The following is a 53,653-nucleotide window of genomic DNA, read 5'->3' as shown; positions in this document are numbered from 1 at the left end:
GACCTCGAGGGGGAGTACGCGTCGATCGAAAATCGAGGTGTGCCGGCGATCCTCAAGCTCCGGCGTGGGAGCGAGCTGGCTTCTAGCGAGTCGACGGCGAAGTCGATCTCGGCGGCGGTGACCACCAGCGGCGGCGCCAGGCGGATCGTCGAGCCGTGGGTGTCCTTGGCCAGCACTCCGCGGGCCATCAGGGCCTCGCAGACGGCGCGGCCCGAGGCGAGCCGCGGGTCGATGTCGATGCCGGCCCAGAGTCCGGCGCCGCGGACGGCGACCACTCCGCGGCCGATCAACGCCTCGAGGCGGGCGTGCAGCTGGGCGCCGCGCTCGCGGGCGAGGGCCTGGTACTCGCCGGTCGCGAGCATCTCGACGACCGCGAGGCCGACGGCAGCGGCGAGCGGGTTGCCGCCGAAGGTGGAGCCGTGCTGGCCCGGCTGCAGGACGCCGAGCACGTCGGCGTCCGCCACTACGGCCGAGACGGGGACGATGCCGCCGCCGAGCGCCTTGCCGAGCAGGTAGACGTCGGGGACGACTCCGACCAGGTCGCAGGCGAAGGTGGCGCCGGTGCGGCCGAGGCCGGACTGGATCTCGTCGGCGATGAAGAGGACGTTGCGGCGCGCGGTGATCTCGCGGACGGCCGGGAGGTAGTCGGCCGGCGGCACGACGATGCCCGCCTCGCCCTGGATCGGCTCGATCAGCACCGCCACGGTGTCGTCGTCGATCGCGGCCTCGAGGGCTTCCGCGTCGCCGAACGGGACCGTGCGGAATCCGGGCGTGAACGGAGCGAAGCCGTCGCGCGCCTCCGCGTCGTCGCTGAACGAGATGATCGTGGTCGTGCGACCGTGGAAGTTGCCCGCCGCGACGATGATGTTCGCCCGGCCCGGAGCGACGCCCTTGACCCGGTAGCCCCAGGCGCGGGCGACCTTGATGCCCGACTCGACCGCCTCCGCGCCCGTGTTCATCGGCAGGACCATGTCCTTGCCGGCGAGCGCGGCGAGCGCCGTGACGAACGGGCCGAGGCGGTCGTTGTGGAACGCGCGGCTGGTCAGGGTGACGCGGCCGAGCTGCTCGCGGGCCGCCTCCAGCAGCACCGGGTGCGAGTGGCCGAAGTTCACGGCGGAGTAGGCGGCGAGGCAGTCGAGGTAGCGGACGCCCTCGACGTCGGTGATCCAGGCGCCCTCGCCGGTGGCCGCGACGACGGGCAGCGGGTGGTAGTTGTGGGCGGCGTGCTCCTCCTCCGCGGCGATGAGGGCGGCGGAGCGGGCGGTGTCGGTGTCGGTGATGCTCATGTCGTTCCTCCTGAGGGGACGATCGACTCTCCAGGAGTCGTCGCACTCGGCGTCGAGTGCGACGGATCGTGGACAGTGGAGGGTGGGTCGGCGCTGCTGGTCGCCGACCACGGGGAGTGGGTCAGCGGCGCAGCTCGAGGGTGCAGCACTTCACGCCGCCGCCGCCGAGCAGCAGCTCGGACAGGTCGACGCCGATCGGGTTGTAGCCGCGCTCGCGCAGCTGGCGCTCGAAGCCCGTCGCACGGGACGCGATGACGACATTGAGGCCGTCGGAGAAGGAGTTCAGCCCGAGCACGGACGCGTCCTCCTCCGAGACGAGGATCGCGTCGGGGTAGAGCTCGCGGAGGGTGCGGTTGCCCTCCTCGCTGAACGCGCTCGGTAGGTAGGCGATGTTCGTGTCGTCGAGCACGGCGATCGCGGTGTCGAGGTGGTAGAACGACGGGTTCACGAGCTCGAGCGTGACGACCTCGCGGCCGAAGACGCGGGCGACCTCGGCGTGCGAGTCGGAGGCGGAGCGGAAGCCCGTGCCGGCGAGGATCCGCTCGCCGACGAGGAGGAAGTCGCCCTCGCCCTCGTTGACCTCCTCGGGGACGCGGACGTCGAAGCCGGCCGAGCGGAACCAGTCCATGTACGCCGGGCCCTCGGGCTGGCGCTCGGGGTAGGTGAAGGAGGCGCCGTAGGCGATGCCGTCGATCACGAATCCGCCGTTGGCCGCGTAGACCATGTCCGGCAGTCCGGCCTCGGGCTCGATCAGCTCGATGGTGAAGCCCAGATCGGCGTAGGTGTCGTAGAGGGTCTGCCACTGCCGGACGGCGAGGGAGGTGTCGGTGGGGACCTGCGGGTCCATCCACGGATTGATGCGGTAGACGACGGTGAAGTGCTCGGGACGGCACATCAGGATCGTCTTCGCGACGGGAGTTCGGGCGGGTGCCTCTGCGAGCACGGCGGTATCGGTCATTCGAGTCCTCCTGCGAAAGGATGCGGATGAGCGGACCGGGTCCAGTGGCTCCGTGCCCCGCGCATGACGCAGCGGGATGGAGCACGCTCGCGCCCAGTCTTGCACGCGCCGATCGTGCGGTTTTCGCCGTGAGGCGCACGGAACGCGCGTGGACACCGGGTGCGGCGCGGGAAACCGCCGCGGCTCTCGCGCGGGGCGTTGTATTGCGGCCGCGACTACTCCTCCTCGCCCTGAGGCAGGGGCTTTCGGAGGGACGACGTTGCGCCTCTCGGCGAGAAGGCCTTATCCCTCTCTCTTGTCATCGCGCTGATGACATCTGTGGAATCCGTCGAATTCCGCCCTGAATGGGGGACTTAGGGCAGCGATAAGCGGCATGGGACGATCCCTCCGGCCCGACAGTCGTCGGCCTTCTCGCTCCGACGAATCCGGATGCCCTCCTCCATGCGAACGAAGACCCTCAGCGTCTCCCTTTTCCTCGCCCTGCTCCTCTCCCTCTTCGTCGCGACCCCGGCTCAGGCCGCGGGATCGCCGGCTGCGCCGACGAACGTCGTCGCGTCTGACAACAGCTGCACGGACGCCGTCACCATCTCGTGGACGGCACCCGCGCAGAAGGTCGCCGGCTATCGCGTGCACATCTACACGATTTACACGACGCGATATGGGGACACCGACTCGTATACGACAGCCCTGACGGAAGTGTCGAACGCAACATCGGTCTCTTTCGACTTACCTCGCGATGTGAATGGCTATACCATCGAAGTTGCGAGTGTGACTGATTTCAACGCCTCGTTCTCCGGCGGCGAGTACGGCCAGAAACTAGTCGCATCATCGACCCAGAGCATCCCGACTAGCACCGGTCTCTACCATTACTGGAACGTCCCTGCGCCGGCCGAGCTCTCGGTGGCCTACGACGAATCCACAGCACTGGCTTCCGCCCGGTGGAAGCGGCCGTCGATCAACGGGGAAGCGTGCTCCTTCGATGAGTACCACGCCACGCTCGACGATATTGCGAGTTACGACGATGACTGGGGCAACGGCAGCGGCTACGACGTCGAGTACTCCCTGACCACAACCTCGCAGAATCTCGATGTGGCCGCTGGCCATCGCTACGAATACTGCATCTGGGCTGCGTCCTGGTACTTCAGGTCGGAAAGTGCCGACTATGCCGACTACCTCGACTCTCCAAAGAGCTGTGTCTCCTTCGGCACCGGCACCACCCGTCCGGCTGCTCCTGAATTCGCATACGCGGAGCCCAGCGGCACGTCGATGACCGTTTCATGGGAGGCGCCCTACGCCGACGGCGGCACCGACATCACGGGCTACAGGGTCAGCCGCAACGGCACCGACGCGTCCGGCAGCGGCCCCTGGTCGACCGTCGTCTCCGCCGACCGCCGCTCGCAGACGTTCACGAACCTGCGCCCGAACACCTCCTACACCTTCACCGTTCAGGCGATCAACGCGGTCGGCACCAGCGAAGCGGCAACGGTCACCCGCACCGCCGACGCCTACTTCGCCCCCTCCGTTCCCACGCGCGTCGCCGGCACCACGAACGACAGCGTGCGATCCGCGACGATCTCCTGGGCGCCTCCGGAGTCGGCCGGCAACCCGGCGATCACCGGCTACCGCGTCTCGCGCAACGGCGTCGACAACGCGGGCGCCGGTCCGTGGTCGACGACGGTCGCCGCCACCGCCCGCTCCTTCACGTTCACGCACCTGGCGGCGGGCGCCACCTACACGATGAGCGTCAGCGCGATCAACGCCGGAGGCGACAGCGGGGCGGCATCGACCGTCGTGCGCATCGGCGGCACCGCCCTCACCGCCGCGACTCCGACCGTCACCGGCACCGCCGCGGTCGGCTCGACGCTCACGGCGAGCGCCGGCACCTGGGGCCCCTCCCCCGTGGCCCTCGCGTACCAGTGGCGCGCGAACGGCACCGCGATCAGCGGGGCGACCGGCACCACGTACCGTCCGGTCGCGGGCGACGCGGGCAGGGTGATCACCGTCGCCGTCACGGGCTCGAAGTCGGGCTACGTCTCGACGACACGCGTCTCCTCCGGGACCGCTGCCGTGACCGGCGGCGCGATCACCGCCGCGACGCCGACCATCAGCGGCACGGCGAAGGTCGGCTCGACCCTCACCGCGAAGCCCGGCACCTGGGGTCCCTCCCCCGTCGCCCTCGCCTACCAGTGGAAGGCGAACGGCACCGCTCTGAGCGGGGCGACGTCCGCGACGTACACGCCGACCGGCGCCACTCTCGGCAAGACGATCACCGTGACGGTCACGGGGTCGAAGTCCGGATTCACCGCTGTGACGAAGACCTCCGCGAAGACGAGCGCCGTGGTGGCGGGCACCCTCTCCGCCGCGACCCCGACGATCACCGGCACCGCGAAGGTCGGCTCCACCCTGACCGCCAAGCCGGGCACGTGGGGTCCCTCGCCGGTGGCCCTCACCTACCAGTGGAAAGCGAACGGCACCGCGATCTCCGGGGCGACCTCCGCCACCTACAAGCCGACCAGCGCCACGGTGGGGAAGAAGATCACGGTGACCGTCACCGGCAAGAAGGCCGACTACACAACGGCGACGCGCACCTCCGCCGCCACCGCAGCGGTCGTCAAGTAGGGGATCCGACCCGGGCCGCCGGGGGAGCCTGCCCGCGCGGACTCCTCCGGCGGCCCCGGGAATCCACCACCATCGTCCCCCGAACGGGGGCCCATCCCGCCGACACCCGCCCTCGCCCGGAGGCGGGCGGCGGCTAGCATTCAGACACCGTGTCCGCCGCGGCCTCCCGCGGATCCTGCCGAAAGGCCCGCCGTGCCCGCACGCCCCCTCGCCGCGATCGGCGTCTCCGCTCTCCTGCTGGCCGGCCTCGCCGCCGGTCCAGCCGTCGCCGCCCCCGATCTCCCGGGCGCGAGCGCCGCGCAGGAGGCGTCCGCCGAGGTCGTCCTCTCCGGCACCATCGCGCTCCGCGACGCCGATGAGGAGCACCCCGCCCCCGAGAACCCGTACTTCTACGTCCAGGTCGAGGACGCCGAGGGGGACGTGGTCGCCCAGGCGAACACGGGCGCGGACTTCTCCCTCCCCGTTCCCGGCGGCGAGCCCCTCACCGTCCGCGCGAACCTGATCGGCAGCGACGACTGGTACCCGACCTGGTTCGGCGACACCCCGGTCGCCGAGGCCGCGAGGACGACCCGGGGGACCGACGAGTCCGTCGCCATCTCCCTCCTGCGCACCGCCGAGCTGTCCGGATCGATCACCGCCGACGCGGTCCCCGGCGTCTCCTCCCCCTCCTTCGACGTGCAGGCCTGGTGGGTCGACGGAGGGACGTACTCGCTGCTCGACACCGTCCCCGTCACCGGAGCCCCCGGCGCCGCCCGCGCGTGGGACACGGGCGACCTCGCCCTGCCCGCCGGCGACTACCTCCTGCGCCTCGTGGAGCCGGGGTACCCCGCCTACGACGACCAGTACTTCTCGCGCCTGGCCCGCCTCGACGAGCGCGCGGTCGTCACCGTGCCGCCGGGCGGCCGCAGCGGCATCGACTTCTTCCCGTCGGCCTACTCCTCCGACGTCGCCCGCCTCTCCGGGACCGACCGGTACGCGACCGCCGTCGCGGTGACCGCCTCCGGATTCGCCGACGGCGCCCCCGTCGTCTACCTCGCCAGCGGAGCGAACTGGCCGGACGCGCTGAGCGCCGGCCCCGCCGCCGCGAAGCAGGGCGGCGCCCTCCTGCTCACCGACCCGAGCGTCCTGCCCGCCGTGGTGGCGACCGAGCTGCGCCGCCTCGCCCCGCAGCGGATCGTCGTGGTCGGCAGCGCCCTCTCCGTGAGCGAGTCGGTGCTCCAGCAGGTGAAGGCCCTCGGGATCCCGACCGAGCGCATCGAGGGCGTCGACCGCTACGACACCTCGCGCCGGATCGTCGAGGACGCCTTCCCGGACGGCAGCTACGAGAACGTCTTCGTCGCGACCGGCACCAACTTCCCGGACGCCCTCTCGGTCGCGCCGATCGCCGGCCGCCGCGCCGAGCCCGTCCTCCTCGTCGACGGCGCCCGCTCGCGCCTCGACCAGCCGACCCGTGACACCCTCGCCGGACTCGACCCCTCCTCCGTGCAGCTGCTCGGCGGTGCGCCGTCGATCTCGACCGCCGTCGAGGCAGACCTCCGCGCCGCGAAGATCGCCGGCACCGTGTCGCGCATCGCCGGGACGGACCGCCACGACACCAGCCGACGCCTCAACGACGTCTTCCCGCCGTCCGAGCTGGGCGACACCGTCTACCTCGCGACCGCCACCGGCTTCGCCGATGCGCTGGCCGTCGGCCCGGTCGCCGCGAAGCAGGGCGCCCCGCTCTACCTCAGCGAGCCGACCTGCCTGCCGCGCAGCACCCGTGTGAAGATGCAGGGCCACGACCTCGATCAGGTGCTGCTCCTCGGCAGCCCCCTGACCCTGTCGGCGCAGGTGCGCTCGCTGTCCGCCTGCTGAGACCCGAGACGCACCGCACGAGCCCTGGAGATCCATGAGCGCCACCGCCGACCGTCCCCTCCTCGTCGGCATCGAGACCGGGGGCACGAAGGTCGTCGCGGCGGTCGCCGACGCCGCTGATCCCGAGCGGATCCTCGCGACGACGACCCTGCCGACCCGCGGGCCCGCCGAGACTCTCGCCGATCTGGCCGGCTTCGTCAGCGGCCACGGAGTCGACGGCACCGTCGCCGCGGTCGGCGTCGCCTCCTTCGGCCCGCTCGACATCGACCCCGGCTCGCCGACCTACGGACACCTCACCTCCACGCCGAAGCTCGGCTGGGAGGGCACCGACGTCCTCGGCCCGATCGGCGCGGCCGCACCGGGCGCGCGGCTCGCGCTGGTCACCGACGTCAACGGAGCCGCCCTGGGCGAGGCCCGCTGGGGCGCCGGGGCCGGAGTCGACGACTTCGTCTACCTGACCGTCGGCACCGGAGTCGGCGGCGGCGTGATCGCGGGCGGACGGCTCCTCGCCGGCAGCGGCTGGCCCGAGGTCGCGCACCTGCTGCCCCGCCGCCACCCCGAGGACGGCTTCGCCGGCACCTGCCCGTTCCACGGCGACTGCCTCGAGGGCCTGGTCGCCGGTCCCGCGATCTCGGCGCGCTGGGGCGTCGACGGCTCCCTCCTCGGCCCCGAGGAGGCGGCCGCGAACCTCCGCTTCAGCTCCTACTACCTCGCGCAGCTCGTCACGACGCTCGCCTACGTCGCGGGCGTGCGGCTCGCGGTCGTCGGCGGAGGCGTGTCGAAGACGCCGGGGCTCGTCCCCGCGGTCGAGGCCGAGGTCGAGCGGCTGATGGGCGCGCCCGGAGCGACGGGGACGGGCGGCGGGCGGATCCGCATCGTGCGCCCGGCCCTCGGCGACGAGTCCGGGGTGCGCGGGGCGATCTCGCTGGCGGAGTCCCTGCTCGGCTGAGCCCTACCCTCGTCCCATGAGCGAGCGACCCGTCGACCCCTCCGCCCCCGACTCCGGTCGCGACGAGACGGTGGAGGAGCGATCCGACCGCAACTGGAACGAGATCCTGCAGGAGCTGCGGGTCGTGCAGACCGGCACGCAGATCCTGGGCGGCTTCCTGCTGACGCTGTGCTTCCAGCAGCGCTTCGCCGACCTCGCGCCGCCCGACGTGGCGCTCTACCTCGTGCTCGTCCTGCTCGCCGCGTGCGTCACGATCCTGGCGCTGGCGCCCGTCATCGCCCACCGGCTGCTGTTCCAGCGGCGGAGGAAGGCCGAGCTGGTGCGGTTCGGCAACCGGGTGGTCACGGTGTGCCTCGCGGCGGGATCGCTGCTGTTCGTCGGAGTCGTGGGCTTCGTGTTCGACGTCGTGCTGGGCGGGCCGGCAGGCCTCTGGGCGGGCGGAGGCGTGCTGCTGCTGCTCGCCGTGGTCTGGGCGACCGCGCCGGTCCTCCTGCGGAGGCGCTGAGGGCGGCGGAGTCTGCCCGCCCCTCCCCCGCGAGTCAACGGGGTACCCGGGTCCGCCGCGCTCTTCCTACCGTGGCCGCGAGGCGCGCACCGCGCCGACGCGAGAGGAGCACCATGACCGACCGGACCGAGCAGCCGCAGGAGAACCCGCAGAACCACGACCACGTGGACGACGCGGGCGTCGACAAGCCCTCGCAGGCCGAGGGCGACGACACCGAGGGATCGGCCGGCTGATCGCCGCCTCGATCCCCGTCCTCCCCGCGATCGACAGCAGCGCGGCCGTCCTCGCCGACGGCTACCTCTTCGGGACGCGGCGCTTCGACGACGTGGGCGCGGACGCGTTCCGCACCCGGATCCTCGGACGGCCCGTGATCATGGTGCGCGGCATCGAGGCGGCGCGCTTCTTCTACGAGGGCGGGCGCTTCGACCGCGAGGGCGCGCTGCCCGGCTCGGTGCTGCACCTCCTGCAGGACGAGGGCAGCGTGCAGACCCTCGAGGACGAGCCGCACCGGCGGCGGAAGCGCATGTTCCTGGATCTGGTGGAGACGCCCGAGCAGCGGTCGAGGCTGGTCTCGGCCTTCGCGCGGGAGTGGCAGGCGTCCGCCGCCCGGCTGACGGGCGAGCGGGTCCGCCTCCAGGACGTCGCCGCGGAGGTCCTGGGCCGCGCGGTCCTGTCGTGGGCCTGCATCGAGGCCGACGAGGAGGAGGTGCTGCGGCGTACGGACGAGCTCCGGGCGATGATCGACAACGCTGGGCGCTTCGGCCCGCCCAACTGGGCCGCGCGACTCCGCCGCCGCTCGACCGAGCGGTGGGCGCGCGGCCTGATCGAGGCGAGCCGGACGGCCGGACCCTCCCCGACTCCCCTGCACCGGATCGCGCACGAGAAGGAGGACGGCGGCCTCCTGCCCGTCGAGGTCGCCGCGGTGGAGCTGATCAACGTGCTGCGGCCCACGGTCGCGGTGGGGCGCTTCGTGGTGCTGGCGGCGCTCGCGCTGCACCGGCATCCGGAGTGGCGGGAGCGGCTCGCCGACCAGGAGGAGCGCGTCGCGTTCGCGAACGAGGTGCGGCGCTTCTACCCGTTCTTCCCGATGGTCGGAGGAAGGGCCCGCCGGGAGCTGGACTTCCGCGGCGAGACGCTTCCCGCGGGGCAGTGGATGCTGCTCGACCTCTACGCGACGGACCACGGCTCGCACTGGGAGGCGCCGGGCCGCTTCGATCCGGAGCGGTTCCGGTCGCCGGTCGACCGCAACGGCTTCATCGCCCAGGGCGGCGGGCACTACGGAGGCGACCACCGGTGCCCGGGCGAGCCGGCGACCGTCGACCTGCTGTCCGCGGCGCTGGAGCTCCTGGCCGCGGGGCACCCGTACGACGTCGAGGACGGGCAGGATCTGCGCGTGAGCCTGCAGAGCTTCCCGACCGGGCCGGAGGACGGCTTCGTGGTGAGGTTCCGCTAGGGGCGGGCGGGCTCGGCTCGCGGCCTCGGCGGGCGGCCTCGGCGGGCGGCCTCGGTCGGCGGCCTCCGCGGGGGCGGTCGTCCTCCACAGGCCGCGGTTCCGCGCGCTCTCCCCGGATCCGCTCGGGCATTCCCCGCCCGCCTCGCCCGACGAGCACGCTCGGGGGATGCAGAACCCGAGTCAGTCCTCCGGAGCGTCGAACTCCTCGAGCGCCCGCAGCGCCTCGCGGGCGCGCTCGAGCCGATCGGCCTCGGGCTCGTCCCACCATGCCGGTCCGCGCTCGCCCAGCCCGTGCTTGGCGAGCCCGACCCTCCTGCGCGCCAGCGCCTCCGCCTCCGCGTCCTCGTGCATCCTGGCGGACCGCACTCCCGAGCGCCCGCGCCCGAGGTGCGAGGTGAGGCCGGCGACCACGTCCTCCGGCAGCGAGGGGTCGGTGCGCCGCCATCGGCGGCCCTTCACCACGAGCCAGCGCTCGTCGTCCTCGTCGCTCACTCCGTCACCGCCGCCTCGGGTTGAGCCGGTCACCGGTGCTCGTGAGGTCCACCTGCTCCGGCAGCAGGAGCGCCTCGATCCGCCCCGCGGCGGAGACCCGCAGCAGGTCGTCGACGAGGGCGCGCGAGCCGCCGATCAGCGTCGAGTCGAAGTCGACCTCGCTCGCGAGGTACCAGGCCCGGTCCTCCGGCCAGAGCGCGAGCGGAGTCTGCACGACGAGCCCGGAGGCGTCGGCGAAGCCCGCCGCGCGCGCCCACGCGGTGTCCTCGAGCACCCTGACGTCGAGCGAGAGCAGAGGCCCCTCCCGCCCCGGCAGCTCGACCGTCGCCGCGGCGGCGGTCTCGGGGTGCTCCCAGCCGGTCGGCCGGGTGTCGCTCATCCACTCGGGCAGCTCCTCCGAGGCGTCCGAGCGGGAGATCAGGATCCGCGACCCGCCGCTCAGCACGCCGAACCCCTCCCAGAACACGGCGAGGCAGTCGTCGGGGGTGCTCGTGTGCTCCGCGAGCACGGCGGCGACGGCCGCGAGCTCGTCGAGCGGGAGCACTCCGAGGCGGGGCTCCGCGTACTCGTCGGGATGCTCGCCGGTGAGCGAGTACCACTGCGCGAGCGGATGCAGGAGCGTCCCCTCCCGCTCGGCGACCTCGCGCCAGCGCCGGGGCGGGTCGTCGGAGGGGTGCAGGATCCGCACGGCCGCCTCGAACAGCGGAGGGACGATCCCCTCGAAGCGCCCGAACGCGCCGAGAGCAGCCAGCATCGGCTCCGCCCGCGCGGCGTCCCGCTCGGCGCGCAGGGGCGCGTCCCGGGGTGTCGGCTCGACCATCGGCCCAGGCTAGCGCTGGACGGTCGCTCCGCTCAGGGCGGAGAGGGCCCGCTGCGGTCCCGTCTCGCGGGCGAGGCCCTCGGCGAGCGCCGTCAGCCGTTCCCGGGCGGGAGCGTCGAGTGCGAGCATCCGCCGCGCAGCCTCCGCGAGCTCTCCCCCGGAGGCCGCATTGGGGTCGAGCACGGCGGCGAACCCGGCGTCCTCGAGTGCGGCCGCCCCCGCGAACTGGTCCGTCGAGAACGGCAGGACGACGAGCGGCACGCCCGCGGTCATCGCCTCCGTGACGCTGTTGTTGCCGCCGTGGCTGACCGCGAGCGCGGCCCGGCGCAGGAGCGCGACCTGCGGCAGGAAGCCGCGGACCAGCCAGCCCTCGGGGACATCGCCCAGGGCCGAGCGCTCGGTCGCGCCGGAGGCCAGAGCCACCCGGACGGGCCTGCCTCCGACCTCGACGCCGACCAGGGCCTCGACGACCCGGGCGAGCACGTCGCCGCGCACCGAGAGGAAGCTGCCGAAGCTCACGTAGACGACCGGATCCTCGGACGCGGCGAGCCACTCCTCGACCTCCGCGTCATCGGGCTCCTCGCGGACGGCGGAGCCGAGGAACGCGTGCGGCGGCAGCTGAGCGGTGCGGGCCGAGTCGTGGAGCTCGCCCGGGTAGTTGAGCAGCAGGACGTCGCCGCTCTCGGCGAAGGCGTCGGCGCTGGGCGCCGCCCCGGGGTCGAGGGTGGTGAGGGCGGCGTTCCACTCCGCGGTGAAGGAGTCGCGCACCTGCTCGCAGAGGGCGCGGAGCGCATCGAGGTCGTCGGGCTCCGGAGTGAAGGCGTCCGGCCAGACCGGGGGGAAGCCGTAGACCTCGCCGGGCACCGTGAGCGCGCTGGGGTGGCCGAGCACGACGTCGCCGTAGGGCACGCGGAGTGCCTTCAGCGCCACGCGCGCGGTGAAGGCGAGGTGGTCGACCACGATCGCGTCGGGCTGCACCTCGTCGAGGATCACGCGCAGGCGCGCGGCGACGCCGGACGGATCCCAGAGCAGGTCGGTGAGCCGTTCCCGCGCCTGGTAGGCGAGGGTCGGGACCATCCCGCGCCGGGTGGCGTCGAAGAAGCCGCGGAGGGACGCGCCCTCGTCGGGCGCCTGCTCCTCCGCGCGGATCGTGCCCGGGTTGGAGCCGCGCCCCAGCCGGAGCGCGATGTGCTCGAATCCGAAGCCGTCCACGATGGAGCGCGTCGCGTCGCCGGTGGCAACGACGACGCGCTCGCCCGCCTCCTGCCACGCCGTGCCGAGGGTCGCCAGCGGCAGCAGGTGCGACGCGTAGTCGGGGCTGATGATCAGCAGGGTCACGAGGCCCCCAGCACGAGCGGCGAGCGGAGGGGACGCTCCTGGTCCGCGGTCGCGTGCGCGTAGACGCCCGAGAGGGCATGAGCCATGGCCTGCACCGTGTAGCGCTCGGCGACCATCGCGTGCCCGCGGGCCGCGTGGTGCTCGCCGAGAGGCCCGCCTGCGAGATCCAGTGCGGCGGCGGCGCCGGCGGCGAGTGCCGCGGGGTCGGCGGTGTCGACCAGGAAGCCGGTCTCCCCCTCCTCGACGTAGGTAGCGGGCCCGCCTGTCGCCGGAGCGACGACGACCAGTCCTGCGGAGAGCGCCTCGAGGAGGGCGATGCCGAACTCCTCCTTGACGCTCGCGCAGACGTAGGCGCCTCCCGGAGCCGAGAGCCCCGGTCGGCCGTGCCGGATCGCGCCGAGCCAGCGGGCCACGGTGCCGTTCGGGCGGTGTCCGGCCAGGAGCAGCCCGTCGGACGCGACGGCGCGGATGCGGTCGAGCTGCTCGCGCTCGTCGGGGCTCGGGTCGGCGAGGTCGCCGCCGACCAGGAGCAGGTTGGCGCGCTCCCGGAGCGAGGGGTCGGACGCCCAGGCCTCGGCGAGCGCCGCCATCCCCTTCACTCGGTGCAGGCGGCCCACGCTGAGCAGCAGCGGGAGGCCGCGGCGGTGCTCGGGCAGCTCCTCCAGCAGGAGGTCGAGCGAGGCCAGGTCCCCGCCCTCGTCCAGCGCGACCGGCTCACCGGCGGCGGAGGCCCGTGCGGCCGCCTCGCCGCGCTCGACCAGGCCGACGTCGATCCCCTCCGGGACGATCGTGTGCCGCTCCGGGTGCGCGGTGATGTCGACGCCGATCAGCTCGCGGATGGTCGCGGCCAGCTCCTCCCGCGGGAACAGGACGGTGTGCGCGGCGTCGGCGGCCAGGCGCTGCACCAGGCGCACGCGGAACCAGAAGTGCTCGGCGGCGTCGCGCTCGCCGAAGTCCGCGCGGGTGAGGGCGCCGGAGGCGTCCAGGCCCGCGATCAGGGCGTGCGGGTCCGGAGCGAGGGTGAACACGACGGGGATCTCGAGATCCCGGGCGACCGCGGCCGCCGCGAGGGATCCGACGTCCGCCATGCGCAGGTGCAGCACGTCGACCCGGCCGGCCGCGCGCAGGATCCGGCGGATGCCGCGCTCGGCGGCGATGCGACGGCTCCACGCCTGGGGCATGGCCACGGGCGGCCCCACGAACGGGACCGGAGCGAAGCCGTGGCCGGAGTCGGGCAGCTCGCCGAGCGCGCGCTCGGCCTCGGCCGGAGTCCCGCGCGAGAGCGTGAGCACCCGGTCGATGCCCTCCTGCTCGACGAGCGAGTCGCCCAGGCGCACCAGCAGGGTCGCGATGCCGCCGTTGTCGCCCGCGCCCACCCGCGTCAGGGTGCCGTCGATGTCGGCGTGGACGAAGAGCTGCGCGACCGTCGGCCCGGCCTCCACGGCCGGTGCGGGGGCGAGGTCGCCGAGGGCGAGCCGGGCGAGGGGCCCGATGGGCGCCGCCTCCTCGGCCAGGCCGGTGAGCAGGAGCTCGGCGTCGTCGGAGCCGCGCTCGCCGAGCGCGTCCGTCGCGGCGGCCCGCGCCTCCAGCCCCTCCGCGCGATCGGCGGCCACGTGCAGGAGGGTGCGCTCGGCGATCGCACCGGGCACGAGGCCCAGGGTCTCGACGAGCCGTGCCCGGGCCGCCGCTTCGCGCTCGCCGAGCAGCGCGCCCTCGAGCGCGACGGCGACGAGGTCGGGGGTCGAGGAGGCCCAGAGCAGGACGGTGCGCTGCGCGAGCATGCCGGAGAAGCCGCCGTCGCGGACCAGGCGCAGCAGCGGTCCGAGCGCAGCGGGGCGGGGCAGGCGCCCGCCGAAGGCCCAGGCGGCGTGCTCGCGGAGGTACGGGCGCTCGTCCTCGAGCAGCATCAGCAGCGCGAGGTCGGCCTCCTCGTCGAAGACCTGCGCGAGCGAGTGCACGGCCGCGATCGCGGTGAGCTGGTCCGAGGGGTCCAGAGCGGCGCGGGTGAGCAGGCGCACCGCGCGGCCGCCGCCGTCGCTCACCGCGGCGACCGTCAGCTCATCCGCCATCCGGACGGCCTCGAGCAGAGTGGGAGCGGCGCGCACGGCGTCGAGAGCGGTCTGCGTGGCCATGGTTCACCTGGTCTGTCGGAGCGGAGAGTGCGACGGAGCGCGACTCCCGACCGCTGGAGCGGCCCAGGAGGAGCGGACCGGTACCGAGCATGCCGCGTGGGCGGCTGGGATTTCGCCACTTGCGTCGGATCTCCTCCCGCGGTACGGCCTCCTGTCAAGGGGGTGATGGCCGCAGTTCGTTTGCGCAACGCGCGAGGATCCTCAGCCGCGGGTCCACTCCAGGAGCCGCTCGACCGGCCAGGTGGTCACGATCCGCTCCTCCGGGACGCCGAGCCGCTCCGCCCGCTCCGCCCCGTAGTCGAGCAGGCCCAGCTGACCCGGAGCATGCGCGTCGCTGTCGATCGAGAACAGGCAGCCCTCCTCGAGCGCGAGCGCGATCAGCTCGTCCGGCGGGTCCTCGCGCTCGGGGCGGGCGTTGATCTCGACCGCGGTGGAGTGGTTGGCGCACGCGCGGAACACGGCCCGGGCGTCGAAGGTCGACGGCGGGCGGGTGCCGCGCTCGCCCGACACCAGCCGCCCCGTGACGTGGCCGAGGACGTCGGTCCGCGGATCCGAGGCCGCCGCGACCAGCCGGGCCGTCATCTCACGGGAGGGCAGCCGCAGCTTCGAGTGGGCGCTCGCGACGACCACGTCGAGGCGGTCCAGCAGCTCGTTCGTCTGGTCGAGCGCGCCGTCCTCGAGGACGTCCACCTCGATCCCGCTGAGCAGCCGCAGGGGCCCGGTGTCGAGGCCCGCGAGATGGGCCAGCTGCTCCTCCAGCCGCTCCGCGCTGAGACCGTGGGCGACCCGGAGCCGCGGCGAGTGATCGGTGAGCGCCAGGTACTCGTGGCCGAGCGCGCGGGCCGCGTCCACCATCGCGAGGACGGGCGTCGCCCCGTCGGACCACTCGCTGTGGCTGTGGAGGTCGCCGCGCAGCCGTCCCCGCAGCGCGCTCGCGGGCGGAGGAGCCGAGCCGCGCAGCTCCGCGAGGTAGTCGGGCACCCGGCCCGACCGCGCCTGCTCGATCACCGTGAAGGTCGTGTCGCCGATCCCGGAGGCCCGCCGCACGAGGGCGAGGTCGTCCCGCTCGGCGGACGCCATCCCCTCCAGCACCGCGGCCGCGCGGCGGAACGCCTTCGCCCGGTAGCGGGAGGCCCGCTCCCGCTCGAGCAGTGCTGCGATCTCCTCGAGTGCCGCTATCGGGTCCATGCGCCCGGTCTACCACGGCGCCCGCCGCGCCCTCACCCCCTCGACGGCGGCGCCGGCTCCGGCCCCCGGCCTCGCCGCGCCGCGGCCCCACCCCGGTCCCGACCGCTCGACGCTGGGAACCGGCCGAGCCCCGTTGCCGACCGCAACGATCGAGATATATCGTGACTCTCGTTCACTCGCGATGTATCGCGTTTCCGAAAGGCACCCCGGTGCAGGAGGAGGAGCTCATGTCCCTCGAGAAATGGCTCGTACAGGCGGGCGAGACGAAGGTCATCGACCTCGACGTCGTCCGCTCGGTCAAGGTCGCCCTCGTCGGCGGCCAGATCGACGTCATCGCCCACGACGAGCCGACCGCTCGCGTGGAGGTCCACAGCGTCGACGGCCGCCCGCTCAAGGTCTCGATGGACGGCGACCGCCTCGAGATCGACCACGTCCAGCTCCGCTGGGACACCATCGTCGACGTCGTGAAGGGCCTCGGCCGCCGCGGCGACCGCGCCGACATCAGCCTCCTCGTCCCCCGCGGCGTCGACCTCAAGTTCGACACCGTCTCGGCCGACGGCCTGGTCTCGGGCCTCCACAGCGACGCCCGCGTCTCGACGGTCGGCGGCGACATCGTCGTCGACGGCCTGCACGGCGACATCGAGGTGAACACCGTCCACGGCGAGCTCTCGGTCCGCAGCCACACCGGCCGCGTCACCGCGCGCACCGTCTCCGGCGACGTCACCGCGACCGGCGAGCTCACCCGCTTCACCGTCGACGGCGTCTCGGGCAGCGTGTTCGTCGACGCCGAGGGCACCCCCGACCGGATCCAGGCCAACACCGTCAGCGGCGACCTCACGATCCGCGTCGACGAGGGCCTCGGCGCCCGCTACCGCATCAACACCGTCTCGGGCACGCTCCAGCTCGACGGCTCCGTCGTCAAGGGCACCTTCGGCCGGGGCTTCACCTCGACCACGGGCTCGCTCGACTCGAAGTGGGTCGACGTCGCCGCCAACTCCGTCTCGGGAGACGTGGTCGTCGTCCGCCGGTCCGTCGCCGCGTCCTCCGCCTCGGTGGGCGAGGGCTGGGGCTCTCCCGGCACCGGCCCCGCCGACGACCGCCGCCCGATGGACGGGAGCTCGCTGTGAGCCCCGTCTTCGCGCACGGCCGCCTGCGCCTCTACCTGCTCAACCTCCTCGCCGAGTCGCCGCGCCACGGCTACGAGCTGATCCAGGCGCTCAGCGAGCGCTTCGGCGGCACCTACGCGCCCAGCGCCGGCACGGTCTACCCGCGCCTCGCGAAGCTCGAGGAGGAGGGACTCGTCACGAAGGAGGCCGACGGCCGCAAGACCGTCTACTCCATCACCGACGCCGGCCGCGCCGAGCTCGCGAACCGCGCGACCGACCTGGGCGACATCGAGGAGGAGCTCACCGATTCCGTCCGCCGGCTCGCCGACGAGGTCCGCCTCGGCGTCGCGGAGGCGATGAAGAGCCTCCGCGCCGACCTGGCCAGCGCCGCGCGCGACTCGCGGGAGCCCGGACGCCGACCGGAGCACTCCGCCGAGGAGCCGCGCCCGCAGGACACGTCCGGCACCCCCTCCGAGCAGCCCGCGCCGGAGCAGGCCGCACCGGCCTCGCCCGACGCGCGCACCGCCTCGCGGATCGCCCTGCGCGACGCCGAGGTGCTGCTCACCGAGTTCCGCGACGAGCTGCGCGCGGAGCTGCGCACCGCCGCCTCCTCGGGATCGGTGACGACCGCGAGCGTCGACGCCCTGCGCGCCGCGCTCGACGAGGCCCGCGCCTCGGTCCGCTCCACCCTGGGCTGAGCCCGGACACCGCACCGCCGGGAGGGCGGGGATCCCGCCCGGGATCCCCGCCCTCCCGGCGCTACTGCCGCCCGACCGCCAGCGCCTCCTCCTCCACGTCGAGGAACGCCAGAGCGCTCACCACCGCCGGCTCCTGGTACCGCCCCTCGGAGCGCGCGCGGAGCACCGCCTCCCGCTCGGCCGCGATCATCACGCGCCGGAGCCGGTTGTAGGCCTGCGGGAGCGGCTCCACGCCCTCGCCCTCCGGAGGGTTCTCCAGGGCGTCGGCGAGGAACGTCGCGTTCCGCCGCAGCCGGTCGAGCACGCGGTCCTCCACTCCGTCCTGCGGCTCCGCGTCGAGCCGGGCGAGGCCGGCGGCCTGCGCCTCGGCGAGCAGCATCTGCTTCTCGACGTGCTCCTGCATCTCGTTCGGGGCCGGGAGCTTCAGGGCGCGGACGAGCCGCGGGAGCGCGAGCCCCTCGACGAGCGTCCCCGCCACCACGATGAAGGCGAGGAACTGCAGGAACGCGCGCTGCGGCGTCTCCGCGGGCAGGAGGAACGCGGCGGCGAGGGTGACCACGCCGCGGATGCCCGCGAACGACACCCCGATCGCGGTCGGCCAGGTCCACCCGCGCTGCTGCAGCCGGCGCGGACCGTGCCGGAACAGCAGCGTCGTCATGCACATCCAGGCCACGCGGCTCCCGACCAGCGCCGCGAGCACAGCCGCGCCGATGCCGACCGTCTGCCAGACCCCGATGCCCGAGTCGGCCGTCGCCCCCACCACCGACGACAGGCTGAGCCCGATGAAGAGGAACACGGCGTTCTCGAGCAGGAACTGGATCGTCCGCCAGTTGAGCGACTCCGCGATCCGCGCCTGCGCGGACTGGATGACCGGCGCCCGGTAGCCCAGGTAGAGCCCCGCGACCACGACCGCCAGCACCCCGGAGCCGTGCAGCAGCTGCGCCGGGATGAACGCGACGTAGGGCGTCACCAGCGAGAGGCTCGTGTCCAGGACGGACGACTGCACCTGCTTGCGCACGAACCCGAGCAGCACGGCGATGCCGATCCCGACCCCGCCCCCCACCGCCACGGCCAGCACGAAGTCGAGCGCGATGCGCCCGGGAGTGACCGTGCTGACGATCGCCAGGAGGGAGGCGTTCAGCGCCACCAGCGCGGTCGCGTCGTTGAGGAGGCTCTCGCCCTCGAGCACCGTGAGCATGCGCCGCGGCAGGCGGAGCCGCCCCGCGATCGCCGTGACCGCCACCGCGTCCGTGGGCGCCACGATCGCGCCGAACGCGAGGGCTGCGGCGACCGTGATCGCCGGGACGACCATCCAGGCCACCGCGCCGACCACCGCGACCGTGAAGACGACGAGCCCGACCGACAGCAGGAGGATGCTGTCGCCGCGAGCGCGGACGTCGAGGACGGAGGTGCGGATCGCCGCCGCGTAGAGCAGCGGCGGCAGGATCCCGAACAGCACCACGTCCGGCTCGACCACCACCTCCGGGATCCCGGGCACGAAGGAGGCGAGAGCCCCGACGGCGACGAGCGCCACGGGAGCGGACCAGTTCACCCGCCCCGACAGCCCGGTGACCAGGACGGTCACCACCACGAACGAGACGATCCAGACGATCGCGACGACGGGCTCCTCCATCGCGTCACTCCTCCCGGGCGTCCGCGCGCCACGGCCCCATTGTGGCCGCCCGGAGAGCAGCCCGGACAGCCGCCGGGAGGGTGCGGCTAGCGGCCGGCCTCGTGGATGTCGCGCGCCTTGGTGACCTTCGCCGGGTCCACCGGGTTCATGCCGAGCACGATCTTGCCGCGCGAGTGCCGCTTCTCGAGGTCGTCGAAGGCGTCCTGCACCTGGTCGAAGGGGTAGAAGCCCGAGACGAGCACCCGCAGCTTCTGCTCGCCGACGAGGCCGACCAGCTCGCCGAGGATCTCGGTGTCGCGCTGGACGGTCTCGGCGTCGGGCCAGACGGCGCGCAGCTCGATCTCCTTGCGGTCGTCGCTGGAGTGGAAGCGGCCCGCCGCGATGCCGAGCTCGTCGGCGAGGGCGTCGTTCTCCCCGCCGAAGTTGTCGAGGAACACCGTGACCCCGCCGGGCGCCGCGGCCCGGATGCGGTCGGCGATCCCGTCGCCGTAGACCACCGGCTTCACGCCGATCTGGCGGAGGTAGTCGAAGTTGCGCTCGCCGCAGGTGCCGATCACCGTCGCGCCGCGGAGCTTCGCCAGCTGGATCTCGAGACTGCCGACTCCTCCGGCCGCCGCGGAGACGAGGACGGTGTCGTCGGGTCCCACATGCGTGGCCTCCAGCGCGCGCCACGCGGTCACTCCGGCGAGGAACAGCGCGCCGCCGACCTCCCAGCTCACGGAGGCGGGCTTGGCGACGAGGTTGCGGCGCGGCACCACGACGTGGGTCGCGTGGGAGCCGACGAGCGCGTGGCCGACCACGTCGCTGCGGAGCTTGATGTCGGTGACGCCCTCGCCGAGGGCGACGACGACGCCCGAGAAGTCGGTGCCCTGGCGCATCGGGAAGGCCGCGGAGTGGTCGGAGTCGAACTGGCCCTGCCGGATGAACGCCTCCATGTGGTTCACCCCGGCGGAGAGCACCTCGACCAGCACCTCGCCCGCCCCGGGCTTCGGCCGCTCGACCTCGACGATCTCGAGGACGTCCGCGTCGCCGAAACGGCTGTACTGGACGACGCGGGCGGCGGTGGGGCTCAGACGGGACATGCGCTCATCATCCGCCCCCGCCGCCCGAAGCCCCCGACCCCCGAACGGGGGCGTGCGACTCAGGAGGGGTCGCTCGGGCAGTACAGCTGTGTGCGCGGACCGGAGCGGTCGATGACGTGCTCGGACATCGGCCGACCGCAGAGCGGGCACGCCTGCCCCGCGGGCGCCTCCTGCTCGGGCTGGTCGTACGGGCCGAGCGGCGGCGGGCCGATCCAGGGGAACAGCCGCGCGTTGAAGCGCTGGTAGAGGGAGCCGGTCTTCTTCCGCGTCATATCCTTAGTGTACTAACCATCAGGGCACGATGAGAGGATGACGCCGTGGAAACCGACCCGCTCGCCCTCCAGAACCAGGTCTGCTTCTCCCTCGCCGTCGCGGCGCGCACCGTCATCGGGCTGTACCGCCCCGTGCTCGAACCGCTCGGACTCACGCACCCGCAGTACCTCGTGATGCTCGCGCTCTGGGAGCGCAGCCCCCGCTCGCTCGCCGACCTCGGCTCCGCCCTCCGCCTCGAGCCGGCCACGCTCAGCCCGCTCGTGAAGCGCCTGGAGGCGAGCGGCCACGTCACGCGGGCCCGGAGCAGCGACGACGAGCGCCGCCTCGACGTCGCGCTGACCCCCTCCGGAGCGGCCCTCCGCGAGCAGGCCCTGCAGGTTCCTCCGCAGATCGTGGAGCGGCTCGACGTCCCCCTCGAGGAGCTCATCGCGCTCCGCGACAGCCTCACCGGCCTGATCGGAGCCGCGACCCGCGACGGCCGCTGACCCCCCGCTCGGGGCGCCGGCCGCGAGCACGCCGGCCGCCGCTCCCCGCCGCACCGGGAAACTCCCGGTCACAGCGCGGGATCAGCCTCCGCTCGGCCCGCTCCCGGCCGTCTTGACTGCCCCCTCGTACGGAGTAGTGTCATCGCTCGTGACACACGAGGGCCCCCCGTCCGCCGCGGACGGATCGTCGGCCGACGCGACCGAGCTGCGCACCGCCAAGCACTTCTTCATCGGCGAGCCGCTCCCCAGCGACAAGCTCGAGGGACAGCTGCTGCAGAAGCGGCTCGCGCTCCCCATCTTCGCCAGCGACCCGCTCTCCTCCGTGGCCTACGCGCCGCAGGAGCTGCTGATGATCCTGCTGCTCGGCGGGCTCTCCTTCCTCACCTTCGCCCCCTGGGTGGCCGCATGCGTGGTCGTCCTCCTCGTCGTGGTGGTGCTGAGCTACCGCCAGCTGATCCGGGCCTACCCGTCCGGCGGCGGCGACTACGAGGTCGCCCGCACCAACCTGGGCGAGACGGCGGGCCTCACGGTCGCCGCCGCCCTCCTCGTGGACTACGTGCTCACCGTGGCCGTGTCGGTCGCCTCCGGAGTCGACAACATCATCTCCGCGGTGCCCGAGCTGGCGCCGCTGCGGGTCGAGCTGGCCATCCTCTTCGTCGTGCTGCTGGCGGCCGTGAACCTCCGCGGCGTCTCGGAGTCGAGCCGCGCCTTCGCCGTCCCGACGTACCTCTTCGTCGCGAGCGTCTTCGTCATGGTCGTCGTCGGCCTGGTCCGCACCGCCTTCGGCGACACCCCGGTCGCGGAGTCGGCGGGCTTCACCGTGCAGGGCGAGCAGCTCACGCAGGCGGCCGTCGTCCTCCTGCTGCTGCGCTCCTTCGCCAGCGGCTGCGCGGCGCTCACGGGCGTCGAGGCCATCTCGAACGGTGTGCCCGCGTTCCGCGCCCCGAAGGTCAAGAACGCCCAGCGCACCCTCGTCGCGATGGGAACGATCGCGATCGTGCTCTTCGTCGGCCTGACCGCCCTCGCCCTGCTCTCGAACGTGCACTACGCCGAGAACGCCTGCCACCTGGTGGGCTTCGCCGACTGCGCCACGACCCCGCAGCGCTCCGTGATCGCGCAGGTCGCCGCCGCCACGTTCGGCAACAACACGATCCTGTTCTTCATCATCCAGGCCGCGACGGCCGCCGTCCTGCTCCTCGCGGCGAACACCGCGTTCAACGGCTTCCCGCTGCTGGGCTCCGTGCTGGCCCGCGACGGCTACGCGCCCAAGTCGCTGAACACCCGCGGCGACCGCCTCATCTACTCCAACGGAGTGATCATCCTGGCGCTCGTCGCCGCGATCATCCTGCTCGTCTACCAGGCCTCGCTCACGAGCCTCGTGCAGCTGTACATCATCGGCGTCTTCGTCTCGTTCACGCTCGGGCAGTCGGGCATGGTCAAGCACTGGGTCCGGATGATCCGCAACGGCGAGGGCTCGCGCACCGTCTACACGAGCCTGGCCATCAACCTGTTCGGCGCGACGCTGACGTTCGCGGTGCTCGTCGTCGTCACGATCACGAAGTTCACCCACGGCGCCTGGCTCGTCTACCTGGTGATGCCGATCCTCGGCGTCCTGATGGCCGGCGTCTACCGCTACTACCGCGACGTCGAGAAGGAGATCGAGGTCGACCCGACCACGACCTTCGGCGCCAACGGCGACCACGCGATCGTGCTGGTGGGCCGGATGAACAAGCCCACGCTGAAGGCTCTCGACTACGCCATCGCGGCGCGGCACGAGACGCTGGAGGCGGTGCACTCCTCCATCGACGACGCGCAGACCGCGCAGCTGAAGGCCGACTGGGCGCAGATGGACATCGAGGTGCCGCTGCGCTGCGTGGCCTCTCCCTATCGCGACATCTCGTACCCGCTGATCAAGTACATCAAGGCCCACCGCCTCGAGCACGGCTCCGAGATCACCACCGTCTACATGCCGCAGTACATCGTCGGGCACTGGTGGGAGGCATTCCTCCACAACCACAAGTCGCGGCGGATCCGCCAGAAGCTCCTGCTGGTGCACGGAGTGACGGTGGCGCTGGTCCCGTGGCTGCTCGACTCGTCCGAGCTCATCTACGGGCGCCGCTCCCGGCCGATCCCCGGCCAGACGCGCCGCGGCGAGCCGGTGCGCCCGGTGACCCGCCGCCCGATCCCGCCCGCGTCCTCGCTCCCCCAGGGTGCCGCCGGCGAGGGCGCTCCGCGCATCCCGCAGCGCCCGGCCGCGCAGAACCGGCCGCGCTCGAAGCGGCGCTGAGGCGGCGGGAGCTCCGAGCCGGCGGGGGCCCGGAAACGGGTAGAGGGCCCGCGGCGTGTGCCGCGAGCCCCCGATTTCCCCTTAGTGCCTTCCCCCGAAGGCGGCCCGCCCCAACGGGCCGTGTCCGACGCTATCGGTGGGCTATGCACCGGCGCATCCTCCTCGCGACGGATGCCCGTGCTCCCTTGAGACGACAGGCTCGTCCTCCGTCGTCTCAGACGACGGCCCCGCGCACCCCTCGGCCGGTCAGCCACCAGACCGCCGCGACGGCGACCGCGGCCGCCGCGCCGCCTCCCACGAGCAGGATCGCCGCCCGCACCACGTGCGCCCGGTAGGCGGCGTCGAGCGGATCGATGCCCGCCCCCGCCAGCACGATCCCGGCGGGCACCACCGCGGCCGCGAGCACCACGGCCGCGGCCGCGATGCGCACCGGCTGCCGGCCGTCGGAGCGGAGCTTCCGGGGACGGCGACCGACGTACCAGACCACCGCGCCGATCCCGAGCCCGAGCAGCCCGAGCACGCCGCTCGCGTACTGCGCCCATCGGAAGCCGGGGAAGGGCCCGAGCTCCTTCTGCAGCAGCGGGATCGCCGAGACGAAGAGGCCGCCCCGGTGGGTGAAGCCGTCCCACATCACGTGGCTGGCGGCTCCGATCGCGATGCCGGCGGCCGCGAAGACGAGCACGCGGATCCGTGCGGCGGCCCCGCGGGGCGGCGAGCGCCGGGGACGCAGGCGCGAGCGGACCAGCGCGGGCGCGAGGTCGCGCCAGGCCGGAGCGACGACCGCGCTCCACAGCGCGAGGCCGAGCATTCCGAGCAGCAGGTCGACGGTGACGACGCCGAGGAGGGAGTGGGTGGACTCGCGGGCGACGGCGATCGGGAGGTACATGCCGATGTCCGGGACCATCGCGCCGATGGCCACGGCCGCGGCGGGGATCCGGCCGTTCGAGAACGCGAGCGCGACGACGGCGTGGCTCGGCGTGAAGGGCATGACACGCACGCTATCCCGGCAACGCGACCGGCGAGTGTCCGCGTCGCGAAGCGCGCGTCACCGATCGCGGTCCGGCTCCTGCGCTCCGCTCCGGCTCGTCGGCCTCCCGGGGCCGGCGGTCAGCCCGAGGAACGTGATCCCCAGGACGAGGAACACCGGCCAGACCGGATTCCCGAGGACCGCGAAGACCGCTCCCGCCGCGAGGAACAGCGGACCCGTGACCGCGTTCCAGCGCCGGGACGCCTCCTCCGACGACATCCGACCCGAACCCTTCCCGTCTTGTGCGCGCGCCATCCCTCCACGCTAGATCGCCTCCGCGGGGCCCGCCTCCCCCGTCCGGCGGAGCCGCGCGCTCGGGGAGCTCCGAGCGCGGCGACCGTAGAATCGTCCGGAAGTCCGGCCCTCCGGGCCCAGCGGCGACGGATCGGAGCGGGTGTGCGGAAGGCGTTCGCGATCCTCCGCCTGGCCCTCGCCGGGCTGGGCGCGGTCGGACTCGTCGGCGACTTCTTCTACACCCTGGGCTTCCGCGCGTTCCAGATCGACAACTTCTTCGCCTACTTCACGACGCAGTCGAACATGGCCGGGGTCGTGGTGCTGGGCCTGTCCGGCCTGGTCGCCCTCGCGCGCGAGCGGGAGCCGCGCTGGCTCAGCACGGTGCGGGCGCTCGTGCTCACCTACATGGTCGTGTCGGGGATCGTCTTCGGGCTGATCGCGGTCGAGGCCAACAACCGCGGCGTGCGGGTCGACGTGCCCTGGTCGAGCGCGCTCCTGCACTTCGTGATCCCGACGCTCGCGATCCTCGACTGGATCCTCGGACCCGGCCGCCGCCCGGTCGCCTGGCGCGGGGCGCTGACCGTGCTCGGCTTCCCGATCGTCTGGGGCGTCATCACCCTGGTCCGCGGGGCCCTCATCGGCTGGTACCCGTACTTCTTCCTCGACCCCGGCCAGGTCGACGGACCCGTGATGTTCGTGCTCTACGACGTGATCGTGCTGAGCCTGATCTCCGGCATCGCCGCGTTCGTCCTCGCGCTCAGCCGGGTGCGGCCGCTCGGGGCGGCGCATGCGTCGGAGTGGCGGGGGCCGCTGGCGCGGCTCCGCGAGCTCGTCAGCCGGGGACGACGGCGAACGGCTCGAGCGCCGTCTGCGCGAGGGTGACCAGCTCGTCGTCGCTGAGATCCTGCAGCGAGAGGGCCTGATCCGCTCCGACCAGCCCGACGAGCACCGCCTCGCCGGTCGACGGCTGGAGGTTGAGCCACTCGGTGATGCCCGCCTCGGAGCCGACGAGCGACCAGCGCGCGGGGGCGTCGGCCTCCCAGAACGCCTCGTCGAAGCGCAGCCACAGCGTCTCGACGACACCGGAGCCGAGGGCCGCGACGGCCGCGCGCTGCGCGAACGGGAGCGGCGGGTCGAAGGCGATCGCGTCCGTCTGGAGCACCCCGATCGGCACGGTGACCAGCACCCGGTCGGCTGTGAACGACTCGCCGGTGCCCAGGCGGATGCTGACCCCGGTGTCCGTGTAGCCGATCCCGCTCACCACGGCGCGAAGCGAGACCTCGACGTCGGCGAGCAAGGTGTCGACCAGGGGCGCGAGCCCGTCGGTCAGCAGCGCGTCGCCGGAGTCGTCGCTCAGCTCCTCCGCGGTCGTGGCGGCGGAGGCGTCGCCCAGTCCATACCAGGAGGAGAGCTCCTCGGGAGCGGCGCCGGTGCGCAGCGCGGTCGTCCCGGCGAGGTGCGCCGCCACGCGGGCGGCGTCGCCGTCGCCGGAGCCCGGCTCGGCCTCGGCGGGATCGGGCGCTCCGGAGCCGGCGAACGACTCGGCGAGCGCCAGATCCTCCGGCTGCTCCGCTCCCCACTCGAGAGCACGGGTCAGGGCGTCGGCACCCGTGGTGCCGGTGTCGAGAGCCGCGCCGTCGGCGTCGCTCGAGCGGACGTCGGCGAGGTCGACCGCGGTCGTGACCACGCCCGCGTCCGCGATGCTCTCGCGCAGGGCGGCTCCCGCGCCGGTGAGGGCCCAGGCTCCGGTCTCGACGGCGATCGGCCAGCCGTCCGGAGTCGCGGTGGCGATGCGGCCGCCGGTGCGCTCGCGCGCCTCGACCACGGTGACGTCGAAGCCCGCGTCGGACAGGCGCCGCGCGGCGACCGCTCCGGCGAGACCGGCCCCGATGATCGCGATCCGCTCGCCCTCGTCGGCGACGGCGCTGATCTCGGCGGCCGCGCGGACCCCGGAGCTCCAAGCGCCCTGGAGCGTGCCGGGCGCCTCCGTGTCGGTGGCCTCGCCCGCGAGGAAGACGCGGTCGAGGACCGCGGTGCCCAGGTCGGTGCGGTGCTGCGGCGTCGCGCCGACGGGCAGGTAGGAGACGGAGCCGAGCGCGTACGGATCCTCGGCCCAGGCGGAGCGCACGAAGGCGGCCGGCGCGGGGACGGCGGTGGTGCTCGGCGTGGGCACGGGGGCCTTCGTGACCGAGCGGGTCGGCGTCGGACGCGACGGCGTGCAGCCCGCGAGGGCCAGGAGCCCGACTCCCGTGGCGGCTCCCGAGAGGAAGAGGCGGCGTCCGATCGTCATCCCGGACATCCTACGTTCTCGGCGTTCGGCCGGGCGGCGCGGTGCTGACCCCACCCGGGCACGCGGCCCACTTCGAGGTGCTGGGTGACGGCGGGACGGCGAGCGGATAGCGTCGGGGCAGCGCGGTCCGGACCGCGGCGACGGGGGACGCGGCATGGACACGACTCGGACGCGGACCGCGACGACGACGGCCGGTGCCCCTCCCCGCAGTCACCTCCACGCGGTGCTGCTCGGCGCACTGGGGATGATCGTGGCCCCGCTGCTCATCGTCCTCGCGACCACAGCCCGGTCCTCCCCCGGACCGGAGGAGTACGTCCGCATGGCGCTCGGCTCGGTGGTCGCGGCGTGCGTCTCGGTGGTCGGCGCCTGGTGGCTCGCCTTCGAGCGGCGCAGCGCCGGGGCACCCGGTCGCACCTGGTTCTGGGGCGTCGCCTGCCTCGTCACGGTCAGCGCGGTCTCGACCGTCGGAGCCGCCGCCGACCGCCTCACCGGCCTGATCGCGGGCTGAGCGGGTGGACGTCCTGGCGCGGTCACCGCGCTCGCCTCACTCCTCGGCGACCGCCCCGATGGTCCCGAATCCCTCCTCGAGCGAGCGGCAGCAGCATCGGCGCCGGTGATCGCCCCGACGAGACGACCGAGCGGCTCCGGCTGTTCCGTCCCGCCGACAGCGATCTGGACGAGCTGTGGCGGCTGTACTCCGACGAGCGGATCGCGGCGGGCGACCCCCTCCTCCGGCACGACTCCGTCGAGCAGACCCGGGCGGTGCTCGCCCGCCGGACGGCGCAGTGGGCACGGGACGACCTCAGCAGCTGGGTCGTCCGGCTGCGGAGTCCCGAGGGCGGCGCGATCGGGATCGGCGGATGCACCCTCCTCGCCGAAACGGCCTGGAACGTCGCGTTCACCGTCCATCCGGACCACTGGGGCAGGGGGTACGCCCAGGAGGTCGCCTCCGCTGGCATCGCGCGGGCGCGGCGGCTCCGACCCGAGCTCCCCGTGACCGCGGTCGTCGCGGAACGGAACGAGCGATCGCACCGCACGGTCGCTCGACTCGGTCTCGACCGGAGGTGGGCGGGCCCCGACGCGCACAGCCCCGACCCCGCGGCTCGCATCGTGCTCTACTCCGACCGCCTCCTCTCCGAGGACGAGATCGGCCGCCTCACGAGCTGAGGGGCGCCGCGTGGCGCGGATTTCCGCCGGCAGCAGCGGAGCCGAGACGCCTGCGCGAGACCGGGACGTCACGTTCCGGTGCGCCTCCTGGCCATCCTTCTTCCCGGCGGCGGCCGGCGCTGCGCGCGAGTGGGTGGCGGCGCAGAACTCGCGCCGACCCCTCTGGCGATCGCGCTCAGCGGCCGGCCGCGAGTCGAGGCAGGAAGGGCGCGGAGGTACTCGCCGGACGGAGCATTCGAAGCCCGTCACCGAGAGGGGCGTTAGCGTCGTCGGATGGCGAGCATCACGTACCCCGCACCCCTCCGCGCCGGAGGCCGGGTGGAGGTGCCCGCGCCCTCGATGGGAGTCCCCGAGCACCTGCACGACCGGCTGCAGGACGCCGCGCGCCGACTCGGCTCGGCGGGCTACGACGTCCGGATCCGGCCGCACGCCCTCCTCGGCGGACTCGCTCCGGCGTCCGCCGCGGATCGGGCGGCCGACATGCACGACGCCTTCCGGAGCGGGGACGCGGTCCTTCCTCCGTGGGGCGGCGAGCTCGCCGTCGAGCTGCTGGAGAGGCTCGACTGGCACGCCCTCGCGGAGGCCCGGCCCTGGTTCGTCGGCTGGTCGGACGTCTCGACGCTGCTCCTGCCCCTGACGACGACGACCGGGCTCGCGACGATCCACGGCGCCAACCTGATGGACGAGCCGTGGGAGCTGCCGGTCGGGATCCACCGCTGGACGGAGGTCGCCGGCCTCGAGCCCGGAGCCGCGTTCACGCAGCACGCCGCGCCGCGACGCCGGAGCCGTCCGTGGGGTGCGTGGGCGGACGAGCCGCTCGACCGCGATCGGGCCTACGAGGAGCCGACCCGCTGGCGCTCGCTCGACGGGTCAGCGGACGCGGCGATGTCCGGCCGCTTGATCGGCGGATGCCTCGAGACGGTGTCCCTGCTCGCGGGCACGCCCTACGGCGACGTGCCGGGCTTCGCTCGCCGCTACGCGCCGGAGGGCACCGTCGTCTACCTGGAGGCGGCCGGGTCCGACTCCGTCTCGGTGCTCCGGATGCTCACCTCCCTCCGGCTCGCGGGGTGGTTCGAGCAGGCGACCGGCGTCCTGATCGGCCGGACCGAGGGCGCGTCCCTGCCCGAGCTGAGCCAGGAGGACGCGGTGCAGCGCGCTCTCGGCGATCTCGGCGTGCCGGTGATCCTCGACGTCGACACCGGGCACCAGCCGCCGCAGATGCCCCTGGTCAACGGCGCGCTCGCCGAGATCGCGCTGAGCGGGCCGACGGCCTCGATCACGCAGCGGCTCGTGCCCTGACGGCGCGTGCGGAGAGATCCCGTCGAGCAGTGCCACCGCCTCGCGGCTCGGTCGTTGCCGCTCCCGGCCCTCCTCCGCCCGCCGAGCGCAAGGCCGAGCGGCGGGGAGGCGCCGAGTGGTAGACCTGGGGGCATGAGCAACGACATCCGCGCACTCGCCGAGGGCGAGAGCTACCTCGCCTTCTTCCAGGGCGGGCCGTTCGACGGCCAGACCGAGAACCGCGTCAGCACCGAGGGGGGCTACGAGAAGGAGGTCGACGTCTACGCCGCCGTCGACGGCCAGGAGACGCACCTCGTGTACAACGCCGTCTCCGCGAAGGAGGTCGGCGAGGCGGTCCACGTGACCTACTCGATCGACACTCCCGACTCCGACCCGATCGAGGACCCGGAGGACCGTGGCGGCGGATTCCAGTAGTCCGCACCACCCTTCGGATGCCGCTCCGGCGTCGCGCTCAGCGCGGCCGGGGCGGCATCGGCATGTGAGGACGCGCCACTCCGGAGACCACGCCTCCCGCCGCTCCTAGGATGATGGTTCCTCACTGTCTCGGCCGATTCAGGTCCGCGTTCCTCGGGAGCCGCCGTGTCCGATCCGCTGATCCGCCCGATGCCCCTCCGCGGCGACTCCGCCCGGCACTGGCTGCGGGCCCGCCACGCCGAGGCCGGGCCCGACCCCGCGTTCGCCGTCACCGGGCAGGAGGCGGCCGCCGAGGGCGTGCTCCTCCGGCGGATCTGGCACACGGCCGGCACGATCGACTTCCGCCCGAGCCCCCGCGCCGACCCGGGGTCGGTGGTGCTCCTGCTCCCGCTCGAGGGCGCGTTCACCGTCGCCAGTCGGGAGGAGCGCGAGTTCGTCGGCCGCGGCACCCTCGCGGTGCTGCCCGCCCGATCGGGAGCGACGATCAGCACGAGCGCTCCCAGCTCCCGGCTCGTCCTGGTCGTGCGGCCCTCGGGCGACGCGGATCCGCCCGCCGGCCTCACCGTGGTCTCCTCCCCCGCGGCACCGGTGCTGGTCGCGGCCGCGAACGCGGTGCTCGACGCCGGGCTGCCCATGAGCCCCGGGCTGCACACCGCGCTGCGGGGCCTCGCCGCGGCCGTCGTCGCGGAGTGACGGGAGCTGTCAACCCTCCCCGCCCCGGCCATCCGCTCGCAGGGACGTCCTCGAACATCGAGTGACGCCGATCGTCGGCGCCGGAAGGAGCACTCGCCATGGCCGAGATCACCGCCCACCACGGACTCTTCAAGGACACGGACCTGCACGTCGACGACACCGGCGGATCGGGCCGCCCCGTGGTCCTCATCCACGGCTGGCCCCTCTCGGGCGAGTCGTGGAAGGAGCAGGTCCCCGCGTTCGCCGAGGCCGGCTACCGCGTCGTCACCTACGACCGCCGCGGCTTCGGGCGCAGCGACAAGCCGCTCACCGGCTACAGCTACGACACGCTCACCGAGGACCTGCACACCCTCCTCACCGAGCTCGACCTGCAGGACGTCACCCTGGTCGGCTTCTCGATGGGCGGCGGCGAGGTCGCCCGCTACTTCACGAAGTACGGCGCCGATCGCCTGCACAGCGTCGTCTTCGCCTCGGCCGTCCCGCCGTACCTGATGAAGACGGACGACAACCCGGACGGCCCGCTCGAGAAGGCGCAGGCCGCGCAGATGACCGCGGGCCTCACGAAGAGCGAGGACGACTTCTACGACCAGTTCACCACCGACTTCTTCTCGGTCGACGGCGTGCTGAAGGTGACGGAGGAGCAGCGCCAGGAGGCGATCGCTCTGGCGAAGCAGTCGGCCAAGCACGCGGCCCTCGCCTGCATGACGGCGTTCGCGACCACCGACTTCCGCGAGGACCTGCCCAACGTGTCGGTGCCCGCGCTCGTCATCCACGGCGACGGCGACGGCACGGTTCCGTTCGAGGGCTCCGGCGCCCGCACCCACGCGGCGATCCCCGGCTCCGAGCTGCACGTCGTCCACGGCGCCCCGCACGGAGTGACCGTGAGCCACCCGGAGGAGTGGAACCGCGCCGTCCTGGAGTTCCTCGCGAAGTAGCGGCGGCACTCCCGCATGCTGGTCGAGCAGCCCCGCAGGGGCGTATCGAGGCCCGTCGCACGGACACGGATCTCGATACGCGCCCTGTGCGCTGCTCGATCAGCAGGAACCGGTCACCCACGCGCGATGCTCGCTCAGCAGGAGCCGGAGCCCCCGCGTCAGCCCTTCTCCGCGCCCTCGGTCGTGTTCATGATCCGCCGCTGGAAGACGAAGAACAGCACGGCCACCGGGATCGACATCAGCACCGCGGCCGCGAGCTGCAGCGGGTACTGGTTGCCGGCGCCCAGCTGCTGCCCGCTCTGGAGGCGGCGCTGCGCTGGCTCCGCGACGACGGCGACTCCGACGGCGACGGGTTCCTCGAGTACGTCGACACCACGGGGCACGGCCTCGCCAACCAGGGCTGGAAGGACTCGGGCGACTCGATCCAGTGGCGCGACGGCACGCTCGCGGAGGGTCCGATCGCGCTCTGCGAGGTGCAGGCCTACGCCCACGAGGCCATGGTCGGCGGAGCGGCGCTGCTCGAGCACCTCGGCCGTGACGGCTCGGAGTGGCGCGAGGCGGCGTCGACGCTGAAGGCGCGCTTCGCGGAGGCGTTCTGGATCGACGACGCCGACGGCGGCTACCCGGCGATCGCGCTCGACGCGGCCGGGCGCCCGGTCGACACGATCACCAGCAACCTCGGCCACCTCCTCGGCACCGGCATCCTCTCCCCCGAGCACGCCGCCCGGGTCGCCGAGCTGCTGGTCTCCCCCGGGCTCGACTCGGGCTTCGGCCTGCGCACCCTGGACACCGGCTCGGGCGGCTACTGGCCGCTGTCGTACCACGGCGGCTCCGTCTGGGCCCACGACACCGCGATCGCCGTCACCGGGCTCGCCCGGGAGGGCTTCGGGGCGGAGGCGACGACCCTCTCGCGCGGACTGATCGCCGCGGCCGAGGGCTTCGGCTACCGGATGCCCGAGCTGCACTCGGGCGACCCCGCCGCCGAGGTGCACGCGCCGGTGCCGTACCCGGCGGCCTGCCGACCGCAGGCCTGGTCGGCGGCCGCCTCCGTCGCCGTGCTGTCGGCGGCGCTGGGGCTCGCTCCCGGAGGCGACACCCTGGTCGTCGCGCCGCTCTCGCCCGCGCTCGCCGGGCGGATCCGCGTGGACGGGATCCGCTACCGCGGCTCCGTCGTGCCGGTGGACTGGGACGGCAGGATCTGAGGCGCCGCGCCGCTCAGGGCAGACCGGCTCAGGGCCTGCGCGCTCAGGGCAGGCGCGCCACGACCGCGCGCGCGATGCGCCGGCCCGAGCGGTTCGCCCCGATGGTCGAGGCCGTCGGGCCGTAGCCGGCGAAGAAGAGGCGCGGATCCGTCAGCGAGGCTCCGTCGGCGACCGCGATGCCGCCCTCGCGCTCGCGCAGCCCGAGCGGAGCGAGGTGGCGCAGCTCCGGCCGGAAGCCCGTCGCCCAGATGATCGCGTCGGCGCGCGTGAAGGAGCCGTCCGGCCAGCGCACGCCCTCCTCCTCGATCGACGAGAACATCCCCCGCTCGTGCAGGAGCCCGCGCTCGATCCCGGCGACCACCCGGCGGGTGCGCTGCACGCCCGTGCCGCCGACGATGCTCGGGAGGGGCAGCCCGGCGCGGGCGGCGCGGTCCTGCTCGGCCACCGCCTCCACCGCCGACTCCATCGCCAGCTGCTCGCCGTCGTGGTAGACCACCGGTCGCCGCGTCGCCCACGTCAGCGAGCGCGCCACCCGCTCGAGCTCCAGCAGGAAGCCGATCGCCGAGGTGCCGCCGCCGACCACGAGCACCTGCTTCCCGGCGAAGTCCTCGGCGCGGACGTACTCGGTCGGGTCGATCTGCACGCCGCGGAAGCGGTCGCGCCCGGGGTAGTGCGGGACGAAGGGCGATCCCCAGGTGCCGGTCGCGTTGACGAGCAGGCTCGCGCGCTCGACCGCGCGGTCGGACTCGACGACGAGCGGCGACCCCGTGTCGTGCGGCGTCGCACTCGTGACGCGCCGCACCGACTCCGGACGGCGGATCTCGAGACCGAGCTCCTCCTCGTAGCGCCCGTAGTACTCGCGGACCACGTCCCGTGCCGGTCGCCGGTGATCGGCCGTGCGGAACGAGAGCCCCATCCGCTCCATGCCCGGGAGATCGTGCACGCGGTGCGCCGAGCCGAGCCGCAGGGCCTCCCAGCGGAACTGCCAGGCCCCGCCGGGCTCCGGACCGCGGTCGAGGACCACCAGGTCGCGCCCGGGGACGAGGCCGAGACGGCGCAGGTAGTAGGCCACGGACAGACCCGCCTGACCCGCGCCGATCACCACGACGGGACGCGGTGGGGCGACGCTGTCCACGGTGCTCCTGACGCGGTCGAGGATGGGCGGCCGTCCGGCAGATCGAGGCCCGGGGTGGCGTGTCCCCCGTCTGCTAAACTACCGCGTAGATTTCAACTTTCCCTGTCTGCTCTTTTCCCCAGCCGGCTCACTGCCCGTCTGGCCTGTCATCGTGAGGGGGTCACCCATGGGGCGCGGCCGTCAGAAGGCGAAGAACACCAAGATCGCCCGTGAGCTGAAGTCGTTCAGCCCGGCGGTCGATTACAGCGCGCTCGAGCGCGAGCTCAGCCACCCGGACGAGCCGGACTACTCGAAGTGGATCGACGCCGAGGACGACGGCGACGACACGGACCTCGTCGAGGAGCCGCACCAGAAGCGTGCGTGACTCCTCCCGTGAATCGGGGCCGCTCCCTCGGGGCGGCCCCGTTTCGCGTGCGGACGGGGATCCGGCGGGTGAGGGACCCGACCTGGAGCGCGGGTCGCTCGGCTGAGCACGTTCTCCCGCTTTCCGCCACTGAGTGCAGAATGTCGGTGCCCCCTGGGACACTGACCGGATGAGCACTTCCCCGTCCGCACGGCTGCCCGTGTGGCAGTCGGAGCGTCGCGGGAACGACCTCGACGAGGCGCGCGACTTCTACGCCGGCTCGTACAACGGCTCCGGCTTCCGGGCCGAACGCTCGGTCGTGCCGTTCGCGTTCCGCTACACGACGACCGGGCCCGGGCCCGTCAGCCTCCACTCCGCCTCCTTCCTGGGCCGGGTGCGCGGCACGGTGGCCCCGAGCGACGTCTACGTCGCCCTCTGGCTGACCGCCGGGCGCGCCTCCCTCGATCTGGGGCGCGACGAGCACCGCCTCGTCGTCGGCCGCCCGGCCATGTTCCCGAGCGGCCGGCCCTTCGGCTTCGAGGCCCTCGAGTACCGCGACGCGCTCGTGCACTTCGAGGCCGCCCACCTCGAGGCGATCGCCGCGGAGCTGCACGGCACCGAGCCCGGCCCGCTGCGGTTCGCCCCTGTGGCGCGCGACACGACCGCCTGGTGGGCGGCGATCCGGCTCCTGCGCGACACCCTCGCCTCCGCGCACGCGCCCACCGTGCTGCAGCGCGACGGCGTCGCCCGCATCGCCGCGCTCGCCGCCCTGCAGACCTTCGCCCACCGCATCGCCCCGCTGCCGGCCGTGCCGCCCTCGGTCAGCGCGCGGCGCCTCCGACGGGCCGTGGAGTTCGTGCAGGCCAACGCCGATCTGCCCCTCGGAGTGGCCGACATCGCCGACGCGGCCGGGCTCACGGTCCGCGGCGTGCAGCTGGCGTTCCAGCGCGCCTTCGGCGAGACCCCGCGGCACTACCTGCGCGACGTCCGCCTCGAGCGCGCGCACGAGGAGCTCTCGGCCGGATCGATCGGCTCGCTGGTGGTCGGCGACGTCGCCGCACGCTGGGGGTTCATCAGCGGCGGCCGCTTCGCCCAGCACTACGCGACGCGGTTCGGCGAGCTCCCGAGCGAGACCCTCCGCCGCTAGTCCCGCCGATCCCCGACGGCGGTTCCGCCGAGGGGCGTTCGGGCGTACTGTCCGAGGACCGCCCGCTGCCCCGCGGGCCCGCGTCGATGGAGTCGCGAATGTTCGAACCCGGAGGATCCGCGCGGCCTGTCGCGCGGGTCGGCTACGTCACCGCCGCCCTGCTGGTCGGCGCGATCCTGGTGGGCGGCGCGGTCGGCGCCGCCGTCGCCCTGGTCCTCTACCTGCCCGGCGTCCTCGCCGCCGACGGCCCGCCCGGGCTGGTGAGCTTCGGCCTGCTCATGGGAGCGGCCTCCGGCGCGGGCATCGGAGTCGTCGGAGGCGCGGGAGCGGTCGCCGGCATGGTCGCGGTGCGCGTCGCGAGCCGCCGCGACGGCCCGTTCGTGCTCTGCACCAGCGCGGGCGCCGGTCTCGGCGTGCTGGTCGCCTCCGCGAACCTGCTCGTCAGCCGCGACGCCCCGACCTGGGCGACCGCCCTGCTCGCCACCGCGGCCGCCTGCGCCCTCTGCGCGGCGGGCTCGTGGCTGCTGACCCGGCACGAGCACTCCTGGGAGCGCGCGCACGCCGCACCGCGCTGATCCGCGGCGCCTCCGGGGATCAGCCCGCGTAGGACCCGACCAGGCGGACCGCTCCGCCGTCGACGCCCTTCGCGCCCTGCTCGAAGCCCTCGAACCCGCGCGCGGCGGTCGAGACGCGGCCCGCGACCCACGACGGGACGCCCGAGCGCTCGAGGCGCGCGATCACGCCGTCGGCCGCCTCCGCCGCGACCACGGCGAACATGCCGATGCCGAGGTTCCAGGTGCCCTCGGTGCTCTCGAGCGTCGCGCCGGACATCGCGGCGAGCGCGCGGAACACGTCGGACGGGCTCCAGCTCGCCCGCTCGACCTCGACCCAGGAGCCGCGCGGCAGCACCCGCGCGAGGTTCGCCGCGATCCCGCCGCCGGTGACGTGGCTGATGGAGTGGACGGCCGGGCCGAGCTCGACGTCGTCGAGCAGGTCGAGGAGGGGCCGGGTGTAGAGGCGGGTCGGCTCCAGCAGCACCTCGCCGACCACGCCGCCCAGCTCCTCGGAGCGGTCGGTGAAGCCGATGCCGCGCTCGGCGAGGATGTGGCGCACGAGCGAGTAGCCGTTCGAGTGCAGTCCGGAGGAGGCCATCGCCACCACGACGTCGCCGTCGCGCACGCGGTCGGCGCCGCGCACCTGGTCGGCCTCGATCGCGCCGACCGCCGCGCCCGCCACGTCGTAGTCGTCGGGTCCGAGCAGGCCCGGGTGCTCGGCCGTCTCGCCGCCGACGAGCGCGGTGCCCGTCTCGGAGCAGGCGCGCGCGATGCCGGCGACGATGTCGGCGATGCGGGCCGGGACCACCTTGCCGCACGCGATGTAGTCGGTCATGAAGAACGGGCGGGCGCCGACCACGACGATGTCGTCGACGACCATGCCGACGAGGTCCTGCCCGATGGTGTCGTGCTTGTCGATCGCCTGGGCGAGCGCGACCTTGGTGCCGACGCCGTCGGTCGAGGTCGCAAGGAGGGGGGCACGGAAGTCGCGGAGGAAGGAGACGTCGTACAGGCCCGCGAAGCCGCCGACCCCGCCGAGGACCCGGCTGTCGTGCGTCGCCGACACCGCCGACTTCATCAGCTCGACGGCGAGGTCCCCCGCCGCCGTGTCGACTCCTGCGCGGGCGTAGCTGCTCGTCTCATCACTCACGCGACGACCCTACCGACTGCCCTCTCCCGCCGCGGCGCGGATCCGGGTCCGCCGCACCGGCGGCTCCCGCTCCGCGCCCGCGGTCACGCGTCCCAGGCCACGTAGTGCAGCTCGGCGCGGTCGCGGCTGCGGTGGAGGTCGAGGTAGGACCGGGCGATGACCTCGGCCGCCGCGTCCGGGTGGCCGCCGTCGATGAGTGCGGTGATCGCCACGTGGGCGGCGTAGACGCCCCGGGGCTCGAGCGCGGAGTGGAGGTTGAGGACCCAGTTCCGCAGGCCCGCGGCGGCGATGTTGATGTTCGCCAGCGCCGCGTGCGGGGAGACGGAGCCGCCGCCGGTGGTGACGAGGATCGTCCCGCTGCCGGCGGCGATCATGTCCGGAACCACCTCGCCGACGGCGCGGAGCGCGCCGCCGAGGTAGAAGTCGATCTGCGGCTGTAGGTTCTCGGGCGTGACGTCCAGGACGCCGACCGGGGTGAGAGCGGAGTCGGCGGGGGAGAACTCGAGGACGTCGATCGGACCGAGGTCGGCACGGATCGCCCGCAGCGCGGCGGTCAGGGTCTCGGGCTGCGCGATGTCGGCGGCGAACCCCGTCGCCTCGATGCCCTCTTCGGCGAGGCGGGCGGCCAGGCCGTCCAGCTTCTCCTGGTTCCGCGAGACGAGGGCGACGGTGAAGCCGGCCCGGCCGAAGACGCGGGCGATCTCGAGGCCGAGGCCGGGGCCCGCGCCGATGACGGTGAGAAGGGGCATGGGAGGTCCTGTCGTCGTGCGCCCCGGGGCGCGATGAGCGGGGCTGCTAAGTTGAGGTCAGCCTCAACACTCATCGGACCATAACTTGAGTGGCACCTCAAGATCATCGGGAGGATCGCATGGACGAGCAGAAGGTCCTGCGCCGGGACGCGCAGCGGAACGTCGAGAAGCTGCACGCCGCCGCCCTCGAGGTCTTCGGCTCCCGCGGCCTGGCCGCCCCCCTCGAGGACATCGCCCGTCACGCCGGCGTGAGCATCGGCACCCTCTACAACCGCGTCGGCTCCCGTGAGGAGCTCATCGACGCCGTCATCCCGGCCGTCGCCGGCGAGAAGCTGAAGGGCCTGACCGAGCGCGCTCTCGCCGAGCGGTCCTCCCGCGGACGCCTGGAGCGCTTCGTCTCCGGGATGATCGACCTCCAGCTGGAGGACCCCGCCCTCAACGACGCGATGCTGCTCCGCTTCCCCGACGCGGTCGCCCTCATCGAGGCCTGCGACCGCTCGATCGAGCTCGGCCGGGATCTCGTCGAGGCCGCCCACCGCGACGGATCCCTCTCCCCCGACTTCACCCACGACGACCTGATGGCCCTGCTCTGGATGGCGGGCACGACCAGCCGCGAGTCCGCGGCTCCGCAGGGCTGGCGCCGCGTCCTGGACCGCAGCCTCGCCGGCGCCTGGACGGCTCCGAGCAGCTGAGCGGCCGCGCGGCTCCCCGACCGCCCGCCCGGCCGATCCGCCGGTCGACGCCGCCCTGAGTACCCCCACGACCACGGATCCGCCCACGGCGAACCATTAGGGGATGAGTCCCCCGCGTGCCAGGATGGACCGTCAAACCCCCCTGCTATCCCCTTGGGAGCCCCTCCGGCATGTGCGGAATCGTTGGGATCGTGTCCTCCGGACCGGTCAACCAGTCCATCTACGACAGCCTCTCCCTCCTGCAGCACCGCGGCCAGGACTCGACCGGCATCGCGACCGCCGACGGCAGCACCCTGCACATCAAGAAGGCCGCGGGACAGGTCCGCGAGGCGTTCCGCACCCGCGACATGCGCTCGCTGCTCGGATCCATGGGCCTCGGCCACGTGCGCTACGCGACGAAGGGCAACGCCGAGCGCGAGGAGGAGGCCCAGCCGTTCTACGTGAACGCGCCGTACGGCATCATCCTCGTCCACAACGGCAACCTCACGAACACGCGCGAGCTCACCGAGGAGCTCTTCCGCATCGACCGCCGCCACCTCAACACCACCTCCGACACGGAGCTGCTGGTCAACGTGCTGGCGAACGAGCTGCAGGCCTCGATGTCGGGCCGCGACCTCGACGCCGACGAGGTGTTCGACGCCGTCGCCCGCGTGCACGAGCGCGTCGAGGGCTCCTACGCCACCATCGCGCTGATCGCCGGCGTCGGGCTGCTGGCGTTCCGCGACCCCTTCGGGATCCGCCCGCTCATCGTCGGCCGCCGCAGCAGCACCGGGGCGCCGGACGACTGGGTCGTCGCCTCCGAGTCGCTCGTGCTCGAGGCGCAGGGCTTCGAGATCGTCCGCGACGTCGCTCCCGGCGAGGCGGTCTTCATCACCCCCGACGGCCGGATGGCCAGCCGCCAGTGCGCGAAGGATCCCCGACTCATCCCGTGCTCGTTCGAGTACGTCTACCTCGCCCGCCCCGACTCCGTGATGTCGGGCATCTCGGTCTACGAGGCGCGCCTGCGCCTGGGCGACCGCCTCGCCGACACCATCGCGCAGTACACCCCGGGCGGAGCGATCGACGTCGTCATGCCGATCCCCGACTCCTCCCGCCCCGCCGCGATGCAGGTCGCGCAGAAGCTCGGGATCGAGTACCGCGAGGGCTTCTACAAGAACCGCTACGTCGGCCGGACGTTCATCATGCCCGGGCAGGCGGTCCGCAAGAAGTCGGTGCGTCAGAAGCTCAACGCGATGTCGAGCGAGTTCAAGGGCAAGAACGTCCTGATCGTCGACGACTCGATCGTCCGCGGCACCACCTCCAAGGAGATCGTCGACATGGCCCGCGCGGCCGGCGCGAACACGGTCACCTTCGCGTCCGCCGCGCCTCCCGTGCGCTACCCGCACGTGTACGGGATCAACATGCCCTCGCGCCAGGAGCTCGTGGCCCACAACCGCCGGATCCCCGAGATCTCGGAGGCGATCGGCGCCGACCAGCTGATCTACCAGGAGGTCGCCGACATGAAGGCGGCGATCCTCGAGGGCTCGGACGTCACCGACCTCGAGACCAGCTGCTTCACCGGCGAGTACGTCACGGGCACCGTCACCCCGGAGTACCTCGACTGGGTGGAGCGCACTCAGCTGAGCTGAGCTCTGCACAGCGCCGGGCGCGGCGCAACGGGTGCCGCGGATCCGTGCGCCGCTCCATGATCGGAGGGTGCGCGGCCCCGCGCGCATGCACCCGAGGAGTCCCCCGTGATCTACCGAATCCTTCCGTTCCTGCTCACCTTCGTGGCCAAGAAGATCTCGAAGTCGCAGAAGGCCAAGCGCGCCGCCGCCAAGCGCCCGACGTCCAGCGCGAGCAGCAGCCGCCGCTCCTCGTCGCGCCGGGGACGCTGACACCGCGGTCCCGTCCGCGAGCGCGAGCCGCGGGCGGGACCTTCAGCGCAGGGCGGAGTGCAGCGGCCGCAGGGCGGCCCGCCTCCGCCGGCTAGACCCGGTCGGACCCCGTCCGCGGGTCGTCCTCGTCGGACGTCGTCCGCGCGTCGGGCAAGGCCTCTTCGGCCACGGGCTCCTCGGCCGCGTCCTCGCGCTCGACGATCCGCTCGGCGGTGGTCCGGACGACCTTCCGGCCGACGACCCGGTCGAGCAGCACCACGACGAGCCCCGCGAGAGCGCCGAACAGCGTCACGAAGAGCAGCAGGCTGAAGCCGAAGACCTGCCCGCGGGAGAAGCCCTGCGTCTCGGGCAGCGCGAAGGTCAGCACGAAGGCCGCGATCGCTCCGAGCCCGACGCCGAGGGTCAGGATGCGCCAGACGCGCGGGGAGCGGCGGACGTCGACCTCTTCGCGGGTGACCTCGGGGCGGGCGGGATCGCTCATGCCTCCATTCTCCCCCGCGCGGGCGAGGGCGAGGCACCGTGATCGCTCAGAGCGCGTGCACGAGCCGGCCCGCCTGCGCGCGCAGCTCGCGGACGACGGTGCGGACCGAGAGCCGCTCCGCCCGGTCCGGCCGCATCAGCGCGACGATGTGCCGCACGGAGTTCACTCCGCGGAGCGGCTTCACCACCACTCCCGCGCCGCCCGCCGTGTAGCGCGGGAGCACCGCGATGCCCAGGCCCGCCGCGACGAACGCCTCGGTCACGCGGGTCGACGCGAAGCGCTGCTCCACCCGCACCGCCTCGCCGGACGCGGTCTCGATGTCCTGCATCACGCGCTCGAACGGGAACCCGTCCGGGACGCCGATCCAGGTCTCGCCGACCAGGTCCGCCGCCGAGACCGTCGCCCGGTCCGCCAGGCGGTGCCCGACCGGCAGGCCGATGTCGAGGGGCTCGACCATCAGCTCCGCCATCGCGAGGCCGCGGCCGGCCCAGGCGCTTCTGCCGGTGGGCGAGTGGGCGAGCACGATGTCGAAGTCGGCGGTCAGGTCGGCGAACTCGTCGGTGCCGGGGTCCGCGTCCTCGCACTGCACGACGAGCCCCTCGACGCTCCGGAGCGCGACCAGCGCGTTCGGGAGGAGCATCTGGCCCGCGGTGGGGAAGGTCGCGATGGTGACCTCGCCGATCGGGTTGTTCTTGAACGTCTGCCAGACGGCGTCGGCCCGCTCGAGCGCGATCGCGATCTCGGTGGCGCTCCGGGCGAGCTCGCGTCCCGCCGCCGTGAGCACCACACCGCGGCCGGAGCGCTCGATCAGCGGCACGCCGGCCTCGCGCTCGAGCACCTTGAGCTGCTGCGAGACCGCGGAGGGCGTGCGGTGCGTCGCCTCCGCCACGGCCGTGATCGAGCGGCGCATCGAGAGCTCGCGGAGCAGTTCCAGCCGTCGCACGTCCATGTAGAGAAACTACACGTCAGGGCAAGAACAGTTCGATTGTCCTACGGAACACGGGGCCGGACACTGGACGTTGTACACAGCATCCCGGCGGATCGATCAGAAGCCGCCGCAACGAAAGGCAGAACACTCATGAGCATCGCAATCCTCGTCGTCCTCAGTGGCCTCGCCGCATGGGGCACGGTGTCGACGGTGCTCGTCGCCAGCCGCGACGGCTACCGTCAGGTCCCCGCGCAGCACTGAGCCCCGCCGCTCCGCGACAGCACCTCATCGCGTTCCGACGCCGTCTCCCGATCGGGAGGCGGCGTTCTCGCGTCTCCGGGGGCTGCTGCCGCTCCTCGGGGAGCGCCCCCCCCCGCCACGGCTCCCGGGGGTCGACCATCGGCTCGCCCGCACACGACGACGGGCCCCCGACCGGAGTCGAGGGCCCGTCGTGCGCGCGGTGCGGCTACTTCGCGGCGGTGCGGCGGCGCAGGCGCGCGACCGTCATGCCCAGACCGAGCAGCAGAGCGGCGATCCCGGCGGCGAACGCGGGGGTCGCGTCCACTCCGGTCTCGGCGAGGTGGTGCGAGCCGGCGACCGGAGCAGTGGTCGGCGTCGGCGCGGGGCCCGTGGTGGGCGGCGTGGTCGGCGCGGTCGTCGGCTCCGTGGTCGGTCCGGGAGTCGGGGTGCCCGCTCCGGCGCCGGCCGCGACGGCGAAGCCGACGCTGATCTCGGTGCCGGTGGTGTCGAGCACGAACGTCGCGGTGTGCGCGCCGCCCGCCAGACTCTCGTCGATCGGGACCGAGAACGAGGCGCGACCGGTCGAGTCGTCGGTGACGGCCCGGGTCGGGTCGATCGTCGCGGTGCCGACGACGGTGCCGTCGACGCTCGCGGTCACGGCGGTGTCGGCCGCGGCTCCGGTGCTGAACAGGAGCGAGGAGAGGTCGACGGTCATCGTGTCGCCGACCGCGTACTCGCCCGAGTCCGGGACGTTGTCGGTCAGGCCGATCGTGCGCTGCACGGGGTCGGGGCTGACGGTGCCGAGGTCCTGGATGTAGCCGACGAAGGCGTCCAGGTCGATGCGGCCGGAGTCGGCCGTGCCGGCGCCCTCGGTGAAGGTGCTGAAGCCGTCGCCGCCGCTCGCGAGGAAGCTGCTGGTCACGACGGTGAAGGTCGCGGCCGGGTCGATCGGCTCGTTCTGGAAGAACACCTGCGAGATGCGCGAGCCCTCGGGCGCCGTGGCGTCGAATACGTAGGTGAGGTCCTTCGAGGTGGAGAGGTTCAGCTGCGGGTGGCTGGAGCTGCCCACCCACTGCTCCTCGAGCAGGTCGGAGATCTGCTCGCCGGTCAGCTGCAGGGTCACCAGGGTGTTCGCGAAGGGCTGGGCGTCGGAGGCCTCGGCGTAGGTGACCACGCCGTCCGCGTCGCCGGGCTGGTCCGGAGTCGCGGTGTAGGAGAGGTCGTCGCGCAGGCCGCCCGCGTTCGAGAAGGCGATCTGCGTGCCGAGCTCACGGGTGGCCCAGAGCTGGGCGTCCGAGACGAGGTTGCCGAGGGTCGACTCCGAGCCGCGGTTGGTCGTGGTGCCGTCCGGGCGGTAGGCGCGCGAGATGTCCTCGGTGATGGTGCCGACCTTCACGCTGCCCTCGCGGACGGCGACGGCCTGGGCGTCGGCGACGATGGTCTCGACCTCGGGGTCGGGCTCGAAGGCGCCGACGACGATCGTCTTGGCCGGGTCGTCGGAGGTCGGGTCGTCGACGACCTTCGTCAGCGGCACGACCTCGCTGGTGAGCGAGGTGAGCTGCTTGGTCGCCGGGTCGACGGTCAGGGACATGCGGCCGATGTTCTCGGCGTAGCTGCCGGTCTGCGACACGACGGTCGGGAAGGCCCGGCCCGCGTCGATGCCCGCGTCGTACTCCTGGTGGCTGTGGCCCGAGACGATCGCGTCGACGTTCGGGGCGACCGCGTTGACGATCGCGCCGAACTTGGGGTCCGCCTCCGGAGTGTTCAGCTCGGCCGCGTCGGCGTCGGCTCCCTCGTGCAGGAGCAGGACGACCACGTCGGCCTCGTCGTTGGCGGCGTCGCCGTCCTGGAGCTGCGCGGCGACCTCGTTGACGTTCTCGGCGATCGGCTCGATGGAGAGCGTCGAGATCGTGGCGGGGCTGACGAGCTTGCCGAGGTCCTCGGTGATCGCGCCGATGAAGGCGACGGAGACGCCGTCCTGCTCGGTGATCACGTACGGGGAGTAGGCGCGCTCGCCGGTCGCGGTGTCGTAGAGGTTCGCGTTCACGTAGGGGAACGCCGAGGCGTCCACGACGCGGCCGTCGACGTCGGCGCGGCCCTGGTCGAACTCGTGGTTGCCCAGGGTGCTGACGTCGAGGCCCATCGCGTTGAGCGAGTCGAGCGTGGGGATGTCGCCCTGCACCTTCGACACGAAGGTCGAGGCGCCGATGTTGTCGCCGGCCGAGACGAACAGCGTGTTCGGGTTGGCGGCGCGGTAGGAGTCGACGGCACCGGCGAGCACGGCGGCTCCGGCGACGGCGCGGTCGGCGGCGAGCCGCCCGTGGAAGTCGTTGATCGAGAGGATGTCGATGGCGACATCGCCCTCGGCCGCCGCGGCGGGCGTGGCGCCGAGGAGGGCCGCTCCGGCGACGGCGCCGACGGCGGTCGCGGAGAGGAGTCGGGTGAGGCCGCGTCGGCCCGGGGAAGTACTGCGCATCGTGAAGGGGACTCCAAGCATCGAGCGGTGGATCCGGAGAGGATTCGTGCCGCGTGAGGGGGTTATTCCCAGACAACCCGACGGCGGAGCCCAGGTCAAACGTTCTGACGACGGCTCGCCGCCGCGTTTACGAGAAGTTAACTCGCCGACGCTCAGCCGACGCGCAGGATGGGGAGGAACGGCGTGAGGTCCGCGCGCACTCCGGAGGCGTGGATCCGCCCGCTCGCGAGACCCTCGCTCCACGGCAGCGAGCCGGTCGCGAGCGGCAGCCAGGTCGCCGCGTCCATCTCGATCACGTTCGGCGGAGTCCCGCGGGTGTGGCCCGGGCCCTCGACGCACTGGGCCGCGCCGAACGGCGGAACGCGCACCTCGACGCTGCGCCCGGGGACGTTCGTCTCGATGATCTGCAGGAGGAACCGCACCGCCGTCGCCGTCGTGTTCCGGTCCGCTCCTCCGGCGAGCGCCGCCCGCACCGCGGACTGCCCGCTCGCCTCGTCGATCCTGCCCTTGGCCATCCACCCATCCTGCCGCCGCCGCTCGCTCCCGGAGGCCTCCGCGGGGCTCCGCCCGGCGTGTCGGCGTCCGCAGCGCCGCCCTGCGGAGGAGGACGTCACAGGGACCAGCCCCGGCGCGGGGCGCCCTATCCTGTCAGGGTGAAGATCCTCGTCCTCGGTTCGGGTGCCCGTGAGCACGCCATCATCACGGCTCTCCTCGCGGAGGAGGAGCACCACGAGATCATCGCGGCGCCCGGCAACGCCGGCATCGCGCGCGACGTCGAGGTCATCCACTTCGACACGAACAGCCCCCGGCTGGTCAGCGACTTCGCGGTGGAGCAGGGCATCGAGCTCGTCGTCATCGGCCCCGAGGCTCCCCTGGTCGCCGGAGTCGCCGACGCGCTCCGCAAGCGCCGCATCCCCACCTTCGGCCCCGACCGGGCCGCCGCCGCACTCGAGGGCTCGAAGACCTTCGCGAAGCGCGTGATGGACATGGCCCGCGTGCCCACCGGCCGTGCGACCCGCGTCTCCACCCTGGTCGACGCCACCCGCGCCATCGACGAGTACGGACTCCCCTCGGTCGTCAAGGCCGACGGCCTCGCCGCGGGCAAGGGCGTCCTGGTGACGGAGTCGCGCAGCGCGGCTATCGCGCACGCCGAGTTCTGGCTGCAGTCCGGCGACGTCCTCATCGAGGAGTTCCTCGCCGGCCAGGAGGTCTCCCTCTTCCTCCTCTCCGACGGCCACGACGTCGTCCCCCTCTCCCCCGCGCAGGACTTCAAGCGCCTGAGCGACGGCGACGAGGGACCGAACACCGGCGGCATGGGCGCCTACTCCCCGCTCCCCTGGCTCGCCGACCTCTGGGAGAGCGAGCGCGCCTTCGTCGACGAGGTGATCGACACGGTCGCCATCCCGACCATCCGCCAGCTCGAGCGCGAGCGCACCCCCTTCGTCGGACTCCTCTACTGCGGCCTCATCGTGACCGACGCGGGCCTGCGCGTGATCGAGTTCAACGCCCGCTTCGGAGACCCCGAGACCCAGGTCGTCCTCCCGCGCCTCGCCTCCCCGCTGTCCGCGCTGCTGCACGCGGCGGCGACCGGCGCGCTCGCCTCCGTCCCGTGGCCCGCGTTCACGGACGAGGTCGCCGTCACCGTCGTCCTCGCGAGCGAGGGCTACCCCGAGAACGCCGTCACCGGACGGACCATCACCGGACTCGACGCGGCGGCGGACGTCCCCGGCGTCACCATCGCCCACGCGGCGACCCAGCTGGTCGACGGGAGCTTCGTCGCCACCGGCGGCCGCGTGCTCAACGTCGTCGCACGCGGTGCCGACTTCGCCGAGGCGCGGGAGCGGGCATACCGCGCGCTCGACCTGATCCACCTCGACGGCGGGCTGTATCGGAGCGACATCGCGGCGAAGGTCGCGAAGTAGAGCGACCTCAGCGTGATGTCGGCCACGCCGCTCCCCGCGCGGCGTGGCGCGGTCGGCTGGGAGAGTGGCCGGGTCTCGGGGAGCGATCGGCGCATCCGAAACGCTCGGCACGCGTTCCGGTCGACGCCTCGAGGGTGGCCGGGGGCGGGAGGATCCGCGCTCGGACTCGGACCTCCGCGACACGGGCTCGCGGCGGAGGTCGGTCGCCCCGCGGGGGGCGGGTCAGGCCAGGGTGCGGAGAGCCTCGGCGAGGTGGGGGTGCGCGAAGGTGAAGCCGGCGTCCTCGAGGCGGGCGGGCACGACCCAGCGGGACTTGAGCAGGAGCTCGGACTCGGTGCGGAGCAGGAGCGTCGCGGGTTCGAGGACGAAGCGCGGAGCCGGCACGCCGATCCGGCGGCCCACGGCGGCGCGGAGCAGCCGGGAGAGCTCGGTGTTGTCGCTCGGATTCGGCGACGCGAGGTTCACCGGCCCGTCGAGGGTCGACTCCTCGAGGAAGCGGATCGACCGGTGGACGTCCTCCACGTGGATCCAGCTGAAGTGCTGACGGCCGCGTGTGCGCCGGTGCTCGTGGTGCACACCGGCCTCGCGGCGCGCGCGCGTCGAGGGCCACGGCCCGTCGAACTGCGGACCGCCGAGGCCGAGCCGCGCCAGCCGCAACAGGATCGCCGTCGCCGGACCGTCTCCGAGCACGATGGACATCCGCAGCGCCACGCGCCGCACGCCGGGCGTCTCCCCGGCGAAGAACTCCGACTCCCACGCCCGCGCCACGTCGACCGAGAAGCCCTCGCCGAGCACGCCCTCGTCCTCGGTGTTCGCCCGCTCCTCCTCGTGCCGGTAGATCGTGGCCGTGCTCGCGTTCATCCAGACCGGCGGAGGAGTCGCGGCCGCCTCGACCGCGCGGTGCAGCTCCGCGGTGGTCGCCACGCGCGAGCGGAGGATCTCGGCGCGGTTCGCCGCGGTGTACCGGCAGTCGACGCTCTTGCCGGCCAGGTTCACCAGGAGGCGCGCACCGTCGAGGACCCGGGTGATGCCGGCGGTGTCGCCCCAGCGCGCGTCCGGCCCGGAGCGGCCGATCCTCCGCACCGTCCAGCCGTCGGCGGTGAAGCGGCGGGCGAGGTCCGTCCCGAGGAATCCGCTCGCACCGGCGAGGACGACGACGGGGTCAGCGGTGCTGCTCATCGCCCCATCGTGCCGCACGGCGCCGGAGTCACGGGGAGGACTCGTCGCAGGCGCGCTGCCGGGACGCGGAGTGGGTGGAGGCGGGCCTCGATCAGCCGCCGAGCGATCCCGCACCGCGGAGGAGACGCGCCGCGGCGAGCGCCCCGGCCAGCCGCTCGGCGAACCCCGGCGGCACCTCGGCGGGCAGCGCGTCGACCGGCCACCAGGCCACGTCGTCGCTCTCGTCGCTGACGCTCACGGGAGCGTCCGGGTCGGCGATCGCACCGTAGCCCACGTCCCAGTGGCGGGAGCAGCGGCCGAAGCCGTCGCCGAGCGCGTGCCGGTCGAGGTCGAGGGGCAGGACGCCGAGCGGCTGCAGCCGTGCCGCTCCGCTCTCCTCCCGCGCCTCGCGGAGGGCCGCGTCGGCCGTGGAGTCGTCGCCGGGCTCGACATGACCGCCGAGCTGCACCCAGAACCGGCCCTTGCGGTGGAAGCAGAGCAGCACCTGCGCCAGATTCGGCGAGAGCACGAAGCAGCTCGCCGTGACGTGCTCGGGGCCGCCGTCGCGCTCGAGCGCCGACTCGCCGCGCTGCTCGAGGAACGCCAGGTACTCGTCCCGCAGGTCCGCGAGCGCGCCCGCGTCCCACTCCCGCAGCTCGCCCGCCAGCCGCGTCCCTCGCTCCCCCGTCACGCGAAGGACCCTACCTCCCCTCCGCGAGCTGCCCCTCCGGTGCGCTGCACGGCGTGCGTGGCGTACCGGAGCGGCGTCTCGCGGAGAGAGGAGGGACGGGAGCGTCAGACGGAGAGGCCGGAGAGACCCTCGCGGTCGACGCGGCGGTGGAAGCGCATGCCGGCGAGACCGCCGAGCACGGCGCCGACCAGCGCGACGACCAGGGCGGCGAGCGCCGTCACGACCGCCGCGGCCGTGGCGTCGCCGGCGTCCAGGGGGATCGTCGGGAAGCCGCTCACCGCGGAGAGCGCCTGGCTGCCGCCGGTGATCGCCGAGACGATGCCCACGACGATCGCGACGACGACCGCCCAGGCCCACACTCCGACGCCCTGCTTCGCTCCGCTGAAGCGGGCCATGCGGCCTGCCACGTAGCCGCCGCAGTAGTAGGCGACGAGGAGGATGACCAGCAGTGCGATCGCGCCCGCCCAGCCGAACGCGGCGGGGTCGGCCGCGAGGTCGCCGGTGACGTCCTGGGTGCCGATGACGGCGGCCCCGATCGCGGTGACGAGGGCGGTCAGGAGGACGGCGAGTCCGGTGGCGGCGAGCCAGCCGAAGAAGGCGCAGCCGATCTTGAAGCCGCCGAAGCGGTCGCGCTCGCGCTGGTGGATGTCCTTGCGCGCGGCCGCACGGGCCTGCTTCGCCTCGGCGGAGTCGGGGTCGACGGGCGCGCGGTGCTCGGGAGCCGAATGCGCGGAGTCGGAGCGGTCCGTCGAGGCGGAGCGGTCCGTCGAAGCGGAACGGTCCGAGGAGGCGGAACGGTCCGGAGTCGCGGAGCGGTCCGTCGCCGCAGCCGCTCCCGTGTCCCCCGCGGAGTCGATGCGCGCCGTGCCGCCCGCCGCCGAGCCCTCTGCCCGTCGCGGCAGTCCGCCGTCAGCCGGATCCCTGTCTGTCGTGCTCATGTCGAACCTCCTGGCCGAGCGCCCCGAAGAAGGGCGACACGCTCAGTCAAGACCCAGGGAGCCCTCGGTGTCGCGGGCTTGACGACACGACGGAGCGGTCCGGGCGTCAACCCCCTGCGCCCCCTCCCTCCCACCCGCTTGCATGGAGACACCGACCGACGACACGAGAGGGAGAGTCATGACTCCGGAATCCCCCGAGCAGACACCGCCCGGCACCGAGGCCGAGCTGACGCCGAAGGCCGACCACGGCGAGACCACCTACCGCGGCACCGGCCGCCTCAGCGGCAAGGTCGCCCTCATCACGGGCGGCGACAGCGGCATCGGCAAGGCCGTCGCGATCGCGTTCGCGCGCGAGGGCGCCGACGTCGCGATCTCGTACCTCGACGAGCACGACGACGCCGAGGACACCGCCAAGTGGGTCCGGGAGGCCGGCCGCGAGGCGCTGCTCCTCCCCGGCGACCTGCAGGACCCGTCGCACTGCCGCGCCGTCGTCACCGAGACCGTCGAGCGCTTCGGCCACCTCGAGGTGCTCGTCAGCAACGCCGCCTTCCAGATGAGCCGCGAGAGCGTCACCGACATCCCGGACGAGGAGTGGGACCGCACGATCGCGACGAACATCAGCGCCTACTTCCACCTCGTGAAGTCGGCGCTGCCCCACCTGAAGGAGGGCGCGTCGATCATCGCGACGAGCTCGGTGCAGTCCGACCAGCCGTCGTACCAGCTGCTTCCCTACGCCGCCACGAAGTCGGCGATCCTCAGCCTCACCGCCTCGTTCGCGCAGGCGCTCGGCGAGAAGGGCATCCGCGCCAACTCGGTCGCGCCCGGCCCGATCTGGACGCCGCTGATCCCCTCGACCATGCCGGAGGAGGCCGTCGCCGAGTTCGGCGAGCAGGTCCCGCTGGGCCGCCCCGGGCAGCCGGCCGAGGTGGCCCCCGCCTACGTCCTCCTCGCCTCCGACGAGGCGAGCTACATCAGCGGGTCGACGATCGCCGTCACCGGCGGGAAGCCGATCCTCTGATCACGCTCCAGGGCACCGCTCACCCGCAGGATTCCGCGATAGGTTCCTGCGGGTGAGTGTCCACATCCGCAGCATCGAGACGGCGGTGCCGACCACGGTCCTGCGCCAGTCCGAGGTGCGCGACCTCTTCGCGTCCCAGCCCGCGATGACCCGGCTCGGGTCCCGCCTGATCGGCGCGGCCTTCAACGCGTCCGGGATCGACACCCGCAGCACGGTGGTCGACGAGCTCGACCGGGTCGAGCGGGAGGGTGCGAGCGTCTTCTACGACGCGGGGAGCGGCCTGGTGCTCGACCCGGGGACGGCCGCGCGCAACGCCGTCTACACCGAGCGCGCTCCCGAGCTCTTCACGGAGGCGGCCCGCCGCGCCCTCGCGTCCGCGTCGATGACCCCCGAGGACGTCACCCACGTGGTGACGGTCTCCTGCACCGGCTTCTACGCCCCGGGGCCCGACTACCAGCTGGTCCGCCGCCTCGGCCTCGCGCCCTCGACGCAGCGCTTCCACCTCGGCTTCATGGGCTGCTACGGCGCCTTCCCCGGCCTGCGCGCCGCCCGCCAGTTCTGCGAGGCCGACCCGGAGGCGGTCGTCCTCGTCGTCGCGGTCGAGCTGTGCACCATCCACCTCACCAGCTCCAACGACCCGGAGCAGATCGTCGCGACCTCCGTCTTCGCCGACGGCGGTGCGGCGGCCGTCGTCACCGCCCGCGAGGCCGCGCCCGGCACCCCGGTGCTCGAGCTCGACGCGCTCGCCACGACGCTCACCGACGAGGGCGAGACCGAGATGGCGTGGACGATCGGCGACCACGGCTTCTCGATGCGGCTGAGCACCTACGTGCCCTCGATCATCGGAGCGAACATCGAGGCGGCCGTCGCCTCGCTGCTGGCCGGCGCCGAGGTCGAGCGGAGCGACGTGCGGCGCTGGGCGATCCACCCCGGCGGCCGCAGCATCCTCGACAAGGTGCAGGCCTCGCTCGCCCTCAGCGACGAGCAGCTGGCCCCGTCGCGCGAGGTGCTGCGGACCAACGGCAACATGTCGAGCGCGACCGTCCTCTTCATCCTGCGGCGCCTGCTGTACGGCGAGGCGGCCGACGGCGAGCGGATCGGCGCGATGGCGTTCGGGCCCGGCCTCACCGTCGAGCTCGCGCTGCTCACCAAGCGGGGCGGGGAGTGACTCCGCGCGCCCCTCTCGCGCCGGATCTGCGCCACCGCGAGGTCTCCGAGCAGGAGCTGATGGACGACCCGGACTGCGACCAGACCCTGCTCGACGCCACCTACGCCCGCTTCGGCACCGTGAACCGGCTGGTCTCGGGGTGGCGCGTCCTCTACCGCTCGCGCCTGCGTCCGCTGCTGCGGCCCGACGAGCCGTTCCGCCTGCTCGACATCGGATCGGGAGGCGGCGACGTCGCCCGCTCCCTCGCCGGCTGGGCCCGCGAGGACGGCCTCCGCCTGGCGATCACCGCCGTCGATCCGGACGAGCGCGCCTCCGCCTTCGCCACGTCGACGCCCGCGCCGCCCGGAGTCGAGTTCCGCCGCGCGAGCAGCGCCGACCTGGTCGCCGAGGGCGAGCACTTCGACCTGGTGACCTCCAACCACGTGCTGCACCACCTGTCGCCGGAGTCGCTCGCCGACCTGCTCGCCGACAGCGAGCGCCTGGCCCCGCGCGCCCTCCACAACGACATCGAGCGCTCGCGGCTGGCCTACACGGCCTACCTGCTGGCCACACGACCGATCGCGGCCGGCTCGTTCCTCCACTACGACGGGTCGCTGTCGGTGCGGCGCAGCTTCACCGCCGCCGAGCTGCGGGCTGTGGCGCCCGAGGGGTGGCGGGTCGAGCGCGCGGCGCCCTACCGGCTGCTGCTCGCGCGGGGCGAGGTGTGAGGACGCGGCGGAGGGCGAGCGCTTCCGGTCCGCTCTGGCTGGGCGCCGCCGCTGTCAGCTACTCCGCCAACTGCGCCCTCGGCACCGCCGTCGCCACCGGCGCTCTCCGCACGGGCCGCTGGCACTGGATCCATCACGCGCTCTACATCTGCACGTCGACGCTCACCGCTCTGGCCTGGGCGACGCTGCGACGGTCGGACACCCGCGCCGCGTCCGCGCTGGCTCCCGCCGCCGTCCCGCTGGCGGTGATCCCCTTCGCGGGGACGCACGGACGTCGGCACCCGGCGATCGCGCTGGCGGCGGCTCCGTTCGTGCTCGCCGCTCTCGGGCGGACGCGGCGGCCGGCGCGGCGCCGAGGAGTGCTCCAGCGTCTCAGGGCCGGGTCAGCCCTGCGCTGACGCGCCCCTGCTTCTAGCGCGGGGGCTCGACGTCGCGGTCGGGGTCGGAGCGGTAGGAGCGCAGCGCCTGCCAGCCCGCGATCGCGAGGATCAGCGCGCCGCAGAGCATCGTCAGCAGGTTCGGCACCGAGAAGCCGCTGCCCACGACCGAGTTGATGCCCGCGCCGAGCACGAACACACCTCCGAGAAGGTAGAAGATGACCCTCGTCTTCACCGTTCCACCGCTTCCCTCGAGCCTGCACAGGAACCTCGATGCTACCGCGCGCGCCCCGGGCCGCCGCCGCTCCCCCCTCTGCGCGATCGATCGGGGCAGGATCGAGGCATGGAGTTCCTCGATGTCGTCCGGCGCCGGAAGACCACCAACGGCGCGTTCCTGCCCGACCCCGTCTCCGAGGAGCACCAGCGGCTCCTGATGGAGGTGGCCGGCCGGGCGCCCTCGCAGCTCAACAGCCAGCCGTGGCGGTTCGTGCTCGTCGAGGAGCGCGAGACGATCGACCGGATCGCCGCGATCAGCGGCGAGAGCATGACCACCGCGATGTCGAACGGCACGTTCTTCGAGCGCTACAAGCCCTACTTCCGCTTCAGCAGCGAGGAGATGGAGCAGCGGCGCGACGGGATGCTGTTCGACAAGCTGCCGGCTCCGCTCCGCCCCTTCACGAAGCAGGTCTTCACGAAGCGCGGGCAGTTCCTGATGAACTCCCTCCGCGTCCCGCAGACGCTCGGCGAGGAGAACCGCCGGCTCGTCGCGGGATCGCCGCTGCTGCTCGGGGTGATGCTCGACCGCTCCGAGTACCGGCCGGGCGAGCTCTCCTCCTTCTACTCGGTGTTCAGCATGGGCGCCGCGATGGAGAACGTCTGGCTGAGCACGGTCGAGCTGGGGATGGGGATCCAGTTCGTGTCGTTCCCGATGGAGGTGCCGGGAGCGTGGGCGCGGATCGAGTCGCTGCTCGCCGTGCCCGACGAGCTGGAGCTGATGGCGGTGTACCGGCTCGGCTACCTGCCTCCGGAGCAGCGGCGGCCGGCGATCGACTGGTCCTCGCACCAGCGGAAGCTGCCGTCGCAGTACGTCTTCCGCGGCACCTGCGCGACTCCGCAGGAGGGGTGGGACGCGCCGGCCGGGCCGTGACGGGATCCTGAGCGGCGCGGCCGGCAGCCGGAGGTGCCCGCGCTCGCTCCCGGGCCGGCCCCGGCCGACGGGAGATCCGCGACGGAGCATCGACTCTCGCTACATGCGTCGGCTAACGTGGCGCCCAGCACGCCCAGCAGTGCTACGTCCCGTCCGCGGGACTGTCAATGGGGGTCCGGCGTGTCTCCCGCCCGATTCCCCGCACCGGGGTCCGAGCGGATACCGTCCCCCGAGGAGCCGTCCGCCAGGGCCGGCCCGATGAACGAAGGGGGCCCGTGGCCACGCTCATCTACGGACCGCAGAACCTCGAGATCGAATTCGAGGAGCGCGTCCTCG

Annotated in this window: 52 protein-coding genes and 2 pseudogenes; 29 read left to right on the top strand and 25 right to left on the bottom strand. The window is 73.4% G+C overall.

Annotation, left to right across the window (positions count from 1 at the left end):
• Both rocD and ddaH read right to left on the bottom strand, forming a co-directional pair.
• Nucleotides 1–1,286: ornithine--oxo-acid transaminase (rocD, locus tag C5C74_RS08850; RefSeq protein ID WP_181134677.1), on the bottom strand; the 1,286-nt coding region annotated here is incomplete at its 3' end.
• 121 nt (nucleotides 1,287–1,407) lie between these two features.
• Nucleotides 1,408–2,244 carry a dimethylargininase gene (gene ddaH, locus C5C74_RS08845; RefSeq protein WP_104226838.1) on the bottom strand — a complete coding sequence of 279 codons (837 nt, stop codon included), beginning with the start codon at nucleotides 2,242–2,244 and terminating at the stop codon, nucleotides 1,408–1,410.
• Nucleotides 2,245–3,012: 768 nt separating this feature from the next.
• On the opposite strand from ddaH, the gene C5C74_RS08840 reads away from it, so the two are divergent.
• From C5C74_RS08840 to C5C74_RS17980, 5 genes are all read left to right on the top strand, one after another.
• Nucleotides 3,013–4,863 (top strand): fibronectin type III domain-containing protein, encoded by a 1,851-nt coding sequence (locus tag C5C74_RS08840; RefSeq protein ID WP_181134676.1) that lies wholly within the window; start codon nucleotides 3,013–3,015, stop codon nucleotides 4,861–4,863.
• 192 nt (nucleotides 4,864–5,055) lie between these two features.
• Nucleotides 5,056–6,717 carry a cell wall-binding repeat-containing protein gene (locus C5C74_RS08835; RefSeq protein ID WP_104351362.1) on the top strand — a complete coding sequence of 554 codons (1,662 nt, stop codon included), beginning with the start codon at nucleotides 5,056–5,058 and terminating at the stop codon, nucleotides 6,715–6,717.
• A gap of 34 nt (nucleotides 6,718–6,751) precedes the next feature.
• Nucleotides 6,752–7,666, top strand: coding sequence for an ROK family protein (locus C5C74_RS08830; RefSeq protein ID WP_104338937.1), 915 nt, complete (start codon nucleotides 6,752–6,754; stop codon nucleotides 7,664–7,666).
• A gap of 16 nt (nucleotides 7,667–7,682) precedes the next feature.
• On the top strand, nucleotides 7,683–8,171 hold the full coding sequence (locus C5C74_RS08825) for a DUF6328 family protein (RefSeq protein ID WP_104256068.1): 489 nt from the start codon (nucleotides 7,683–7,685) through the stop codon (nucleotides 8,169–8,171).
• A gap of 325 nt (nucleotides 8,172–8,496) precedes the next feature.
• Nucleotides 8,497–9,624, top strand: coding sequence for a cytochrome P450 (locus tag C5C74_RS17980; protein WP_104351361.1), 1,128 nt, complete (start codon nucleotides 8,497–8,499; stop codon nucleotides 9,622–9,624).
• 180 nt (nucleotides 9,625–9,804) lie between these two features.
• On the opposite strand, the gene C5C74_RS08815 is transcribed toward C5C74_RS17980, so the two are convergent.
• The 5 genes from C5C74_RS08815 to C5C74_RS08795 form a co-directional block, all read right to left on the bottom strand.
• The gene (locus C5C74_RS08815) at nucleotides 9,805–10,116 is read right to left on the bottom strand and encodes a biopolymer transporter Tol (protein ID WP_104351364.1); all 312 of its coding nucleotides are present in this window, start codon (nucleotides 10,114–10,116) and stop codon (nucleotides 9,805–9,807) included.
• Nucleotides 10,117–10,120: 4 nt separating this feature from the next.
• The gene (locus C5C74_RS08810; RefSeq protein WP_104351360.1) at nucleotides 10,121–10,936 is read right to left on the bottom strand and encodes a hypothetical protein; all 816 of its coding nucleotides are present in this window, start codon (nucleotides 10,934–10,936) and stop codon (nucleotides 10,121–10,123) included.
• 9 nt (nucleotides 10,937–10,945) lie between these two features.
• Nucleotides 10,946–12,274 carry a glycosyltransferase gene (locus tag C5C74_RS08805; protein ID WP_104351359.1) on the bottom strand — a complete coding sequence of 443 codons (1,329 nt, stop codon included), beginning with the start codon at nucleotides 12,272–12,274 and terminating at the stop codon, nucleotides 10,946–10,948.
• Complete coding sequence (locus C5C74_RS08800; protein WP_104351358.1) at nucleotides 12,271–14,406, bottom strand: glycosyltransferase; 2,136 nt, start codon at nucleotides 14,404–14,406, stop codon at nucleotides 12,271–12,273. The genes C5C74_RS08805 and C5C74_RS08800 overlap by 4 nt, the downstream gene beginning before the upstream one ends.
• A 201-nt stretch (nucleotides 14,407–14,607) precedes the next feature.
• A complete protein-coding gene (locus C5C74_RS08795; RefSeq protein ID WP_104351357.1) occupies nucleotides 14,608–15,594 on the bottom strand; it encodes a PHP domain-containing protein in 987 nt (328 codons plus the stop codon).
• Between the two features lie 227 nt (nucleotides 15,595–15,821).
• Here C5C74_RS08795 and C5C74_RS08790 point away from each other — a divergent pair, with 227 nt between their 5' ends.
• Nucleotides 15,822–16,721, top strand: coding sequence for a hypothetical protein (locus C5C74_RS08790; protein ID WP_244230533.1), 900 nt, complete (start codon nucleotides 15,822–15,824; stop codon nucleotides 16,719–16,721).
• The gene (locus tag C5C74_RS08785) at nucleotides 16,718–17,398 is read left to right on the top strand and encodes a PadR family transcriptional regulator (RefSeq protein WP_104267862.1); all 681 of its coding nucleotides are present in this window, start codon (nucleotides 16,718–16,720) and stop codon (nucleotides 17,396–17,398) included. Before C5C74_RS08790 ends, C5C74_RS08785 begins: the two co-directional genes overlap by 4 nt.
• Before the next feature lie 61 nt (nucleotides 17,399–17,459).
• On the opposite strand, the gene C5C74_RS08780 is transcribed toward C5C74_RS08785, so the two are convergent.
• The 3 genes from C5C74_RS08780 to C5C74_RS08770 all read right to left on the bottom strand — a co-directional run bounded on the left by C5C74_RS08780 (nucleotide 17,460) and on the right by C5C74_RS08770 (nucleotide 20,385).
• Nucleotides 17,460–19,031, bottom strand: a complete 1,572-nt coding sequence (locus C5C74_RS08780; protein ID WP_104292535.1) for a sodium:proton antiporter — start codon at nucleotides 19,029–19,031, stop codon at nucleotides 17,460–17,462.
• 86 nt (nucleotides 19,032–19,117) lie between these two features.
• Nucleotides 19,118–20,113, bottom strand: a complete 996-nt coding sequence (locus C5C74_RS08775) for an NADP-dependent oxidoreductase (RefSeq protein ID WP_104351356.1) — start codon at nucleotides 20,111–20,113, stop codon at nucleotides 19,118–19,120.
• 59 nt (nucleotides 20,114–20,172) lie between these two features.
• Nucleotides 20,173–20,385 (bottom strand): hypothetical protein, encoded by a 213-nt coding sequence (locus C5C74_RS08770; RefSeq protein WP_104223750.1) that lies wholly within the window; start codon nucleotides 20,383–20,385, stop codon nucleotides 20,173–20,175.
• A gap of 45 nt (nucleotides 20,386–20,430) precedes the next feature.
• Here C5C74_RS08770 and C5C74_RS08765 point away from each other — a divergent pair, with 45 nt between their 5' ends.
• Nucleotides 20,431–20,871 (top strand): MarR family winged helix-turn-helix transcriptional regulator, encoded by a 441-nt coding sequence (locus tag C5C74_RS08765; protein ID WP_104263100.1) that lies wholly within the window; start codon nucleotides 20,431–20,433, stop codon nucleotides 20,869–20,871.
• A 148-nt stretch (nucleotides 20,872–21,019) separates the two neighbouring features.
• Nucleotides 21,020–23,158 carry an APC family permease gene (locus C5C74_RS08760; RefSeq protein ID WP_374952928.1) on the top strand — a complete coding sequence of 713 codons (2,139 nt, stop codon included), beginning with the start codon at nucleotides 21,020–21,022 and terminating at the stop codon, nucleotides 23,156–23,158.
• A 214-nt stretch (nucleotides 23,159–23,372) separates the two neighbouring features.
• Here C5C74_RS08760 and C5C74_RS08755 read toward each other — a convergent pair whose 3' ends face one another.
• Together C5C74_RS08755 and C5C74_RS08750 are read right to left on the bottom strand one after the other, a co-directional pair.
• On the bottom strand, nucleotides 23,373–24,146 hold the full coding sequence (locus tag C5C74_RS08755; RefSeq protein ID WP_104351355.1) for a DUF4184 family protein: 774 nt from the start codon (nucleotides 24,144–24,146) through the stop codon (nucleotides 23,373–23,375).
• Between the two features lie 57 nt (nucleotides 24,147–24,203).
• Entirely contained in the window at nucleotides 24,204–24,440 is a 237-nt protein-coding gene (locus C5C74_RS08750) for a hypothetical protein (protein ID WP_146076574.1), read from the bottom strand.
• Nucleotides 24,441–24,581: 141 nt separating this feature from the next.
• Between C5C74_RS08750 and C5C74_RS08745 the strand changes: the two genes are divergently transcribed.
• Nucleotides 24,582–25,301 carry a Pr6Pr family membrane protein gene (locus tag C5C74_RS08745; protein ID WP_104233845.1) on the top strand — a complete coding sequence of 240 codons (720 nt, stop codon included), beginning with the start codon at nucleotides 24,582–24,584 and terminating at the stop codon, nucleotides 25,299–25,301.
• Here C5C74_RS08745 and C5C74_RS08740 read toward each other — a convergent pair.
• Entirely contained in the window at nucleotides 25,252–26,709 is a 1,458-nt protein-coding gene (locus tag C5C74_RS08740) for an NAD(P)/FAD-dependent oxidoreductase (protein ID WP_181134675.1), read from the bottom strand. The two genes, C5C74_RS08745 and C5C74_RS08740, sit on opposite strands and share 50 nt — an antisense overlap.
• Nucleotides 26,710–26,863: 154 nt before the next feature.
• Between C5C74_RS08740 and C5C74_RS17825 the strand changes: the two genes are divergently transcribed.
• From C5C74_RS17825 to C5C74_RS08715, 6 genes are all read left to right on the top strand, one after another.
• Nucleotides 26,864–27,217, top strand: coding sequence for a hypothetical protein (locus tag C5C74_RS17825; protein WP_258064131.1), 354 nt, complete (start codon nucleotides 26,864–26,866; stop codon nucleotides 27,215–27,217).
• On the top strand, nucleotides 27,124–27,876 hold the full coding sequence (locus C5C74_RS08735; RefSeq protein ID WP_258064132.1) for a GNAT family N-acetyltransferase: 753 nt from the start codon (nucleotides 27,124–27,126) through the stop codon (nucleotides 27,874–27,876). Before C5C74_RS17825 ends, C5C74_RS08735 begins: the two co-directional genes overlap by 94 nt.
• Nucleotides 27,877–28,149: 273 nt before the next feature.
• Nucleotides 28,150–29,175 (top strand): LD-carboxypeptidase, encoded by a 1,026-nt coding sequence (locus C5C74_RS08730; RefSeq protein WP_104351352.1) that lies wholly within the window; start codon nucleotides 28,150–28,152, stop codon nucleotides 29,173–29,175.
• A 132-nt stretch (nucleotides 29,176–29,307) separates the two neighbouring features.
• Entirely contained in the window at nucleotides 29,308–29,589 is a 282-nt protein-coding gene (locus C5C74_RS08725) for an oligoribonuclease (RefSeq protein ID WP_104223758.1), read from the top strand.
• A gap of 165 nt (nucleotides 29,590–29,754) precedes the next feature.
• Entirely contained in the window at nucleotides 29,755–30,282 is a 528-nt protein-coding gene (locus C5C74_RS08720) for a hypothetical protein (protein ID WP_104256055.1), read from the top strand.
• A gap of 98 nt (nucleotides 30,283–30,380) precedes the next feature.
• Nucleotides 30,381–31,217, top strand: coding sequence for an alpha/beta fold hydrolase (locus C5C74_RS08715; protein ID WP_104288436.1), 837 nt, complete (start codon nucleotides 30,381–30,383; stop codon nucleotides 31,215–31,217).
• Nucleotides 31,218–31,375: 158 nt separating this feature from the next.
• Here C5C74_RS08715 and C5C74_RS08710 read toward each other — a convergent pair.
• Nucleotides 31,376–31,522: pseudogene (locus C5C74_RS08710) on the bottom strand (carbohydrate ABC transporter permease); the annotation flags it as partial.
• Here C5C74_RS08710 and C5C74_RS08705 point away from each other — a divergent pair.
• A pseudogene (locus tag C5C74_RS08705) lies at nucleotides 31,505–32,419 on the top strand (amylo-alpha-1,6-glucosidase); the annotation flags it as partial. The pseudogenes C5C74_RS08710 and C5C74_RS08705 sit on opposite strands and share 18 nt — an antisense overlap.
• A gap of 43 nt (nucleotides 32,420–32,462) precedes the next feature.
• Here the strand turns inward: C5C74_RS08705 and C5C74_RS08700 are convergent.
• Complete coding sequence (locus C5C74_RS08700; RefSeq protein WP_104351351.1) at nucleotides 32,463–33,554, bottom strand: FAD-dependent oxidoreductase; 1,092 nt, start codon at nucleotides 33,552–33,554, stop codon at nucleotides 32,463–32,465.
• Nucleotides 33,555–33,720: 166 nt separating this feature from the next.
• On the opposite strand from C5C74_RS08700, the gene C5C74_RS08695 reads away from it, so the two are divergent.
• The 3 genes from C5C74_RS08695 (at nucleotide 33,721) to C5C74_RS08685 (ending at nucleotide 35,619) form a co-directional block, all read left to right on the top strand.
• Entirely contained in the window at nucleotides 33,721–33,918 is a 198-nt protein-coding gene (locus C5C74_RS08695) for a DUF3073 domain-containing protein (protein WP_097167615.1), read from the top strand.
• A gap of 169 nt (nucleotides 33,919–34,087) precedes the next feature.
• Nucleotides 34,088–35,044 carry a helix-turn-helix transcriptional regulator gene (locus C5C74_RS08690; RefSeq protein ID WP_146083043.1) on the top strand — a complete coding sequence of 319 codons (957 nt, stop codon included), beginning with the start codon at nucleotides 34,088–34,090 and terminating at the stop codon, nucleotides 35,042–35,044.
• A gap of 98 nt (nucleotides 35,045–35,142) precedes the next feature.
• Complete coding sequence (locus C5C74_RS08685; protein WP_104351349.1) at nucleotides 35,143–35,619, top strand: hypothetical protein; 477 nt, start codon at nucleotides 35,143–35,145, stop codon at nucleotides 35,617–35,619.
• Between the two features lie 19 nt (nucleotides 35,620–35,638).
• Here the strand turns inward: C5C74_RS08685 and purM are convergent, their stop codons facing one another.
• Complete coding sequence (purM, locus tag C5C74_RS08680) at nucleotides 35,639–36,748, bottom strand: phosphoribosylformylglycinamidine cyclo-ligase (RefSeq protein WP_104288439.1); 1,110 nt, start codon at nucleotides 36,746–36,748, stop codon at nucleotides 35,639–35,641.
• Nucleotides 36,749–36,831: 83 nt separating this feature from the next.
• Complete coding sequence (locus C5C74_RS08675) at nucleotides 36,832–37,497, bottom strand: SDR family NAD(P)-dependent oxidoreductase (RefSeq protein WP_104256047.1); 666 nt, start codon at nucleotides 37,495–37,497, stop codon at nucleotides 36,832–36,834.
• A 119-nt stretch (nucleotides 37,498–37,616) separates the two neighbouring features.
• Between C5C74_RS08675 and C5C74_RS08670 the strand changes: the two genes are divergently transcribed.
• From C5C74_RS08670 to C5C74_RS17395, 3 genes are all read left to right on the top strand, one after another.
• Complete coding sequence (locus C5C74_RS08670; RefSeq protein WP_104327893.1) at nucleotides 37,617–38,189, top strand: TetR/AcrR family transcriptional regulator; 573 nt, start codon at nucleotides 37,617–37,619, stop codon at nucleotides 38,187–38,189.
• Nucleotides 38,190–38,359: 170 nt separating this feature from the next.
• Nucleotides 38,360–39,817, top strand: coding sequence for an amidophosphoribosyltransferase (gene purF / locus C5C74_RS08665; protein WP_104324308.1), 1,458 nt, complete (start codon nucleotides 38,360–38,362; stop codon nucleotides 39,815–39,817).
• Between the two features lie 105 nt (nucleotides 39,818–39,922).
• Nucleotides 39,923–40,066 (top strand): hypothetical protein, encoded by a 144-nt coding sequence (locus C5C74_RS17395; RefSeq protein WP_181028791.1) that lies wholly within the window; start codon nucleotides 39,923–39,925, stop codon nucleotides 40,064–40,066.
• Nucleotides 40,067–40,157: 91 nt separating this feature from the next.
• Here C5C74_RS17395 and C5C74_RS08660 read toward each other — a convergent pair whose 3' ends face one another.
• The 4 genes from C5C74_RS08660 to C5C74_RS08645 form a co-directional block, all read right to left on the bottom strand.
• Nucleotides 40,158–40,547 carry a hypothetical protein gene (locus C5C74_RS08660; protein ID WP_104351348.1) on the bottom strand — a complete coding sequence of 130 codons (390 nt, stop codon included), beginning with the start codon at nucleotides 40,545–40,547 and terminating at the stop codon, nucleotides 40,158–40,160.
• Nucleotides 40,548–40,593: 46 nt separating this feature from the next.
• Nucleotides 40,594–41,496, bottom strand: a complete 903-nt coding sequence (locus C5C74_RS08655) for a LysR family transcriptional regulator (RefSeq protein ID WP_104257884.1) — start codon at nucleotides 41,494–41,496, stop codon at nucleotides 40,594–40,596.
• A 445-nt stretch (nucleotides 41,497–41,941) separates the two neighbouring features.
• Nucleotides 41,942–44,191, bottom strand: coding sequence for a bifunctional UDP-sugar hydrolase/5'-nucleotidase (locus C5C74_RS08650; protein ID WP_181134673.1), 2,250 nt, complete (start codon nucleotides 44,189–44,191; stop codon nucleotides 41,942–41,944).
• Between the two features lie 152 nt (nucleotides 44,192–44,343).
• Nucleotides 44,344–44,706 (bottom strand): sterol carrier family protein, encoded by a 363-nt coding sequence (locus C5C74_RS08645; RefSeq protein ID WP_104223770.1) that lies wholly within the window; start codon nucleotides 44,704–44,706, stop codon nucleotides 44,344–44,346.
• Between the two features lie 138 nt (nucleotides 44,707–44,844).
• On the opposite strand from C5C74_RS08645, the gene purD reads away from it, so the two are divergent.
• Nucleotides 44,845–46,113: a phosphoribosylamine--glycine ligase gene (purD, locus tag C5C74_RS08640; RefSeq protein WP_104351346.1), complete on the top strand. Its 1,269-nt coding sequence runs from the start codon at nucleotides 44,845–44,847 to the stop codon at nucleotides 46,111–46,113.
• Between the two features lie 222 nt (nucleotides 46,114–46,335).
• Here purD and C5C74_RS08635 read toward each other — a convergent pair whose 3' ends face one another.
• The 3 genes from C5C74_RS08635 to C5C74_RS08625 form a co-directional block, all read right to left on the bottom strand.
• Nucleotides 46,336–47,292 carry an epimerase gene (locus C5C74_RS08635; protein ID WP_104257882.1) on the bottom strand — a complete coding sequence of 319 codons (957 nt, stop codon included), beginning with the start codon at nucleotides 47,290–47,292 and terminating at the stop codon, nucleotides 46,336–46,338.
• A 91-nt stretch (nucleotides 47,293–47,383) separates the two neighbouring features.
• The gene (locus C5C74_RS08630; RefSeq protein WP_258064128.1) at nucleotides 47,384–47,962 is read right to left on the bottom strand and encodes an NUDIX hydrolase; all 579 of its coding nucleotides are present in this window, start codon (nucleotides 47,960–47,962) and stop codon (nucleotides 47,384–47,386) included.
• A gap of 104 nt (nucleotides 47,963–48,066) precedes the next feature.
• Nucleotides 48,067–48,900 carry a hypothetical protein gene (locus C5C74_RS08625; protein WP_244229549.1) on the bottom strand — a complete coding sequence of 278 codons (834 nt, stop codon included), beginning with the start codon at nucleotides 48,898–48,900 and terminating at the stop codon, nucleotides 48,067–48,069.
• Between the two features lie 178 nt (nucleotides 48,901–49,078).
• Here C5C74_RS08625 and C5C74_RS08620 point away from each other — a divergent pair, with 178 nt between their 5' ends.
• The 4 genes from C5C74_RS08620 to C5C74_RS08605 are packed head-to-tail and all read left to right on the top strand — an operon-like array spanning nucleotide 49,079 to nucleotide 52,191.
• On the top strand, nucleotides 49,079–49,918 hold the full coding sequence (locus tag C5C74_RS08620) for an SDR family oxidoreductase (protein WP_104223773.1): 840 nt from the start codon (nucleotides 49,079–49,081) through the stop codon (nucleotides 49,916–49,918).
• A 52-nt stretch (nucleotides 49,919–49,970) separates the two neighbouring features.
• Nucleotides 49,971–51,086 carry a type III polyketide synthase gene (locus C5C74_RS08615; RefSeq protein ID WP_104351345.1) on the top strand — a complete coding sequence of 372 codons (1,116 nt, stop codon included), beginning with the start codon at nucleotides 49,971–49,973 and terminating at the stop codon, nucleotides 51,084–51,086.
• Nucleotides 51,083–51,793 carry a class I SAM-dependent methyltransferase gene (locus tag C5C74_RS08610; RefSeq protein WP_258062284.1) on the top strand — a complete coding sequence of 237 codons (711 nt, stop codon included), beginning with the start codon at nucleotides 51,083–51,085 and terminating at the stop codon, nucleotides 51,791–51,793. The genes C5C74_RS08615 and C5C74_RS08610 overlap by 4 nt, the downstream gene beginning before the upstream one ends.
• Nucleotides 51,790–52,191, top strand: coding sequence for a hypothetical protein (locus C5C74_RS08605; RefSeq protein WP_104223775.1), 402 nt, complete (start codon nucleotides 51,790–51,792; stop codon nucleotides 52,189–52,191). The genes C5C74_RS08610 and C5C74_RS08605 overlap by 4 nt, the downstream gene beginning before the upstream one ends.
• A 13-nt stretch (nucleotides 52,192–52,204) precedes the next feature.
• Here the strand turns inward: C5C74_RS08605 and C5C74_RS08600 are convergent, their stop codons facing one another.
• Nucleotides 52,205–52,405, bottom strand: coding sequence for a hypothetical protein (locus C5C74_RS08600; protein WP_104223776.1), 201 nt, complete (start codon nucleotides 52,403–52,405; stop codon nucleotides 52,205–52,207).
• A 108-nt stretch (nucleotides 52,406–52,513) separates the two neighbouring features.
• Here C5C74_RS08600 and C5C74_RS08595 point away from each other — a divergent pair, with 108 nt between their 5' ends.
• Nucleotides 52,514–53,317 carry a nitroreductase family protein gene (locus C5C74_RS08595; RefSeq protein WP_104256039.1) on the top strand — a complete coding sequence of 268 codons (804 nt, stop codon included), beginning with the start codon at nucleotides 52,514–52,516 and terminating at the stop codon, nucleotides 53,315–53,317.
• The last annotated feature ends 336 nt before the right edge of the window (nucleotides 53,318–53,653 follow it).

It is taken from the genome of Rathayibacter sp. AY1E8, from assembly GCF_002931415.1.
GTDB lineage: Bacteria > Actinomycetota > Actinomycetes > Actinomycetales > Microbacteriaceae > Rathayibacter.
Note: the sequence above shows the minus strand (reverse complement) of the source record. Positions and strands in the feature narration are given on the sequence as shown.

Coding starts and splice junctions, on each gene's coding strand:
- C5C74_RS08635 (WP_104257882.1), bottom strand. CDS start 47,292: ATGAGCAGCACCGCTGACCCCGTCGTCGTCCTCGCCGGTGCGAGCGGA.
- purF (WP_104324308.1), top strand. CDS start 38,360: ATGTGCGGAATCGTTGGGATCGTGTCCTCCGGACCGGTCAACCAGTCC.
- C5C74_RS08825 (WP_104256068.1), top strand. CDS start 7,683: ATGAGCGAGCGACCCGTCGACCCCTCCGCCCCCGACTCCGGTCGCGAC.
- C5C74_RS17825 (WP_258064131.1), top strand. CDS start 26,864: ATGGACACGACTCGGACGCGGACCGCGACGACGACGGCCGGTGCCCCT.
- C5C74_RS08830 (WP_104338937.1), top strand. CDS start 6,752: ATGAGCGCCACCGCCGACCGTCCCCTCCTCGTCGGCATCGAGACCGGG.
- C5C74_RS08730 (WP_104351352.1), top strand. CDS start 28,150: ATGGCGAGCATCACGTACCCCGCACCCCTCCGCGCCGGAGGCCGGGTG.
- C5C74_RS08775 (WP_104351356.1), bottom strand. CDS start 20,113: ATGTCCCGTCTGAGCCCCACCGCCGCCCGCGTCGTCCAGTACAGCCGT.
- C5C74_RS08810 (WP_104351360.1), bottom strand. CDS start 10,936: ATGGTCGAGCCGACACCCCGGGACGCGCCCCTGCGCGCCGAGCGGGAC.
- C5C74_RS08725 (WP_104223758.1), top strand. CDS start 29,308: ATGAGCAACGACATCCGCGCACTCGCCGAGGGCGAGAGCTACCTCGCC.
- C5C74_RS08675 (WP_104256047.1), bottom strand. CDS start 37,497: ATGCCCCTTCTCACCGTCATCGGCGCGGGCCCCGGCCTCGGCCTCGAG.
- C5C74_RS08800 (WP_104351358.1), bottom strand. CDS start 14,406: ATGGCCACGCAGACCGCTCTCGACGCCGTGCGCGCCGCTCCCACTCTG.
- C5C74_RS08715 (WP_104288436.1), top strand. CDS start 30,381: ATGGCCGAGATCACCGCCCACCACGGACTCTTCAAGGACACGGACCTG.
- C5C74_RS08695 (WP_097167615.1), top strand. CDS start 33,721: ATGGGGCGCGGCCGTCAGAAGGCGAAGAACACCAAGATCGCCCGTGAG.
- C5C74_RS08645 (WP_104223770.1), bottom strand. CDS start 44,706: ATGGCCAAGGGCAGGATCGACGAGGCGAGCGGGCAGTCCGCGGTGCGG.
- C5C74_RS08750 (WP_146076574.1), bottom strand. CDS start 24,440: ATGGCGCGCGCACAAGACGGGAAGGGTTCGGGTCGGATGTCGTCGGAG.
- C5C74_RS08650 (WP_181134673.1), bottom strand. CDS start 44,191: ATGCGCAGTACTTCCCCGGGCCGACGCGGCCTCACCCGACTCCTCTCC.
- C5C74_RS08595 (WP_104256039.1), top strand. CDS start 52,514: ATGGAGTTCCTCGATGTCGTCCGGCGCCGGAAGACCACCAACGGCGCG.
- C5C74_RS08770 (WP_104223750.1), bottom strand. CDS start 20,385: ATGACGCGGAAGAAGACCGGCTCCCTCTACCAGCGCTTCAACGCGCGG.
- C5C74_RS08780 (WP_104292535.1), bottom strand. CDS start 19,031: ATGGAGGAGCCCGTCGTCGCGATCGTCTGGATCGTCTCGTTCGTGGTG.
- C5C74_RS08620 (WP_104223773.1), top strand. CDS start 49,079: ATGACTCCGGAATCCCCCGAGCAGACACCGCCCGGCACCGAGGCCGAG.
- ddaH (WP_104226838.1), bottom strand. CDS start 2,244: ATGACCGATACCGCCGTGCTCGCAGAGGCACCCGCCCGAACTCCCGTC.
- C5C74_RS08625 (WP_244229549.1), bottom strand. CDS start 48,900: ATGAGCACGACAGACAGGGATCCGGCTGACGGCGGACTGCCGCGACGG.
- C5C74_RS08660 (WP_104351348.1), bottom strand. CDS start 40,547: ATGAGCGATCCCGCCCGCCCCGAGGTCACCCGCGAAGAGGTCGACGTC.
- C5C74_RS08685 (WP_104351349.1), top strand. CDS start 35,143: ATGTTCGAACCCGGAGGATCCGCGCGGCCTGTCGCGCGGGTCGGCTAC.
- C5C74_RS08795 (WP_104351357.1), bottom strand. CDS start 15,594: ATGGACCCGATAGCGGCACTCGAGGAGATCGCAGCACTGCTCGAGCGG.
- C5C74_RS08670 (WP_104327893.1), top strand. CDS start 37,617: ATGGACGAGCAGAAGGTCCTGCGCCGGGACGCGCAGCGGAACGTCGAG.
- C5C74_RS08655 (WP_104257884.1), bottom strand. CDS start 41,496: ATGGACGTGCGACGGCTGGAACTGCTCCGCGAGCTCTCGATGCGCCGC.
- C5C74_RS08790 (WP_244230533.1), top strand. CDS start 15,822: ATGTCCCTCGAGAAATGGCTCGTACAGGCGGGCGAGACGAAGGTCATC.
- C5C74_RS08740 (WP_181134675.1), bottom strand. CDS start 26,709: ATGACGATCGGACGCCGCCTCTTCCTCTCGGGAGCCGCCACGGGAGTC.
- C5C74_RS08755 (WP_104351355.1), bottom strand. CDS start 24,146: ATGCCCTTCACGCCGAGCCACGCCGTCGTCGCGCTCGCGTTCTCGAAC.
- C5C74_RS08690 (WP_146083043.1), top strand. CDS start 34,088: ATGAGCACTTCCCCGTCCGCACGGCTGCCCGTGTGGCAGTCGGAGCGT.